This is a genomic window from Cohnella sp. GCM10012308, from assembly GCF_042649185.1.
Classification (GTDB): Bacteria; Bacillota; Bacilli; order Paenibacillales; family Paenibacillaceae; genus Cohnella.
In genome coordinates, this window is the sequence record NZ_JBHRYU010000018.1 from 1 (window position 1) to 56,885 (window position 56,885).

Genomic DNA, 56,885 nt, shown 5'->3' on the forward strand with positions numbered 1-56,885 from the left:
CCCTTAGCGTTCGATTGTGTTCGAGGAGTGCATGGAAGAAGCCAGCAATTTCGGAATCGCCTTTACAAATTTGGTCTACTTGTTCCTTGCTAAATTCCATCTCTTCACAATCCTCGTTTGGGTTTAAACTACTAATTCTCGATGGGTATGCTTAAATCCCTTCTAGGTTAGAAAAAAACAAAAAATCCCCCCGCCGAGGGGGGGACCTAAGTAGTAACCATAATTGCAGGAATTTGATCGAGTAGCGCAAGTCGGTACAAAATTCATGTACAAATGCAGGTTTTTCGAACCGCCAACCTTCCGAATACGCAGGAACGCCGAGTGTGCGCTTAACCCCTCCGTTTGCCGCCGACCGAATTAGGCAGGACAGTAATGTCTAAAAAAGCGCTGCCTGGGCACAAAATCCCCGGCAGCGCTTTTTCGGTTTATTTCTGCTCTTCCAGCCAATCGATCATGGCCTGCGCGGCGGCCTCCGGCGTCTGGCTGCCTGCGTCCACCTTGCAGTGATGCCGCTCGTAGATGGCCTGGCGCGAATCGTAGAGCGCCTTGATCTCTTCGTCGGTCTTGTTCTGCAGGATCGGCCTGGTGTCGCGGATCAGCGGCAGTCTCGCCTTCCACTGCTCCCAAGGAATATCCATCAAAAAGACGGCCGCGTTCGCCATGCACAGATCGCGGATCTCTTCTTGCAGGAAGGCTCCGCCTCCAAGCGACAGAACGGCGTCGCGCTTCTGAAGGCACAGCTCGCTAATATACTCTTTTTCCATCCGGCGAAACGCCGCTTCTCCCAATGTCCTGAAGATCTCGGTAACCGGCATCCCCCGCTCCGTCGAGATGAGCTCGTCCACGTCGATGAATTCGCGGGAAAGCTTGGCCGCGAGCAGCTTGCCGATCGTCGTCTTCCCCGCGCCCATGAACCCGACCAACACGATATTGCGTTCATGATACGGCTTGGTTTGTTGCGCTGGCATGAAGATGATCACTCTTTTCCGTTAACTTTTTATTTCTCAATTATAGCGATAAGCCGACAGCCCGCCAATGAAATTAAGGAATAAACAAAAACAGTGTTGCATATATACTGTTTATATAATACACTGTGTACATGATAAACAGTTTAAAAAGCGTGAGAGGAGCTTCAAACATGGAATTCGCGATCGAAGTAAAGAACTTGCGCAAAAGCTTCGGCGGACAAAAGGTGCTCGGCGGCTTGGACATCTCCGTCCCCGAAGGCCAGATCTACGCGCTGCTCGGACCCAACGGCGCCGGCAAGACGACGCTCATCAACATCCTGACGACGCTCGTCGCGGCGGACGGCGGCAGCGCGCGAATCGCAGGCTATGACGTCGTAGCGGAGAGCGGCAAGGTCAAGCAGTCGATAAGCTTGACGGGACAATTCGCCGCCGTCGACGAGATGCTGACGGCCGAAGAGAATCTGCAGATGATGTGCAGGCTTTCGGGTATGAAAACCGCCGAATCCAGGCGGCGGACGTCCGAGCTGCTGCAGCAGTTCGATCTCACCGCGGCGGCCCGCAAGCGGGTTAAGACGTACTCGGGCGGGATGCGAAGACGGGTCGACCTGGCGATCAGTCTCGTGGCCAGCCGGCCGGTACTGTTCCTCGACGAGCCGACGACCGGACTGGACACCGTCAGCCGACGCGCATTATGGGATATTATCGAGCGGCTGAAGGCGTCGGGCATGACCATTTTCCTGACGACGCAGTATCTGGAGGAAGCGGATCAGCTCGCCGATCGGATCGGCGTCATTAACGGCGGCCGCATCGTCGCCGAAGGCACGGCCGCGGAATTAAAATCCCGCATCGGCGGCGAGGTTATCGAACTGACGAACGAACGGGAACAGTGGAGCCGCACGGTCGCGACGTCCGGGTCGGCGCAGGATATCGCGCGCATCCTGAGCGGCCTCTCCCCTTCCTTGCCGCCGGATACGCAAGTGACGATCCGCAGGCCCAGCATGGACGATGTGTTTATCGCGTTAACCCATCCATCTTCGGAGGTGTCCGTATCGTGAATCAATCTCCCTCCCCGCTTGCCCCGCCCTCTTTTGCCGCGACCAATGCCGTCTTTATCCGCCGCAGCCTGACCCTCAGCCTTCGTAATACCGAATCGCTCATGATGTCCATCATCCTCCCCGTCATGCTCATGCTGCTGTTCACGTACGTATTCGGCGGCGCGATCGCGCCGGGAGGCGACTACGCCGACTACGTCGTGCCGGGCATCATCCTGCTGTGCGCAGGGTACGGCGCGGCGACCACGGCGGTCGACGTATCCACGGATATGACGAACGGCATCATCGACCGATTCCGCACGATGCCGATCCGGAGCCTGTCGGTCGTCACCGGCCATGTCGCCGCGAGTCTCGCGCGCAATCTGGTCGCGACAGGCGTCGTCATCGGCGTGGCGCTGCTCGTCGGCTTCAGACCGAACGGCACCTTCTTCGAGTGGATAGCCGCGCTCGGCGTCATCGTCCTTTTTATCCTCACGCTCACCTGGCTCTATGCCGCCATCGGCCTCGTGGCCGGCAGCCCTTCGGCCGCGAGCGGCTATGGCTTTATCTTGCTCTTTCTCCCTTATCTCTCCAGCGCGTTCGTGCCGATCGACACGATGCCACACTGGCTGCGCGGCGTCGCGAGCCATCAGCCGATCACGCCGCTCATCGAGACGATCCGCGGGCTGCTGCTCGGCACGCCGATCGGAGATCATGCCTGGATCGGAGCCGCATGGTGCGCAGGCCTCATCCTGGTCGCGCTCGTCTGGTGCGGCATCTCCTTCCGTAAGCGCGCGGGACGCCGTTAATCGTTCATACCGCATAGCCGCCCGGAGAGCCTTGCGCTTTCCGGCTTTTCTATTTCCGCCAGAAAAACAAAGAAGAGCATGTCCGAGGTCAATGAAACCTTGGCCATGCTCTTCACTCGCTTCATTAAGAAGTCGCCCGGGAAATGTGCAGCTCGATGCCGTCGAGAATGCGCTCCAGGCCGAAATCGAAATCGTTCTGGGCCTCGCCCTTGTTGCCGTCGTCTTCGGTATACACGCCCGCCGCAACGATCGGATACAGGTCCGGATACCGCTCCGGCGTGACCAGCTGTCTCAGCGCCCCGCCATACATAAGCCCGGAAAAACTGTCCGGGTTCGCGCCCCCCTCGATCGCCCTGTCCATATCCCGCATCACGACGCCGTAAAATCGGGAATAGCCGCTGATCAGCAGCACGGTAGACATTTTCTCGTATTCGCTAAGCGGCAGATCCCGAAGAATGCGCAGCGGCCAATCCACCATTTTCAGGTTGTTCGGCGTGATCGGCACACCCATGATCGGGACATCCGTGAACCACGGATGCGCGCGCATGAGCCGGATGCACGTCTCCACGTATTCTCTAAGCCGCTCCCGCCACCCGCTTCCTTCGCTTTCCTCCGGGATCTGTATATCGCAAACGGCTTCCGTCATGAGCATCAACAAGTCGTCTTTGCTCTTGATGTACCGGTATAGCGACATCGTCGTAAATCCAAGCGAGCTTGCCACCCGGTTCATCGACACCGCCGACAGACCTTCACGGTCCGCGATGCCGACTGCGGCTTCCACGATCTTGTCGACGCTAAGCTCGCCCTTCGGGCCTCTCGTCGACGGCTTCACCAATCCCCAGGCAAGCTGCGCGCCGTGCGGCAAGCTGCTCACTACGGTCTCGTCGATCTTATCGTTGCCGCTCATTTTCCGCGCCCCTTACCCCCGAATAATTGTATATGGTATATACAGTATAACACAGGCTACGTGACGTCGCACGCAGGCTGCATTTATATCTTGCCAAACAGAGGTAAGCGCTGTATGAGGTTTCTTGTTTATCCATCCGAAGGTAAAAAAACAGTATAGTTTGCCCAAATTTTATCGTGTTATGCTACAATGGACATTCAATATCGGTATGGCCGAAATACGAGGTGACAAACTGCAATGATGAATTCTTCCCCTCTGACGGACACAAGAGCGCAGATCGGCAGCACGGAAAGACCCCCGAGGAGAGCGGCAAGAAAATCCGTCGTGCCGTTCATCTGTTTATGGCTGCTCTTGATCGGCGCAGGCGTCGCGGGCACCGTCTGGTACACGGGACAGCAGCGGGAGCAGGTATCCGCCCAGCTGCAGCAACAGACCGCCGCCCAGATTGCGGCGATGCAGCAGGATTACCGCGTCAGATTGGACAAGCTGGAGAGCGATTATGCCGCGCAGATGGCGCAGCTCTCGTCGAAGGTCGACGCGCTGAACGAGCTGCTCACTTTCACGCAGGACAACGCAAGCGATAAGACAGATAACAGCAACAAGTTGTATACACAGATCAGCGAACTGAAAAAGCAGCTGGACCAGCTGAAAAAAGAACTGGACGTGCTCAAATGAGAACGGGCGTCCAGCAAATGAACCGAACCGTGCTGCTCGCCTGCGCGCCTTTTCTCGGCATGCTGATCTGGCTGTTCGCCGCCGGCGTCAAGCCGGATGCACCGGACATCGGGCCTGCCCTGCAGACGCCCGAGCCTTCGCTCTCCGGCTACGCGGAGCCCCAGATCGAATCGTTGGATAAGGCCGGCGCCATCGCCAAGGATATATCAGCCTCCGTCAAGCGCGTATCCGAGCTGTACACCAAGACGAATATGAGCATGAGCTCGATGATGTCTACTGCCAAGACGCAGGTCGGACGGCCCGCAGCCATCTATGACAGACGCATTTCCATCAAGCTCGGCTATCTGCGCGACTCCGTGCAATCGGATAATTTAACGGCCCAGCTTTACACAATTCGGGCGCAGTATTTCAGCGGCTATGCGCTTAAGGTCAGGCTCAAGAACGATAAGGCGATGTCGATGTCGCTAGCCGGCAACAATCCGGGCAGCTCCGAGACGACGCTTGCGGCCGTCAAGCGGACCGGGGCGATCGCGGGCGTCAATGCCGGAGGCTTCGCTGACCAGGGAGGCAAGCGGTATCCGCTCAGCACGACCGTAGTCGGCGGCGAATACGTCACCGGCTTCGAGCCGAGCTTCAACGATCTTTTTTTCGTCGGCTTGAACGAGGACTTGAAGCTGATCGGCGGCAAATACAGCGACAAAGCCCAGCTGGATAAGGAAAAGCCGAAGTTCGGCGCCTCCTTTGTACCCGTGCTCCGCAAGAACGGCGTGAATCTGCCGATTCCCGCGAAGTGGCGGACGAGCCCGCTTCGCGCGCCGCGCACGGTCATCGCCAATTATAAGGACAATCAGATTCTGATGATCGTCATCGACGGACGAGGCGAGGACGGCAGCTCCGGCGCCACGCTCGAGGAGCTGCAGATTCTGCTCTCCCGCTTCGGAACGATCGACGGCTACAATCTGGACGGCGGCGGCTCATCCACCTTGATCTTCAAAGGCAGAGTCGTCAACAGTCCGTCCGACGGGCAGCTTCGGCGCCTGGCAACGAATTTCCTTTTCTTCAAATAAAAGAGGCCGCTGCCGGCCTCTTTTTTATGCGATCAGCCGCGGTCAGGCGGTCGTCGTCCTGAAGTAGCGGTAAACCTTCGCCAGCTTCTCCTTGTGCTTGCCCCGCGGACTTTCCATGCTGCCGAACTCGAAAAACTTCACCTTTCCAAAGCCGACGTACCGCAGCAGCGCCTTGCGCATAAGCGTCCTGTGCGCATTGTACAGCCAGAGCAGCGTATAGCCCGCCGGTCCCTTCATCGTCGATACGCATACGGCGGTCTTGCCCTTCAGCAAGCCTTCCGGCAGCATTTTGCCATTGTCCTTGTAGGCGAATCCCGAAGCGAACATCCGGTCGATAAAGCCCAGCAGCATCGCGGGCGGTCTCCCCCACCAGATCGGATAGACGAAGACGAGCTTGTCGGCCCGCTTGATCTGCTCCCGGTAGCGCGCGAGCTCGGGATCGGCATGCATATCCCTTCTCCGTTTTTCCTCGTTGAATACGAGCACCGGGTCGAAGCCCTCCGCGTACAGATCGAGAACCTCGACCTCCTCAATCGCGGCGTTCTCTTCGCTCCCGCGCACGATTTCCTGTAAAAAGGCGTAATTTAAGCTCCGATGATTCGGATGGACGTAGATGACCATCAGCTTCATGTCCGCACCCCTTATAATTATCATATGATAACTATAAAGTAGCATGTCGGCATTTAGTTGTCAAATGATCATTTTTATTTGATAACTATATGATTGATTCTCCTCATGGACATACTTTTCATGAGGGGGCTAGCTCTTCGGCTTGTGGTAACCGCTGTCGCCGTACGGCTGCAGCTTTTCGACCCACAGCTCGGCAAGCGCATCCACCTCGTCCTGATATTTTTTCAGCTCGGCGCGATCCGTCACCGTCTCTTCCTTCGGCTTGATCCGATCCAGCTCAGAAAACTCGAATATCTTGCCCCCATAACGGTCCCAGTCGGCCTTCAGTTCAGGCAAAATATTATTGTTCATTTGCTTCATGAATTCAAAACGGTTGCGGGCCCCGTCGAGATCCATCGATGAGCGGACGAGCACCTTCCCATTCTCCGTATTGCGGATCTGATAAACGCCCATGACGCGAAAAGACTGCGTGTAGGCTTCTGCGAGCTGTTTTTTGCGCTGTTTGTCCATCGTTAGTACCCCATTTCCTTTAAGATGCGCGACAGCGTCTGCAGCCGTTCGCCGATCAGTTCGCCGTCCCCTTCGAGCGCGGCGCCGAACAGCTTGATGTCCTCGTGTATACGCTCGTTGTCCGTGCATACCGCCACCGTCATGGCATCTCCCTGCAGTCCGATCCGATCGATGACCGGATTGTCCGGATCGTACAGCTCCTCGTGGCGGTAGGATTCGCGGAAATGACCCAGACTGCGCGCGACCAGTATCGCAAGGTCAAGCACGCGGTGAAGCGGCAGCTCCTCCGATTGCCGGGACCACTTTTCTCCCGTGTACCGCCATACCTTCGCCGAGATGTCGACCTTTCCGCGGTCGTTCCACTGCGCAAGTCCGAGCGAGAGACCCTTGGCATCCGTATGGCCGGCGTAACGGCCGTCCACGTTTTCGTAATTGTCCGATATAATGACAGGCTTATGCTTAAGCGATGTCGGGATTTTCATGCGTAAATCCTCCGTTTTCAATTTAGTAATTTACTAAATTACTAATTCAGTGCCTCTAATATATCGAACGAAAACGAATCGGTCAATCCCGCAGCGCGCATAAACGGCGGGCCGCAGATGGAACGGGGATGCGCGCTGTCGAAGCAGGCTTTCCTTCCCATGTTAATGTCAGTCGTTTCTGGCGTCGGGACAGCGGCGCTCATCGGCAGGAAAATAGTTGTTGAAAGGATGTTAATTCTTCGCCAGTGCGAGCCGTCATCCGGATAATGGCTAAAAGGCAGTTAATTTCTGGTAAAATCCGAAAAAGCTGCGTTGACGCACGGATTAAATGCCTTTTGACAACTATTTCTCCTGGGAGCCCCATAACGCCAAAATTAGCTGCGCTTTAACAATTATCCCTCTATCGCATCCGAAATCGGCGCATCAAAAAACATCGACGCCAGCGCCTCCGATCCAGGCACTCGTATCGATGCTTTTTGGCCGCTTCCGCTTATAAGTGAACGCGAATCCCTCACGGCTCCGACGTATCAATCAACGCCACTTGTAGATCGGCCGCCAGTTCAGCGTCTCCTTGGCAAGCGCGTTGGAAAACAGAGGCGCCGTCCCGCTGAGATCCGCGCGAACGTCCGTCACATCCGGATAGTGCTCCGCGATCAAGACCGACGTATCCTGCTCGCTCAGAGCTTCGTCTCCCGTAATGTTCAGCGCTATCGAGCCGCTTTCCAGCCGCGCCGTCAGCGCCGCCGCGCAGGCGGACGCCGCATCTCGAATGTCGATATAGCTCCACAATATTTTGCTCATACGCTCGGGATGCCGCGCGTCCTCCGCCATTCGCCCGTATTCCTCGGGCGCCGCGATCAGCGAGAAGCGCAGGTTCGCGATCGTAAGGCCGCTTCTGCGCGCGAACATGTCCGACGTCAATTCGCCCACGATCTTGGACAGACCGTAACCTTCCTGGGGAAGCTGCGGATGCGCCTCGTCAACGGGCAAGTATGCGGGTGAAAAAGGCTTGGACGCCCAAGCGAATCCATAGCAGGACGTACTCGAACCCATCACGACCCGCCGGATGCCGAGCAGGTCCGCCGCCTCCAGCACATTAAAGCTCCCGAGTACGTTGTTCGCAAAAATCGTGTGATGCGGATAGCCGAGCGGCGCGGGAATCGCCGCCAGATGAATGACCGCATCCGCGCCCTTCAGCCCGCCGGCCACTTGTCCGAGATCGTTCATGTCCACGCGGACCTGCCTGCAGGGAAGCCCTTCGGCGATGCGGTGATCGAGCGATACGGCTTGATAGCCTTGCCGTCGCAGCTCCTCGATAACGTAACGTCCCAGCTTGCCGCTGCCTCCGGTAACGGCGATCGTACGCATGCTTGCTAACTCCTCTCTCATGGCCGGACGATCGTACCGTCGGCTTTACGGTCCAGCGGGTACGGCGAATGATAGCTTTGGCGCGACCAACCCTCGCCCGTCAGCGCTGCGGCCAGCGCCTCGTCGATGTCGATCCCGAGCCCAGGCTTGGACGACGGATACAGATAGCCGCCCACCCGCTCGATATGTCCCGGAAATGCGGCCAGCTCCTCCGGCCGGAAGTGATTGACCTCCTGGATGCCGAAGTTCCAGACCGCCATATCCAAATGCACCGCGGCCGCCTGGTTGACTGGATCGTTCTCCCCGCCCTCCTGCCAGGCGGTGCGCACGCCGAACGCTTCGGCCAGCGCCGCGATCTTGCGGCATGCGCTGATGCCGCCGGCCTTGGACACGCGGACGCGGATGAAGTCGATCAGCCGCTCCGAGATGAGCGGCACCCATTCCTGCGGGTTCGTGAACAGCTCGCCCACGGCTTGCGGGGTCGCGCATTGCTGCCGTAGCTGCCGGTACCAGCCGGCCTGGTCCGGAGGCAGCGCGTCTTCGAGAAAAAACAGGCCGTACGGCTCTAGCCGCCGCGCCAGACGCACCGCCTGAATCGGGGATAAATGCTCGTGAACGTCGTGCGTAAACTGGACCTCGTCTCCGAACGAAACCCTTAGTGCCTCGAACATGGCCGGGATCGCATTCACGTAAAGGTGCTCGTCGAATACGTGGCCGGACGTATCGGCGCCCCGGGGTACATTGGCGCGGTCCGCCCCGATGAAGCCCCCTCCGCCGTAGCCGCCCATCTGGACGCGCAGCACCGAATAGCCTTCCTCGATAAAACGGGCGACGTCCTCCTTGAGCTCCGCGGCGTCCCTGCCTCCCGCGTGACCATAGCAGGGAACGGCAGACCGGGCAGCGCCGCCGAGCAGCTGATACACGGGAAGTCCGGCTTCCTTGCCTTTAATATCCCAGAGCGCCATGTCGATGCCGCCGATCGCGGTGTTCAGCAGCGCGCCGCTGCGCCAGTAGCCGCTATGGTTCATGAGCTGCCACAAGTCTTCGATGTTGGCCGCGTCGCGGCCGATCAACAGCGGCCCGAGCAGCTGTTCGACGATCTGCACGACCGCTTCCGGATTGTAAAGATCGGTCGCCGAGCCCAAGCCGTACAGGCCCTCCTGGTCCGTCGCCACCTTCACGATCGTCCATGTCCCGTTTTTCCTCGTCCGTATGCACGTCACGCCGGTGATTTTCGCCATTTGCGCTCGCCTCCTTCAGTTCGCCCACGTAAGCCTCATTCTACTTCACATGTACGCCACTCTTAATGAGACGATGACAAACTTAAGTCGGCGATCTTATCCGATTCGAGACGGCAGCGAAAACAGAAAAACGAAGCGCAAGGTGCGCCTCGTTTGTATGTCGTAGCGTTCTGCTATATAAATCTGCCGCTCCCTACCCGATCGCGAGTCTTGCCTGCGCCTCCAGCAGCAGAAGCTGCTCCCGCGCCAGCACGACTTCGCCGATGACGATCAGCGCGGGATTGCCGATTTTCATCGCTTCGGCGAGCTTGTGAATGTGCTCTAGCGCCCCGGTCACGACGCGCTGGCGGTCGGTCGTGGCCCGTTCGATCAGGGCGACCGGCGTTGATGGCGGCTTGCCGTGACGGAGCAGCTCCGTCCGAATTTCCTCGAGACGTCCGATGCCCATGTAGACGACGAGCGTATCGACGCCATGCGCCAGCAGGTCCCAACGGACCGGGGGTGCATCCTCCCGGCAGCGACTGCCCGTGACGACGGCGAACGACGCGGCCAGGTCGCGATGCGTGAGCGGGATCCGGCTCGCCGCCGCGGCGCCGATCGCCGACGTGACGCCGGGCACGATCTCGCAGGGGATGCCGCGCTCCGCCAGCGCCAGCGCCTCCTCGCCTCCCCTGCCGAATACGAAGGGATCGCCGCCCTTGAGTCGCACGACCGTCCGGCCGCCGAGCGCGTAGTCGATCAGAAGCGCCTCGATCTGCCGCTGGGACATTGCGTGCTGCCCCGGGCTCTTGCCGCAGTAAAGGAGCGTTGCGCCCGGCTTGGCATAGGCCAGCAAATCTTCGTTAACCAAGCGGTCGTACAGGATGACGTCCGCTTCCTGAATGCGGCGGATCGCCTTGAGCGTGACGAGCTCCGGGTCGCCCGGACCGGCGCCGACGAGGTAGACCGGCGCGGGCCTCATGCGCGTCGCTCCGCTTGCAGCGTCTTGGGCGAATCCAGCGCGGACAGCGTCCTGGCAGGCAGTCCGACTCCCTTTTGCGACAGGTAGAACAAAATGCCCGTGAACAATGCGCCTCCGATGAAATTGCCGATCAGCACGGGAATCTGGTTCCACAGCCACCAATCTCCGAAGCTGACGTCCGCGCCGAGCAGCATGCCCGCCGGGATGACGAACATGTTGACGACCGCATGCTCGAAGCCTTGACCGAAAAACGTGAGGATCGGCAGCCACATGGCAACGACCTTGCCGATGGTGGAAGAAGAGGTCATCGCCATGACGACGCCTAGCGTTACCATCCAGTTGCACAGAATCGCCTTGATCACGACAAGGATCATGCCGTCCGCCCCCATATGTTTGTAAGCGATCGTCTTCGCCTCGGCTGCGGTTATCAGCGTCTGGGCGAGCGGATTCGCCATGTCGGAGCCCATCTTGGTCGCGGTCAGATCGTACAGAACGGCGTAGACGAAGCATCCGATCAAGTGACCCGCGATGACCCAGCCGTAGTTTTTGAGCATGCGGCCTACGGTCGTTTTCTTTTGCAGCACGCTTAAGGGGATGAGCGCGAAGCTGCCGGTCACAAGCTCAAGGCCCAGCAGAACGATCATAACGAAGCCTACCGGAAAAATGATTGCGCCCGCCATCCCGATCTTCGTCTGCGCGACGGCCGTGAACGCCAGCGTCGTGGCGAAGGCGAGGATCGCCCCGCCCAGGAAGCCCCGAATCAGCATTTGCGAGGCGCTCATCTCCGCCTTGGCGGCGCCGCCCTCGATCATCGCCTTCAATACATCCTTCGGTTTAACGAAATCCATGCGCTCATCTCCCTGCTGCGTAAATGGTCTATATGGTGATGTAGATCGAGCCTGCGGCGTCTACTTCGGTCTCGTAGGACGTCACGCACCCGTCGTCCGGCTCATACACCTTTCCCGTCTTCAGATCGATCTTCCAGTCGTGCAGCGGACAGTGGATCGCGGTGCCGCACACCATGCCCTCCGACAGCTTACCGCCTTTGTGCGGGCAGCGGTTCTCGACGGCGCGGATCTGTCCGTCCGACAATTTGAAGATGGCGATCTCCAGCTCCTGATGGCGGTAGGTGCGCGACCCTTTGGCATCGATATCGGCAACGTGAGCGACCAGCATTTTTGTCATGTTCTCCGCCTCCAGTCCTTAGTTCAGCGGCGCGGGCACCGCGAGCGCTTCGAAGTTTTTGCGCAGCTCTTTGTCCTGGATGATCTCTTTCCAAGGATCGTTGATGTAGCTGAGCGAAGTCTTGATTCGACCGTGAAGCGCTTTGCGTTCCTCCGGATCGTCCAGCACGGCCTTGATGGCTTCCACGCCGAGACGTTCCACCCACACGGAAGTCCGCTCGCCCCAAGTCGCGTTCTCTCTATAATATTGAAGGAACGCGCCGCCCCACTCGACGACTTCGTCCTCCGTCTTCACGACGCACAGCAGGTCGGTCGCCCGGACATGCACGCCGCCGTTGCCGCCAACGTGCAGCTCCCAGCCGCCGTCGATCGCGACGATGCCGTAATCCTTGATCGTCGCCTCGGCGCAATTGCGGGGGCAGCCGGATACGGCAAATTTCACCTTGGCCGGCGCGTTCATCCGCTCGAACTCCTTCTCGAGCCGGATGCCCATTCCGATGGCGTCCTGCGTGCCGAACCGGCAGAACGTATTGCCCACGCAAGTTTTGACGGTGCGCAGCATCTTCCCGTAAGCGTGGCCCGACGGCATGTCGAGATCCTCCCACATGCCCGGCAGGTCTTCCTTTTTGACCCCAAAAAGATCGAGGCGCTGTCCCCCGGTGAACTTGACCAGCGGCACGTCGTACTTCTCGGCGACCTCCGCGATTTTCTTCAGCTCGGACGGCGTGGTGACCCCGCCATAGATCCGCGGCACGACCGAATAGGTGCCGTCCTTCTGAATGTTGGCGTGATAGCGTTCGTTCGTAAACCGGGATTCCTTCTCGTCCTTGTAGCGCTCGGGCCACAGCATGCCCATATAATAGTTGAGCGACGGGCGGCACTTGGTGCAGCCTTCGGGCTGCTTCCATTCGAGCGCGAGCATCGCTTCCTTGACCGTTGCCGGCTCAAGGCGGCGGAGCCCGGCGACGATCTCGTCGCGATCGAGCGACGTACAGCCGCAGATGCCTTCTTTGACGGGCTGCCCGGCGCGTTCTCCCGCATAGAGGCCCAGCAAGCCTTCGACGAGCGGCTTGCAGCCGCCGCACGATCCGGTCGCTTTGTTGCAGGCTTTGATCTCGCCGACCGTGGCGCAGCCCTTCGTCTCGATGGCGTCCTTGATCGCGCCCTTGGAGACGCCGTTGCAGCCGCAGACGATCTCGTCGTCCGCCATGCTCTCGAGCCGGCTCGCCGGAGAAGCGGCCGCGCCGCCGGGAGAGAAACCAAGCAGAAGCTCCTTCTCCTTGCCTTTAATCGACTCGCCTTTTTTCATGATCGAGAACAAGGACGCGCCGTCCGACGTATCGCCGAAAAGCACGGCGCCGACGAGCTTGTCGTTCTCGATTACGAGCTTCTTGTAGACGCCGTCCAGTTCGTCCTGATAGCGCAGGGCGCGCGTGCCCGGCGTCTCCTCGTACTGCCCGGCCGAAAACACGTCGACGCCCGATACCTTAAGCTTGGTGGAGGTCATCGATCCTTCGTAGCCTGCCGTCTCAACCCCGGCCAGCCGCTTGGCCAGCACTGCGCCCTGATCGTACAGGGGCGCGACGAGACCGTAGGCGATCCCTCTGTGCTCCGCGCACTCCCCGACCGCGTATACGTCCGGGACGTTGGTCTCCATGTAGTCATTGACGACGATGCCGCGACCCACCGCAAGGCCCGCGGACTTTGCCAGCGATACATTCGGCATGATCCCGACCGCCATGACGACAAGATCCGTTTCGATCTCGCTGCCGTCCGTGAAGCGAAGTCCCTTGACGCGCTTTTTGCCGTAGATCAGCTCCGACTGCTTGCGGAGCAAGAACTTCATCCCTTGCGCCTCCAGCTCCTTCTGCAGCATTTTCGAGGCAGGTTCGTCCAGTTGGCGGTTCATCAGGTTCGGACTGATGTGGACGACCGAAACGTCCATGCCCAGATTCAGCAAGCCGCGCGCAGCCTCGAGACCGAGCAGGCCGCCGCCGATGACGACGGCGTTTTTGTAGGATCGCGACGCCTCGAGCATCGTCTGGCAGTCTGCGATATCGCGGAAGCCGATGACGCCTTCTTTGTCGGCGCCCGGTAGAGGCAGCATAAACGGCCTAGAACCCGTCGCCATAATAAGCGTGTCGTAGTCCGCTTCGACGCCTTGATCCGAATAAACCTTGCGCGTTTCCGTATCGATTCGCGTCACCGTGTGCCCGACATGCAGCGCAATGCGATTTTCCGAATACCAGTCCCAGTCGTTAATGACGATATCCTTAAGCTCCGTGCCGCCGGCCAGTACGGACGACAGCATGATGCGATTGTAATTCGGATAGGGCTCGGCGCCGAAGATCGTGATCTCGTACAGCTCGGGAGCCAGCTTCAACACGTGCTCAAGCGCCCGTACGCCAGCCATTCCGTTGCCGATCATCACCAGTTTCTTTTTGTCCGCCATGTTCGCGTCTCCCCCGTTTCGGATATCTCGTTAGAAACTCAAAAAGCCTGCCTCGATACACGGGGATACGAAAATCTCCCGTGATACGAAAGCAGGCTCCATTGCCGCTTCATCCGAATACGCCATTGTATTCGCAATTGATTAACCTGAATATATTACGAAATATAGCTCGCGTCAATATAGTTAACATTAAAAAGCGGATTATCTTTTCTCTCGACACTCCGCTTTAATTTGTGTTATAAAAAGTAACGGAGAAAAAGTGTCGCCTTCTTTATAGAATTGGCGAAGCGTTAGGTGAGGAGGGCGTCGATGCGTTCATTGCTCGTTGTTCATAACCATCCGACAGCCGCCGAGCGGCTCGAATTCGTTGCCTCCAGGCAGCAGCTTCCCGAAGCCGTCTTGCGCGCGGCGGGTTATACCGTAGCGACGGCGCGAGGGCAAGAACAGGCGCGCCAGCGCATCGCGGAGGCTGACGCCTTAATCCTCGATCTGCCCATTCCGCAAATTGAAACGTGGAGCCGCAGCGTCCTCGATTGGAAAGTCGTGCCGATCCTCTGGTGGTGCAGCCAGGCGACCGCGACGCTATCCGTAGAAGCTTGCGAGGACGGCGTGATGGCCGACGGCGTGCTTGGCGCGTCGATGCTGCCGACAGAGATACACTGGACGCTGCAGTTCGGGGCAAAGCAATGCTTCGAACGTCAGCAATGGCACCTCGAACGCCGGCAGCTGCTCGCCAAGATCGAAGAACGCAAGTGGATCGACATGGCCAAAGGCATCCTGTGCGAAGTGAAGAACATCACGGAGACCGAGGCGTACGACATCTTGCGCAAACAAGCGATGAACGAACGCAAGCGGCTGGTCGACGTCGCCGCCTCCATCGTCAATGTCTACAATCTGCTGCAAGAGCAAAAACAAGGGAGGTCGAAGCGATGATCCAGTTGCTCAAGGAGGTCGCCCGCGGCAAACGCGGCGCTCGCGATCTTACCTATGACGAAGCCGTCCTGGCTGCGGAAGCCATCCTGACGCAGGAAGCCACGCAGGCGCAGACCGGCGCCTTTTTTATCGCGGAACGCATTAAAATGGAGAGCGTCGACGAACTGGAGGCGTTCGTCCGCGTATCGCGCAAGTATGCCCGGCGTATCGACGGGCTCGGTATCGGACTCGACAGCGCCGGTCCTTACGACGGACGCAAAACGTCCTTTTACGCGACGTGGCCGACTGCCTTCCTGCTCGCGGCTGCCGGATTGCCGAACGCGCTTCACGGCACCGCCTCCCTCCCGCCCAAATGGGGCATCACGCTGCAGGACATCGTGGAATGCGTCGGTCTTGCGGCGGCCGACTTGTCGCCCGAGCGCACGCTGCGTGCGTTCGAACGGTCCGGCGTGTTTTTCGCGTCGACCGAGCAGTGGTGTCCGCCGCTCGGCCGGCTGCGCCAGATTCGCGAGGAGCTCGGCATGCGCACGGTGCTGAACAGCGCGGAAAAGTTGCTGGATCTCGCATCTTCGCCGCGCATCGTGTTCGGCGTATACCATAATACGGTGTTCGACAGGCTGGCCAGGCTGTTCATCAAGCTCGGATATGAGAAGGCGCTTATCGTTCAGGGGGCCGAAGGCTCCGAGGATCTGCACATTAACCGCCCGACCCGGGCTTATCTGGTGGAAAACGGCGAGTTCCGGCTGCAGATCTTCGATCCGGAGACGTACGGCATCGAGGCGGAGCCGCCGGAACGCACTTGGACGCCGTCCGATCAGCTGGCCGTCGCGGAAGCGGTGCTGCAGGGAGAAGCCGATCTGGCGTACACGAATCAGGTGCTGTTCAACGGTGCCGTCCGGCTGCATCTGGCGGGCAAAGTGGACTCGGTCGAGCAAGGGCTGTACGCCTGCAAGGCGCTGCTCGACGGCGGCGAAGCGCACGCGGCCTATGCGAGTTGGCGGACGGCGATGCTGGAACCGATGAGCGCGGCGCCTGAGGCCGCGGCTTCGCGATGAGCTGTGGTTTAAAAAAAGAGACGCTCCTTCTATCGGCAAATTGCCGGAGAGGGAGCGTCTCTTTGGGTTTGGAGCAGTGGATTGGGCGAATCGCTAGCTAGAGGATGCATTGGGCTCGGCGCAAGCCGGATCGGGATCATCGCCTCCACTACGAGAGGCGATTGGCTCGGCGCAAGCCGGGTCGGAATCATCGCCTCCACTACGAGAGGCGATCGGCTCGGCGCGCGCTGGATTTGGTGCATCGCCTCCACTACGAGAGGCGATTGGCTCGGCGCGCGCTGGATCGGGATGTTCGCCTTCACTACGAGAGGCGAATGGCTCGGCGCAAGCCGGATCGGGATGTTCGCCTTCACTACGAGAGGCGATTGGCTCGGCGCAAGCCGGATCGGGATCTTCGCCTCCACTACGAGAGGCGATCGGCTCGGCGCGAGCCGGATCGGGATCTTCGCCTCCACTACGAGAGGCGATTGGCTCGGCGCAAGCCGGATCGGGATCTTCGCCTCCACTACGAGAGGCGATCGGCTCGGCGCGAGCCGGATTTGGTGCATCGCCTCCACTACGAGAGGCGATTGGCTCGGCGCGAGCCGGATCGGGATTTTCGCCTCCACTACGAGAGGCGATTGGCTCGGCGCAAGCCGGATCGGGATTTTCGCCTTCACTACGAGAGGCGAATGGCTCGGCACAAGCCGGATCGGGATCTTCGCCTCCACTACGAGAGGCGATTGGCTCGGCGCGAGCCGGATCGGGATCATCGCCTCCACTACGAGAGGCGATTGGCTCGGCGCGGGCCGGATCGGGATCTTCGCCTCCACTACGAGAGGCGATTGGCCAAGTGCGCGCTGGATTTGGTGCATCACCTGCTCTACGAGTGGCGATGCACCATCCTTTTTTTATTATCCGCGCTCGTAGACGCGGTACAACAGCACGGCCGCCTCCGCGCGGGTCAGCTGGCCCTGCGGCCGCAGCTTGCCGCCGGCGCCCTGCAGCAGGCCGGCGCCGACGAGCGCCGCGAGATCGGGCCTCGCGTACGCGGCCGCTTCGCTTGCGTCGGCGAACGCCGCCAGCGCCGCGGCGCCACCCGCGGCCAGCCCCGCGCCTGTGCTGCGCAGCGCGCGGGCGATCAGCGCCGCCGCTTCCTGGCGGCTGACCGCATCGCGCGGCCGGAACCGGCCGTCGCCGTCGCCGCCGGCGATGCCTAGCGCCGCGCCGACGCGAACGGCGCCGGCATAGTAAGCGCCTGCCGCCACGTCCGCAAACCCGGTGGCTCCCCCGTTCTCGCCTGCCGCCACGCCGACGAAGTCCGCGTCCGCGCCGCCCGTCTTCGCATTCAGCTCGAGCATCCGCACGAGCAGCAGCAGGAGATCCGCCCGGCTAACCGTTGCACCAGGGTCGTAGCTGCCGTCATCGCGTCCCTCTACGATACCGCGGGCAGCCAGCGCTTCGACGGCTTCGCGCGCCCACTCGGTCTTGCCAAGATCGGCGAAGCTACGTTCGACGTAGGCTACCGCGTATTGGCTGAAATGCGTCGTCCGGAAGGTCACGACGCCCCGAGCCGCATTATAGCGCCCGCTGACGACCGGATGCGCCATTCCCGCAGCGTCGATGTAGCGAATCGTCAGCTTCTCCGGATGGGCCGCTTCGTTCGCCGTCGCCTCGTATGGCACAGTGACGACGACCGGCGACTTTTTATTGCTCCACTCGATCGGGACGCCGTTCGACATCAAATACACGTCGATGGCAGGACGATTGCCTACGATCGTCTCGAGCTCTCCGCTCCAAGCCTTCCGATCTGCCGTACGCACGACCAATGTTACCTTTCCTCCCACTACGCCCGTCAAACCGGCTTCGTTCAACATGGCACCGGTCACCGTTACGGAACCGAGCGGTGTCGACAGTTCGATCCGTCGGTCGTCACCTCCGTCCGAGAGCGCATTCGCAGGCAGCTCGACCGCATATCCGGTTGCTCCGGCAGCGCCAGACAATGCGATCTTAACCAACTTAACGCCATCCTTGCCGTAAGTCTGGGCAAGCTCGCTCTCTCCGACCGACGCCCGCACAAGACCGCTAACCGCATCAAGCGCGGCAACGGGCACCAGCGTGACGGTTCCCGCTGCCGGCGTTGGCGTCGGCGTCGGCGTCGGCGATGATCCATTCTGCACGGGCGAAGGCGTCGGCGTTGCCGTCGATGTCGGCGTGGGCGATGTTGTCGGTTCCCCTCCGCCCTCCTCCAGCGCATCCAGTTCCGCTGCAAGCGCCGTCCTGTCCGCTCCTTCTGGCAGCAGCATCACAAAGTTGCGCGCCGCATCGATCGACGTATCGCCCTTATCCAGCTTCGCGGCAGCAACGGCCGCCTGTGCCGAGGCCAGCGACCAATCGAGGAAGCTGCCGTCCAGCAAATACAGATCGCCGAACAGCGTAAAGTCCTTACTGGCGCCGATGCCCTGGTTGTATTCCATGTATCCCTCGCGTCCATTGCCGTCGTTCTCGTTCATGAGCAACGTGAATCCGAGCGCTTCCTGCGGATCGAACTCGTAGCCCGTGCCATGCAGTTGCTCGAGCGGTATCGCGATCGCATATCGGGTCACGCCCGTCTCCGCGTCGCGGGTTATCCTCGCCTCGACACCGGCGCCGAGCGCGCCGGTCTGCAACCCTTCCGGCGCTTTCCAACGCCACTTGACGACGCCGCCGTCATCGCGCAAAGCAAAGCCGAGCTCGCTCACCTGCTTGCTCCCCGCGCCCGCTCCGCGATTGAGATCGATGCCGAGCTGGATGCTGTCTCCCTGCCAGATATCGACGCCGCCGTAAGATTGGTTGTGAACGTCATCTTGCACCTTAATGTCAAAATACAGTTTGTCGTCATCCCAAGCGACGCCTGCATCGGCGCTGAGATCACCAGCGCCGGACCATCCTCCGCCGGCGTATTCGTCCTGCGCGGACAGATCGATGCGAGGCGCATCCGCATCCGCTTCTGCTCCCCCCGCCGCGACCGGCCCGGCGAACGTCTGCCCGAGCTTCACCGAGGACAGATACGTCCGGCCGTCGTCGAGCGTCACCTTGAACTTGAGCGATGCGCCAGCCAGGTACGGCAAGTCGATCTCGACGCTTTCCCCGTAGGCGATGCCCGTAAATCGAATCGGCTTCAGCAGTCCCGCATACGCCGACGGCTGTACCAACTCGATCTTGCCGGACAGCGCCGCCGCATCGGTTGCATTGGCCAGCACGAGCCGAGCGTTCGTCCGCTCCTTGTGCGCGGGATCGAGCCCGGTCTTCTCCAGCCGCAGCGCGACCGGCACGAGATTCGAGCCGCCGACTTTGACGCCCGCTTCGTTGACGAGCTGGAGGCCGCCCTTGAACAGATTGTTCGTGATCGTCATCCGCTCGATGCCAGGTCCCGCGTACACATGCGTCGTTCGCGGCTGCTGGAAGTACGAGTCGTACAGCGCGACGTCGCCTCCTAGCGCATTGATGCCCTTTTCCCCGACGGTCGTAAAGTTGCTCTGCTGCATCCGCAGACGTCCCGATCGAATATCGACCGAACGCGACGTATCGCCCCACATCGAGGTGTTGAAAAACCGCGCGGTCGCGTCGAAGCCGTCCTCCAGCGTGATGTATACCTTGTCCGTGGAGCTCATCGATACCAGCTCCGTGTTGACGAACGTAAGTCCCCCTTCGCCGGCGCCCTCCAGGTACACGCCTTTCTTGCTGCCGTCCGTGCCGTGCCCGAGCACGGTCGCGACCGGACCGCCGCCGCTCTCCGATGCGAAGTGGATGCCGTACTGCGAGCCGTAGACGAACGTGTTAAAAATCGTCTCCCCGTCGACATGCCCGATGCGGAACGCGTCCAGATGCTCCTTTTGGTAGCTCCACACCTTGTCGAAGTCCGCGTCCGTGGACGGGTGGTTCGGGTAGTTGTTGCGCCCGTAATAATGAGGGTTGAACTGCACGTTGCGCATGATGCCGCCCTCGGCGCCGCCCCCGAGATAAATGCCTTCCATGAGCGGAGAACCCGCCACGTAATCGATATAATGGCCGCTCGTATCGTAGGTGCCGAAGTCGATGCCCTGATAGGAGTTAATCAGGGTCGTGTCGATCGCATACACGCCGTGTCCCTCGCCGCGAATCGTCCAGGCGTAAGGCTTGACGTTATTCCAATTCTGCTCGTCATAATAGACGGACAATCCGCGGACGCCTGCCGAAGCCGCCAGCGTGATCAGCGCGGCCGCTCCTTCCGGAGCCCCTTGGCCGTAGCGGGTGAACAATACGGTGCCGCCCCCGATCGTATGATGCGGCACGTCCCAGGAGCCGCGCAGTTCGACGCCCGAAGGCACCGCCAGCGGTGAATCGACGCGGTAAATGCCCGCCGGCAAGTATACGGTGCCGCCGTCAGCGTCGCCCGCCGCGTCCAGCGCCTGCTGGATCGCGGCCGAGGCATCCACGACGCCGCCCCGGTCCGCGTTATACGGCGCGGCGGTCGCATCGAACAGCTGTCGGCCCGCCGGCTTGGGCCTTGCCGCCGCGTCCGTCGCGATCCCTTCCGGCAGCCGCTCCAGCGCATAACCGGCATTCTGCGTGACGTTAACTTCCGCAGCCTGACTCTCGTCCGTCACCTGCAGACTGCCGTTCAGGCCCGCGTTCACCGCGTTCAGCGCTTGCACGGCACCCGTCAGCTTCACCTGCTTCGCGGCCTTGGCGAAGCTCGACTGCCCGAGGATGAGCGATCCGCCGCCCAGCTCGACCGCATACCTGCCGTTCGTGTCGTCCCAGCCCGCGAACGCCGTGTTTTCGAACGACAGCACGCCGCTGCCCTCGCTGACGACCGCGCTGCCGCCGCTGCCGTCGACCTGCACGTCCTGGAACTGCGCGATCGAGTGGAAGCCCGCGGTCGCGTAGATCGCGGCCGGCGATTCGCCGACGCCCGCCGCGAAGCTGCTGCTCGTTACCAGCAGTCCGTAATCGTTGACGCCCTCGATCTTGAGCCCGATCCGGCTGTCGCTCACATGAACGTCGTACAGCTGCGCGTTCGCCGTCTCGGCGGAGCCGGTGCGCGTCGTCACCCGCATGCCGTTGTCGAAGCCCGACAGGCGAATGTCCGACATATACTCCCAGTCGGATCGGCCCATCACGATGCCTTCGGCATGCGTCGTCGTGTAAGCGCGCAGCTGCACGGCGTCCGGCGCGCAGGCCAGCCCGGACGTCGCCCAGTACGACGGATTCAGCCGGATGCCCTCGAGTCTCCCGATATCGGTCGTAAAGTCGAGGAAAATCCCTGTATGCAGCACGGTGCCGTACAGGTTTTTCACGTAATGAAGCTCGTTCCACTCCGGTCCGATCTTAATGCCGGCATAGCTGTTGACCAGCGTGATGTTTTCCATCGTCGCGCTGTCGCCCGGCAGCTGCTCGAACGTCCAGGGGTACGCCGCCGGATCCGGGAGCGACTGCTCGGGGTACCACACCGACAGATTCGTGACGCCGCTCACCGGCTGCAGCTGGATGAAGCTCTCGCCGTCCGCCTGACCCCGTCCGCCGTAGGACGCCAGGACGGTGCCCTTCGCCTGGCCGCCAGTCTCGTCCGGACTGATCCAGTCGCCGCGCAGCGTCACGCCCGTCGGCACGTTCAGATGGCCGTTCAGCCGGTAAGTCCCTGCAGGCGCGAACACGACGCCGCCCCCGTTGCCGCCGGCCGCATCGAGCGCCGCCTGGAACGCGGCGGTATCGTCGCTTGCGCCGTCGGCCTTCGCGCCGAAGTCGAGCACGCTGAAGTCCGCGATCACGACGTCATCCGTGGCGAATTGCGTGTCGTACACCTTCGTCTGCGTCGCGGTCGACGTCCGCGCGACTTTTTTGACCGATACGCGGGCAACGGTCAGGTCCGGATTGTTTTCCGGATTGCCGCCGCCGCTGATGCCGATGCGGAAATCCGAGCCGTTCGTCCTGTTGGCGAACTTGGCGTCGACGAGCTTGAAGGTCTTCGTCTTCCACTGCCCGCTGTTGCCGTACGTGAACAGCGGCGAGTCCTTGAACGAGGCCGAGAGCGCGTCGTACTGCAGCACGAAGCTGCCGCCGCCCTGGTCCAGGTACTCCACGGTCACATAGACGTCCTTGTCCGCATTGTCGTACAAGTAGGCGTCGTCCACGTTCATGTACATATAGAGCGTGCGGTCGCCCGGCGCGCCGCGATTCGTTTTCCAATATCCCTTGCCGTCCAGCGCGCCCTTCACGAGGCCCGATTCGTTGTCCCCGCCCCGGCCGACGATGCCGTGCTCGATCGCCGTCTCGCCAAGCGTCACGCTCGCCTCGTCGGCAGCGGTCGCCTTCAGCGTCTTGGTTACAATGACCTTCGCCAGCTTCAGCTCCCCATTGGTCTGCCATCTTGCGCCGCCGCCTTCGATGCCGAGACGGAAATCCGAGCCGCCCGTCCGGTTCGCGAAGCCCGCGTCGGTCAGCTTGAACGTATGCGTCTTCCAGGCGCCCGTATCGCCATAGCTGAACAAGGGCGCATCCTTGAAGCCGTTGCCTTCGCCTTGCGCGTCATACTGCAGTACCAGCTTGCCGTTGCCCGCGTCATAATAATCGACCGTCACTTCGACGTCGTACGCCGCCATGTTCGCGGAATAGCCGTCGTCGACGTTCATGTAAAAGTACAAAATCCGCTTGCTCTCGTCGTCCGCGGACTTGTTCGTTTGCCAGTATGCGCGGCCGCTCAGTTCTCCCGTAACGAGCCCGTCCGCTCCCCCGTCTCCGGGCCTGGCAGCTATTCCATGCGCCTCCGGCACACCCGCAAGTTCGATGCTAACGCTTTCATTTCCCTCCGAAGTTCCCGCCGGAATCTCCGCTGCGCTTGCCCGACCCAACGTCCGGCCTGGCGCGTCTCCCGGCCAGCTGCCCAGCAGCAGCAGTACGGCGAGCAAGCCCGATATCCACGTATGCCATGCCTTATTCGTATATACTCGCATCATTTGGTCCCTCCAATGCCTGTTTTGGACAAAGCAAAGGGAGCCCTGCTCGCGAATCATCGACAGCTATGATGAGTTCGAGGCGGGCTCCCGCCGTTCATAAGCGTATTACTTCTTGGTTGCGAGGAAGGCGTCGACCTGCTTTTGCGTTTCGGCGATAATTTTGTCGAGGCCGTTTTTCTTTTGCTTCTCGATATATTCGTCGACCGATTTCTCCGGGTCCTTCACCGTGCCGAATTCGATCGGCTTGTTGAATTCCTCGATCGCCTGGTCGCGCTTGGCCAACTCGTTTTTCATCGGCTCCTCGGAGACGAACAGACCGTCGAGCGGAGAGTTGACGTTAATCGGCTCGCTCGCGAACTCGGCCTCGTGCAGCCAGAAATCCTTGGGATAGGTCGACGTCGGACGCATGAACTGCGGCTTCCAGAACGCCCATTGGCCGCCCCACTCCATGTAGTTGCTCGTCGTCGTGCTCATGCCGTCGGGATAGACGGCCGTATCGCCGTCAAGCTTGTACGTCTTGCCCTCGATGCCGTATTGCACGAGATCGTACAGCGTGCGGTCCGTCTCGATCATGTCTAGGAAGCGCAGTACGCGATCCGGATGCTTGGAATTGCGGTTGATCGCGGCGACGTTGGCGAGCGGCGTGCGATTGACCTGCTTTTTGTCCGGATAGATGAGCGACGAGTCCAGCTTGAACGACGGATCGGAAAAGCCGGGATCTGCGTTGACCCATTCGTGCGAGGTGAGCGTGAACACCGACTTGCCGTTGCGCCATTCGGCCGCGCCGTCCGTCTTGTCGATCATCGCGTCGCGGTTGATCAGCTTCTCGTCGTACCACTGGCGCGCCTTGACCGCGGCTTCCTTGTAAAAAGGCTGCTGCTCGATCGGCTGGATCTTCATCGCCGGATCGCTCAGGTAGTAGCCGAGTCCGTGCTGGTTCAGGTCGATCCACTCTTCGCGGATCTTGATCAGCGTCAGCGGACCGGTACGGTTGAGCTTCATGTTCGGATATGCCTTGCGGAGCTCGCGCAGCAGGTTTTCCGTGTCCTCGATCGTCTTGACCGAGTCCTTGCTTACATTAATGCCCGCCTTCTCGGTGAGATCCGAGCGCCAGGTGACGAATTGCCGCTGATTCATCTTCATCGTCCACGGCAGGCCGACGATATTGCCGTCGATCGTCGCCGCGGAGAGCGTGCCCTGCTCCTCGTACTTCTTGTACAGATTCGGCGCATACTGCGGCAGCAGGTCGTTTAGCGCCATGTAGGAGCCCTTGGCCGCCATCTGGTTGTAGGACAGCCAGTCGCCGTCGAAGTTCAGGTCCCAATTGTCGCCGGAAGCCGCCATGACGAGCATCTTGTCCTTGAAGTCGTTGAACGGGATAAAGTTGATGTCGAACTTGACGTTCAGGCCTTTGTCCTTGACATAGTCGCTGACTTTGGACCATACCTCGTCGGTAGCCGCCTTCTTGTCGCCGCCGAAGTAGAACTTGAGGGTGACCTCGTCCTCTGCCTTGGCCGTAGAGCTAGGACTCGCGGCTCCGCTGGCGCTGGCACTGGCGCTTGAGCCTGCCGTTGCCGTACCCGACGGACTTGCCGTGCCGTTGTTGTTATTGCCGCCGCAGGCCGACAGCATCGTGCCCAGCAGCATGACGCCGGCAAGCACCGCGGTAGTCGATTTCCCCTTGCGCATGTGAACCTCTCCCCTTAATTGTGAGATATATACTATCACGGCCGGAGCCGTTATAGTCAACCTTTGACTGCGCCTACCATGAGGCCTTTGACGAAGTAGCGCTGGACGAACGGATACAGGAAGATGATCGGCCCGATCGTAATGACGGTGAGCGCCATCTTGATCGATTCGGACGGGATCGTCGCCGAGATCTGCTGCATGGCCGCGGCGTTGCTGGAGCTCTTGAGAAACTCGACGTTGGAGACGAGCGTCCGCAGCAGTAGCTGCAGCGGCTGAAGCTCCTGTTTGTCGATGAACATAAGCCCGAGAAACCAGTCGTTCCAGTAGCCCAGGGCGACGAACAGGCCGACGGTGGCGAGCACCGGCACGGACAGCGGCGCGATGAGGCGGAAGAAAATCCGGTATTCGCTGGCGCCGTCCATTTTCGCCGATTCGTACAGGTCCTCGGGGATCGCCATCATGAAGTTGCGGATCAGGAACATGTTGAAGGCGTTCGCGAGCGGCGGCAGGATCATCGCCCACAGCGTGTCCTTCAGATCGAGATACCGGACGCAAATGATGTACCAGGGCACGAGCCCCCCGCTGAACAGCATCGTGATGATGACGTAGATGGAAAGTACGTTGCGGTATTTGAAAGATCGCCTCGCCATGACGTATCCGCCCATGCCGTTCACGATGATGGACAGCGCGGTGCCGATAACGGTGACGAGAATGCTGATGATATAGGCGTCGACGATCCGGCTCGAGCCGAGCAGCAGGATCTTGTAGGAGCTCAGCGTCACATGGCGCGGGATGAGCGCGTAGCCGTAATTGACGATGTCGTTCTCGGTGCTGAGCGAGCCGGAGACGACCATGATGAAGGGGAACAGGCACGCCAGGCTGAACAGCAGGACGATCGTGCCGATCGCCGCCTGACTAAGCGAAAATCTTCTGGTGAGCATCGATATCAGCCTCCTTGCCAAAATTGCGGTAGTGGTTGCATGCGCCGCGAGCCGTCGGAACCCGATTAAAAGATCGCCGAGTCTCTGTCGATTTTGCGGGCGGCATAGTTACTGGAGAGCACGAGCACGAAGGCGACGACGGACTGCAGGAAGCCGGCCGCGGAGGCCATGCCGATATCGCCGGATTGGCGAAGGCTGCGATACACCAGGGTGTCGATGACGTCGGTCGTAGGGAACAGCAGCGTCGCGTCCCCGACCATGGCGTAAAACATCCCGAAATCCGCGTTCATGATCCGGCCGATCGCCAGCAGCGTCAGAATGACGACGGTGGGCCGCAGCATCGGCAGGCTGATATACCGGATCTGCTGCCACCGCGAAGCGCCGTCGATCGAGGCGGCCTCATAGTACGAGTTGTCGATCGAAGTCAGGGCGGCCAGGTAGATGATCGTGCCGTAGCCCGTCACTTTCCACCGGATCGCGATGGTCAGGATGAGCGGCCACAGGCCCGCTTCGCTGTAGAAATCGACGGGTCCGGCGCCGATCCACTCGAGGAACCGGTTGACTGCCCCTGTCTCGTAATTAAGCAGGTTGTAGGTGAACACGCCGACGACAATCCAGGAGATAAAGAACGGCAGGAACGTCAGCGATTGGGTGACGCGCTTGAAGTACTTGTTCCGCAGCTCGTTCAGCATGAGCGCGAAGCCCACTTCGAAGATCAGGCCGACGGCGATAAAGAGCACGTTGAGCAGGATCGTGTTGCGGACCGCGCGGAAGGCGGCATCGGAGGACAGCAGGTAGTCGAAGTTATTGAACAGCGGGTGCATCCAGTCGCTTCCGAATATGCCCTTTTGGAAGTCGAAGTTTTTGAACGGAATGATCAGTCCTGACAGCGGCAGGTAGCAGAACAAAAACAGCAGCGTCGCGACGGGCAGGAACATGACGATCAGCTGATGGTTTTGCATAAGGTCCCGGACCAGGCCGTTTCGGCGTTTCATGCGCGATGTTCCTTTCTGTTATCGTGATACCTTTATGATAAAGGGGGGCCGCACGCCCGGCCATGAGCGGATCTTATCCTTTGCGGTCCGTGAATGTCCTGTTCCGGGGGAAGCCTCCGCATGCGTAAAAAAGAGCCGTCCCTATTCGGGTCGGCTCTTGTCTTCTTTGTCCAGTATCGGATGCCGCAGCGCAATCTTCGTGCCGAACGCGGGTCCCGTTTCGATCTGCAAACGGTAGCCTTCGCCGAAATAAAGCTTCAATCGATTGTTAACGTTGCGCAAGCCGACGCCCTTCGCGTTCTCGGAGCTTCGGCTGCCGGGAGGCTCCTCCATGTCGAGCTTCGCCAGCGCCTCGGGCGGTATGCCGCCCCCGTTGTCGATAATATCGATCGCGATATCGCCGCCCTCGCGGCGCGCCGATATGAGAATTTTCCCGCTCTCGAAGTCGTTGCGGATGCTGTGCTGGATCGCGTTCTCGACCAGCGGCTGGAGCAGCAGGCGAAGGAACGGCAGCTCCTTCAGCTCGTCGTCGACGCCGTACAAGATCCGGATCGGCCTTCCCATCCTGGCCTGTTCGATCTGCACGTAGGCTTTTACCTGCTCCAGCTCTCTGCCGAGCGTCGTAATCTCCTTGCCCTGGTTCAGGCTGAGACGCAGCAGGTTGCCGAGCGCGGCGACCATTTGCGCCACTTCGCCCGCGCCGTGCTTCTCGGCCTTCCAGCGGATCGACTCGAGCGTATTGTACAAGAAATGCGGATTGATCTGATGGCTCAGCACTTGAAATTCCAGCTCTTTCTTGGCGCGCTCCGCGCGCGAGGCTTCGACGATCAGGCCTTCGATCTTGCGGATCAGGCTGCCGAAGCCCCGATACAGCCATCCGACCTCATCCTGCCTTCGGGACGGCGGAATCTGCTGCTGATAATCGCCGGACTCCAGCTTGCGCATATAACGGACCAGGCGTACGATCGGCTGGGTAAAGGAGGCCGTAATATACAGCACGACGCCCACGCAGCAAATCAGATAGCCGATCAGAAAGTAGACGGTCGCCCGGTTGATCTCGTCGATCGTGCCCGTCAGATCCTTAAGCGGCGTCAGGCTGACGATCGCCCAGGGCTCGTTGTCCATCCGGACGAAACTCGCCAGGTATTTGCTCCCGCCGAGCGCGATCGTTTTCTCGCCTTCGCTGTCTATGCGGAACTGCTCCACGAAGCCGGAAGAAGGGAACGGCGTGCCGGTCCAGCCGTTTTCGAACGAATCGTACAACACGACCCCGTCGTCGTTCCTCAGCAACAGGAGCCGCTGCTCGATCATTTGCCCGCTGGGCGAGAAAAAACGTTTGAATTGGTCTTCGGACACGTCCGTGGCGATGATGCCCCGCGGCGTCTGGTCGTACAAGCCCGAGAAGCGTTTGACGTAAGTAAGGAGCGGACGCTCCAGCCTGCCCTGCTCCGGCAGCTTCAGGTACCAGGACGGACTGACCTGCGCGGCGGATTGACGGAACCATGCCTGCGCGCCGACGTTCGGTTCGCCGATCGTGCTGAGATAATCGGCATAGTCGTCGGGGTCGATCGGATAGACGCCGACCCGGAAGGCATCGACGCTCGACGTGCGCTGGTACAGCCAGGTCAGCAAGTCGACCGTAAACGATTCCTCGCTGGCCGCGCCGTCTCCGGTCGGCTGGAGCAGATCCTGCAGCCGTTTGTCGCCGATCAGATCGTTTACTTGCTCGTTCAGCGCGCTCAGGTAGTTCTGGAAGTTTTTGCGCACCTGCAGCAGGTAGTTGTTGGTCATCGACAGGTTCGCGTTCGAGATGCCCTCGATCGACTTGACGTGCGCATAATAGGCGAACCATAAAAAAGGGACGACAATGATCATGAAGAAGATCAATATCATCCGGTTGCGAAGCGACGAGGCGAGCCGCAGCGAGATCGCCTTACTCATCCGCGATGCCCTGCAGCCTGCGGTATTCCTTCGGCGTCAGCCCAGCCTGCCTTTTGAATACTTTGGTAAAATGTACGGGATCCTTGTAGCCGACCTGCGCGGAAATCTCGTAAATTTTATATTGCACGTCCGCCAGCATCCGCTTCGCCTTGTCCATGCGAATGTCGGTTAAATATTCGAGAAACGTTTTGTGCATCTCTTTTTTAAACAGCTTGCTCAGCCAGACGGGGGTCACGTGCACCTCGGCGGCCACGCTCGGCAGCGTGAGGCTCTCCGCGTAATGCGCGCGGATGAACTTGTCCGCCTCCTGGATGATCTGGCTCGGCGGCGCCGCGTGGCTTCGGAAGTCGACGGCCATGGCGAGCAGGAACTGCTCGGACTGCTCCCGCAGAGACTCGAGCGTGTCGAACTTCTCGAGCCGCTCCCAGACGATGACCGGATTGCGCTCCCAGGACCGGTCGGTCCAGCCGAGCGCCGCCGCTTTTTTGAACAGGCTGAGCAGCCATTCGAAAATCCGCTGCTGCGTATCGCGGATATGGCCCGCACCCCAGCACTTCACCATCTCGACGAAGCGGTCCATCGCCGTGCGGATATCCTCGTCCGTACCGTAGCGGACCAGGTCCAGCACCTCGTCCGTCTGGGCGATGGACGGCACGTCCCGTTCGGCCTCGTTTTCCCAGCCGAGACTCGTCAGCATGCGGTTGCCGCCGTAGACGGCCTTCTGCATCAGCGTGTCCTCCGCTTCCTGATACAGCGCATGCAGACGTTTGGTATCACCGCAGCCCGAGCTGATCGCGACGCTCACGTTCACCTTGACGTACTGGTTCACGCGGCCGATCAACAGCCCGGCCAGCTCCTTGCAGGGCTCGAGCCAGCCGTTCTCCGGACACTCCAGCACGATGGCCCACCGGTTCTTCTGGTCAGCCACAAGGACGGACAGATGCGGCGTGTCCTCCTCGAGCGTCTGCTTAGCGACGTTGCCGATGCCGAACAGGATCAACTCCTTTTCCAGCCGCGAGCCGTCCCGCGTCTCGATCGACCTCAGGTCGTCCACCTCGACGAGCAGCAGCGCCAGACGCCCGCCGAGCAGCCAATCGAGCTCCAGCGTCCGCAGCCTGTGCAGAATTCGCGTCTCCCGGTACGGATCGTACGGCACCTCGATCAGCTCGCGCACGACCTCGTCCCGCATCTTTGGCAGGGCGGAGTTCAGATGGCTCTGCAGCCGGCTCTGGCGCTCGCGCTCGAGGCGTTCCTTGCGCAGCTGGCCGATCATGCGGATGACGATCTCTCCGAGCTCGCCGGTATTGATCGGCTTCAATATATAATCCATCGCGCCCAGCTTCATAGCCGTCCGCACGATGTCGAAATCGTCGTAGCCGCTGATGACGATCCCTTTCCACCCCGCGGGTCGCTCGGCGGACAGGCGCTCTAGCAGCTCAAGCCCCGACATGCGGTTCATCCGGATATCCGTGACGACGAGATCGGGCATACGCGCTCTGGCAATGTCCAGCGCCGTATCGCCGTCGTCTGCGACCACGGTCTCCTCCACCCCGTATTCGGCCCAGGGAATTTGCGTTCGCAGCCCTTCTCTAATTTCCAGTTCGTCGTCCACGATCAGAGCCAGCATGAGGGTCTCCCCTTTCCCATGAAACCGCTATAGTAAAATACGGACATTCGTCAGAAAAGCATACCCTCGGGGCTCGCAAAGCGCAATGAGCATATCTTAGCTTTTATGGTGCGATTGAATCTCTTTTTGCGCGGAGTGCCGGCGAGCGTGTGTGGTGAGTTTGGGGCGGTTGAGCGGTTGGGGCGGTTGGGGCGGTTGGGGCGGTTGGGGCGGTTGGGGCGGTTGGGGCGGTTGGGGCGTTGGGATCGGTTGGGGCGGTTGAGAACGAAAATTATGGACGTTACCGGTTCGACTCATTACAATGGAAAGTATGAGACGAAGCACGTCCCTCTTCATTCCGCGCGAATGGAGACGGGGCGTTTTTTATTTTTAAGGAGAAAGGTTGTTGTGCGAATGATGGAATTTGAGCAAGCCCATGCCGGGTTTATTGCCAATCATTTGGCCCGGCGGACCGGGGAGCGCAGAGGACGTCTCGAACGCGGACACCGGGAGGCGGAGAAGCTGTTTTGCCAGAACGTATGGTGGCGGCTTCGCGGAAATTTCGAGGGGCTGCACCCCGAGTACGAGGTGATGGATTGGCGGGGCATATCCTATTTCTGTGACTTCGTATGGATTTTGATGACCGTCAAAATCGTCATCGAGATTAAAGGCTTCGGCCCGCATGTTCGGGATATGGACCGGCAAAAGTATTGCAATGAGCTGAACAGAGAAACGTTTCTCGGAGCAATGGGTTATCAGGTCGTTTCCTTCTCGTATGACGACGTGGTTGCCCGGCCGGATCTGTGCGTCACGCTGCTGCGCATGCTCATCAGCCGCTATCAGGCGGAGGCCGTCCCCGTCGGGGTGAACGGACTCGCGGAGCGGGAGACGATTCGCTTGGCATGCGGTCTATCCAGGCCGCTGCGTCCGATCGACGTAGAAGCACACTTGCAGGTCAACCATCGCATCGCCGTCAGGACGCTGCAGTCGCTGAGCGAGAAAGGACTGTTCACGCCGCTGTCGGGCAACCAGGGCAAACACATTGTGAAGTATCAATTGAATCCGGCCGCGCTTAGGCTGCTGTAAGGGCGAACTGGTGATGGCGCGTATATAAGTGGGTGAATGCTGATTTGGTGCGGGTGCGGACGGTGTGTTGGGGTAGGCGGCGGCTGGAGCGGGCGGCGATGAGTGCGAGCAGTGTGTTGGGGCGGGCGGCGATGAGTGCGAGCGGTGTGTTGCGGCGGGCGGCGGTTGGGGCGGGCGGTGTATTGCGACGGTTGGGGCGGGCGGTGTATTGCGACGGTTGGGGCGGGCGGTGTATTGCGACGGTTGGGGCGGGCGGTGTATTGCGACGGTTGGGGCGGGCGGTGTATTGCGACGGTTGGGGCAGGTGGCGGCGAGTGCGAGCAGTGTGTTGGGGCGGGCGGCGGTTGGGGCGGGCGGCGAACAGACCCATCCGATCGGACACTATTACTAAGAAACCTGCATTTATACAGGCTTTTTCGTGTCAGTTCCCCCTTAAGAGTCAAATTCCTGCATCTATACATCCTTTTTAATCTTTTGGGTCACTTCAACGGCCTTTCTGCCGAAAAGCCTGCATATTTGCAGGCTTATAATGCGGCGTCAACCTTTGGCATTAAAAGCCTGCTTATATGCAGGCATTTAATCAAATCCATTTAAAATCCACTATTTCCGGATTCCAAAAACGCCTACCACACTACCATACAAGTATGGTAGAATGGATTTTGTCATCATAAGCTGTTTCACGAGCAATTTCACAAGCAGTTTCACAAGCAGTTTCACAAGCAGTTTCACAAGCAGTTTCACGAGCCATTTCACCGCAATTTCACAGGCAATTTCACGAGTAATTGCATCGTCCGAACGGAGGAACCGCACCATGTATACGAACGGACGCGCACAGGAGCCCTCGGCGCGGGAAACGGTCTACGCGAAGCTGAAGGAACAGATTCTGAATCTGGAGCTTGCTCCCGGCACCGCCCTGTCCGAGAAGGAATCTTCGCTCGTGCTGGGCGTCAGCCGGACGCCGGTACGCGAGAGTTTCGTGAGGCTCGCCCAGGAAGGCCTCGTGCAGGTGCTGCCGCAACGGGGAACGTTCGTCTCGCTGATCGATCCCGCGCTGGTGGAGGAAGCCCGCTTCATGCGCGAGCATCTCGAGCGGGCCGTGGTCAGGCTCGCCTGCGCGCATTTTCCGAGCGAACATCTCCATGCGCTAGAGGACAATTTGTCCCTGCAGCTGAAGAGCATCGAGCGCGAGGACGACCGCAGGCTGTTCGAGCTGGACGAAGCCTACCACCGGATCTTGTTCGACGGCTGCGGGAAGCTCAATACGTGGCGCGCGATCGGGCAGATGAACGTCCATCTCAACCGCAGCCGAATGCTGCGGCTCGTGGCGGACCGCCATTGGCAGCATTTGTACGAGCAGCATGAGACGATTTATCGGGCCGTCAAGGACGGCGATGCCGACCGGGCGGAGCGCCTCATGCAGGAGCATCTGCTGCTCAGCGTTCGCGATCTGGCGCATCTGATGGACAAGTATCCGCAATATTTCGTATCGGGAGGAGACGGCAAGCCATGAGAATGACGTTCCGCTGGTTCGGCACGGGAAACGATACGGTCTCGCTCGAGCAAATCCGGCAGATTCCGGGCGTCGAGGGGATCGTGTGGTCGCTGCACGACACGCCCGCCGGCGAAGAGTGGCCGATGGAGAAGATTGTGGCTTTACGGGACGAGGCGCACGCGGCCGGACTCAACATTGACGTGGTTGAAAGCGTGAACATCCACGAGGATATCAAGCTGGGGCTTCCGAGCCGGGACGCCTACATCGAGAACTACAAGCGCACGCTGGAGAAGCTGGGTCAGGTCGGCGTCAAGGTCGTCTGCTACAACTTCATGCCGGTATTCGACTGGCTGCGGACCGAGCTGCACAAGGAAATGGAAGACGGCTCCACCGCTCTGTTTTATGAAAAAAGCCGGATCGACAACATCGACCCCTTCGAGCTGGTCCGCCAGATCAACGAAAACTCGGAGCTTACGATGCCGGGCTGGGAGCCGGAGCGGCTCGAGCATTTGACCGCTTTGTTCGAAGCTTACAAGAACGTAACCGAAGAGGATCTCTGGGAGAACGTACGCTACTTCCTGGACGAGGTCATTCCCGTCGCCGCCCGGTGCGGCATCAAGATGGCGATCCACCCGGACGATCCGCCGTGGCCGATCTTCGGTCTTCCGCGCATCATGACGAGCCAGGCCAACTTCCGCCGGTTCCTCGCGCTGCACGACAGCCCGTACAACGGCATCACGCTGTGCAGCGGCTCGCTAGGCGCCAACCCGGACAACGATATCGTGGCCATGATCCATGAATTCGCTGACCGCATCCCGTTCGCGCATATCCGCAACGTTCGCGTGTACGAAAACGGAGACTTTATCGAGACGTCCCACCGCACGCAGGACGGAACGGTCGATATTGCCGGCATCGTCAAAGCTTACCACGACGTCGGCTTCACGGGTTATGCGCGGCCGGACCACGGTCGCCATCTCTGGGGCGAAGTATGCCGTCCTGGTTACGGTCTCTACGATCGCGCGCTCGGCATCATGTATTTGTGGGGACTGTGGGATGCGGCGGCGCGTGCCGTTGCGGACGCGGACGCCAAGACCGAGGAGGCTGCGGTATGAGCGCGAGTCTCCTCCCGATTCACGAGTCGCTGGCGGGCAAAGTCGCTGTCATCACCGGCGGCTCGGGCGTCTTGTGCCGCGTGATGGCCAAGGAGCTCGGCCGGCAAGGCGCCAAGGTCGCCGTACTTAACCGGACGGTCGAAAAAGGCGAACAGGTCGCCGCCGAGATTCGCGCGGCGGGCGGCACGGCGATCGCCGTCGCCTGCGACGCCACCGACGCGGACAGCGTGCGCGCGGCCGAAGCCGTCGTCTCGCGGGAGCTGGGTCCGTGCGACATCTTGATCAACGGCGCCGGCGGCAATCATCCGAGCGCCAATACGACGGGCGAGATTTTCCGTCTAGAGGACCTCGGGCGCGAAGGCGTGACCACCTTTTTTGACCTGAGCGCCGCGGGCTTCCGAGGCGTGCTCGACCTGAATCTGATGGGGACGCTGATTCCGTCCCAGATTTTCAGCCGGTCGATGGCCGAGAGAGGCAGCGGCGTCATCGTCAACGTCTCCTCGATGAGCGCTCCCTCGCCGATGACCAAGGTGCCCGCCTACAGCGCGGCCAAAGCCGCCATCAACAACTGGACGCAGTGGCTCGCTGTGCATCTCGCCGAATCGGGCATTCGCGTCAACGCGCTGGCGCCCGGGTTTTTCCTGACCGAGCAAAACCGCGCGCTGCTCAAAAACGAGGACGGCTCGCTGACGGAGCGCTCCGGCAAAATCATCGCGCACACGCCGATGCGCCGGTTCGGCCAGCCCGAGGATCTGCTCGGCACGCTACTATGGCTCGTCGACGATGCGGCGTCCGGCTTCGTGACCGGCGCCTTTATCCCGGTGGACGGCGGATTTATGGCTTACTCCGGCGTGTGAACGTTAGAAAAGTCTACGCAGCGTCGAACAACGAAAAGCCCAGCAGGATACGGATCGCAGCGGAATCGTCCGCTCAGCCATCGTATCTGTCGCCGGGCTTTTTTACGTCGCAGATTATGTCGCTGACATCGTTATTTCATAGCTAGCAGCTCGCTGGCCGTCACGAAGACGTACCCTTCCTTTTTCAGCGTACGCACGAGCGCTCGCACCGCTTCGACAGTCTGGGACCGGTCGCCGTAGCCGTCATGGAAAAGCAAAATGCTGCCCGGCTCCGCAACGGCGAGCGAGGCTTCGAGAATATGGTCCGCACCGGGCATCTCCCAGTCCCGCGCAGCGCCGTTTACGCCGCCGACGACCGGGTAGCCAAGCTCGCGCGCGATGCGTTCGACCTGCGCGTCGGTCGCCAGATAGGGCGGACGAAATGTCGCAGGCAACGCGCCGACCGTCTCGCGGATCAAGTCGCTTGTGCGGACAAGCTCCGCCCGGACGGCCTCTTCGTCCAGCTCGGTTAGATGGGGATGCGTGTACGTATGATTGCCGATCTCATGGCCCGTCTCCTGCACGAGCCTCGCCGTATCGGGATAACGCGCGATCTGCTCGCCGGTCATATAGAACGTCGCGCGGCCTCCCTCTTCGCGGAAAATGTCCAGCATCTGCGGCGTAAAGTCGGGGTTCGGGCCGTCGTCGAAGGTAATGGCAACCGCTTTGACGGAAGTGCCGTGAATCGAGATCATGTCGGATGAATCGCGCGATCGGGTTTCGGCCTGGCTCATTCGGGCAACGTCTCCTTATGTACGGAAATGAAAGGCTAACTGCTTTCCACCACGGAATAAAACTTACTTCAGCAATTCGTTCTTCCAAAAATTAGATTAAACGATTGCCGCGATTTTTTCACTCTTTTTTAAGAGTTGCTAAAGCCGTGCTTGTGTGCCGGCTATAAGCGCTTTAAAGCATTATATCGGCGGGAAGACCCGGCTTCGCCTTCATCCGCCGCGCCGCCCGGCTTGGGACGGCGCGGCGGCATGTCGTTTACTCATAGTGATTGCGCCTGAGCGCGATGCGGCCGACGAGCGCGACGACGCCGTACAGCGCGATCGAGAGCACCGCGAGCATCGCGATGGCGACCATGACCATGTCCATCTGGAACACCTGGCCACCGTAAATGATCATATAGCCAAGCCCCGCTTTCGACGACAAAAACTCGCCCATGATGACGCCGACGAGCGTGAGTCCCACATTGACCTTCAGCGTCGCGATGAGGTTCGGGACGCTCGCGGGCAGCAGCACCATCCGCAGCGTCTGCAGCTTGGTCGCGCCGAACGACTCCATCAGCTTCAGCTTCGTCTGGCCGATCTCCTTGAAGCCCGATTCGAGCATCATGATCGAGACGATGACCGAGATGGCGATCGCCATGCCGTACACCGAGTAGCGGTCCCCGAGCCAGATGTAGAAGATCGGCCCGAGCGCCACCTTGGGCAGCGCGTTCAGCACGACCATATACGGCTCGAGCACCTTGGACGCGTACGCGGACCACCAGAGCGCGACGGCAATGGCCGTGCCGATCGCCATCGACAGCGCCAGTCCGATGACGGTCTCCGACGTCGTGACCCAGGCGTGATGCCACAGTCTGCCCTCGAGCGCCAGGCTTTGGAATGCGGCCACAAGCTGCGACGGACGGCTCGTCAACATGGCGTCGACCCACTTACGGTCTGCGGCCAGCTCCCAGATGCCGAGGAACGCCGCGAGCAGCGCGACTCTCGCCAGCCAGACGGCCATGCGCAATCGCCGCTGCGCTCGCAAGTATTTCCTATACTGCGGCGAGGCCGGGGCGGCTGGTTCGACGGCCGCAAGGCCTTGTGAGCCTTGCTTTTCGTTATCCGCGTTCGACGACATGACCCTCCAGCTCCCTCCATATCGCGTTAAAATACGAATGGTAACGGCCCGCTTCCCGCTTTTTCCAGGGAGACAGCCCCTCGCCTTCGTCGAAGCCGATGTCGTGGACGCTAGCAATCTTGCCCGGCCGCTTCGACATGACCAACACCCGGTCGGCCATGCCGATCGCTTCGGAGATGTCATGCGTCACGAGGACGGCCGTCTTGCCCTGGTCCTTGATAATATGATAAATCTCGTCGGCCAGCGTCAACCGCGTCTGGTAGTCCAGCGCGGAAAAGGGCTCGTCGAGCAGCAAGATGTCCGGCTCAGCCACAAGCGTCCGGATGAGCGCCACCCGCTGCCGCATGCCGCCCGACAGCTGGGCCGGGCTGTGCCCCGCGAACCCGCCGAGACCGTACCGCTCGAGCAGCTCGAGCGCCCTTTGCTTCGCCTTCTTCCTGTCCATGCGCCGGATCTCCGCGCCGACGAGCAGGTTGCTCAGCAGGTCCCGCCATTCGAACAGATGGTCGTGCTGAAGCATATACCCCACCTTGGGGGAGGCGCCGCGCACCTCCGCCCCGTCGATCAGCACCTTGCCCTTCGTCGGTTTTTGCATGCCCGAAACGAGGGAGAGCAAGGTGCTTTTCCCGCAGCCGCTCGGTCCGACGATGCTGATGAATTCCCCGCGTTCGATCGCGACGTTGATGTCGCTCAGCGCCTCGGTTTCCTGCTTTAACGTAAAATAGCTCAGTCCGACGCCCTGCAGCTCGATTTGCGACATCGGTTCATCCCGCCTCTCCGATCCGCTGGACGAAGGACATATCGACGATTTCGTTCATATCGGCGATCTTGTCCTCGGTCTTCAGCACGCCGTTGTCGATCAGCACGCTTTGCAGCTTGTCGAACGCTTCGGCGGTCAGTACGGGCGTTGCCGGCCAGGTATCTTGCTTCTGATAACGGCGGACCGATTCGACGATTCTCTCCTTCGGCGTTCCCTCGAAATACGGCGTGAGCGCCGCCGCGATCTCGTCGTCCGATGCGCTTGCAAGCCAGGCAGTCGCCTTGGCGACGGCGTTCACGAAGCCCTGGATAACCTGCGGATGCTTCTCGATATAGTCCGTGGTCGCGACGAACGACGTCTCCGGGAAGTCGCCGAACGTCTCGCCGAGCGAAGCGGCATAGTAGGCTTTGCCTTCCGCGATGAGCATGGACGCGACCGGCTCGAACAGCTGGATATAATCGCCTTGCCCGCTTGCGAATGCGCCTGCCATCGCCGGCGCGGCGATGTTCGTGACGACGCTCGCCCCCTCCGCGCCCTCGGCTTTAAGCGCCGAAGCCATCACCATCTGCGGCGCGCTGCCCGGACGCCAGCCGATGATTTTTTTTCCTGCGAGCGAAGTCCAGTCGAAGGCGTCTATCTTGTTGCGGGACAGCAGGAACGAGCCGTCCTTCATCGTCAGCTGGTGGAAAATCTTGAGCTTCTTTTCGCCTTGCTGATTGTAGATATAAATGGCGGTCTCCGGTCCGACGAGCGAGATATCCGCCGTTCCCGCGATGAGCGCGGCCGCGCCCTTGTCGGAGCCCTGGGCCGTATTCATGTCCAGCTTCAGGCCCTCTTCCTCGAAGTAGCCTTGAGAGATTGCGGCGTAGTATGGCGCATAGAAGATCGAGCGGATGACTTCGGAAAATTTGATCGTCACGATCTGCTTCGGCTTATCGGACGGGCTCGGACTCGGATCGGCGGCGGACGGCGAGGGGGATGCGGACGTTGCGCTCGGGCTTGCGGACTTTTCGTTCGCGCTGCCGCATGACGCGGCGAACGCCAGCAGCAGCGCGGCGAGCAGCAGCATGACGGGTCTTGTCGGCTTGAACATGTTGTTGGCCTCCCTATGGAATGGATGCATGGGACGGACGGCGGGCGATCTCCTCCTCTTCAGGCGCCGCGAGCTTAGGTCAAGCTCCGTGCGCAGCATCGCATGGCCCGGATCCGAGAAGGAAATGCATTATATGCTAGGCGGGCTTTTCCCGCGCCCCGTCCAAGCCGGCCGTACCCGCCGCGATGCGGCCGCACCGCGAAAAAAAACGCGAACGGCATTAAAAACGCCGATCAAGCGCATAAGGCGATCATCCTTCGATAATCGCGATATGCCTTGATCGGCATTCACATCGGCAAATAAATTTGTTAGGCCGGCAATTCGTTCGGCGCTTAGCTAGACTCGCCCTCCAGGCCGATTCGAATCGCTTCCTGTACGCCTTCCCAGTGCGCCTTCATCTCTTCGCGGGCGGCCGGCCCTGACAGCTTGTCCTGATGAATGCTGATCGTGGCGCCCTGCTTGGCCGGAAGCACGCGGATCTGGAGCGATGACGGCGCTTCCCAATCGCGCTTCATCCATTGCAGCCGCATATGGGACAGGGGCTTGACGACCGTGAACCTCCCCGAGTCGCCTTCCCGCGTCGCGAAGTTCTCCCCTTCGCGAACGACGGCGCCCTCGTTTTCCCCAAGCCAGGCACGCAGACCCTCCGCGCCGGTCAAAAAGCCCCACGCCGCCTCTACCGTAACCGGTACCGTCCTGCGCACGCCGATCTGATAACCCGCGTCCTTCGTTTTGCCCACAGCGCTCTCGGCTTCGCGCTTGATCGTCTTATCCATTCTTCCGTCACTCCCCCATTCGGAATAACTAGGCGTCAACGCCTTCTCGAACAAAGCCGCGCTCGATTCGATTACGTCCGCCATGGACACTTCGGACAACGGATCGCCGCCGTACAAGCGAGAGACGAACGCGCCGAAATGCATCCACATGAACGTCATCGCCTGCATGCGCGTATCCGTTTCGATCAGTTTGCCTTGCAATCGCATCTCGTTAAGGTAGTCCGCAAGCAGCTCCAGCATCTTTTTCGGATGGCGCTGCGCCTTCTCCCGTACCCCGGCGAGCGTATCGTCCTTAAGCACGATCAGGTACAGCTTGCGGTTGCGCGCCATAATCTCGTGATAGACCCGGCCGATCGACCGCAGATCCTCGCCGAGGTCCCAGACGATTTTCTCCTCGAACGCCTTGGTCATCTCAACGGCATAATGGTACCGCTCCACCGCCTGCTCGAGCAGCGTCAGCTTCGTGCCGAAGCGCCGGAACAAGGTCATCTCGCTGACGCCCGCCGCCGCCGCGATTTCCTTGGTCGATACGCCCTTGAAGCCCCGCTCGGCCATCAGGTCGATGGCGGCTTGCATCAGCTTTTCTCCGCTGTCGGTTTCGTCTTGCGGGATAAAGTCCGCCCTCCTTCAGCCCGTTAGTTAGTGATCACTAACATACAATATATTTAATACGATACTGTTTTTAACCTTGATTTGCAACCTTTGATTTGCAACCTTGAAGTTTTGTGAAACCAGACAAAAAAGCACGCTCCCGGGAACGTGCTTTACGAATCTGTCGGCCGCTTTATCCGCTCGCCGGCGCAAATCGGTTCGTTGCTTTGCCGGATCCGGATTTTATGCGGCGGGATTGAAAGGACGCGCCTAAGTACTCGAACTTCACGTTGGGATAGCTGCCTTTGCGCGTTCCGTCCTTGCAATAGACGATTTTCGTTTTGTCGGGATGGACGACGAGGCCGTGCGCCTTTAGCCGACCGCGGATTTGGCTTAACAGCGCTTTGGCCTCCGCCTCGCTTTTGCAGTGACACACAATGTCGTCGGTATATCGTTCAAAGGGCACGTGAGAACGATTTTTTTTCATCCACGAATCAAAAATGCCGTGCAAATAAAAGTTTCCGAGCAAAAAGTTTAGTTTGTTGCCCTGCGCGAGTCCTTTTTTCTTTTGAATCAAAGCGCCGGATTTCGTTCGTTCGGGCGATTTAATCGTGCGTTCCGTATAGAGCAATACCCAACGGTTGCGGATATGACGTTTTAGCATGTTCATGAGCAGCTTGTGATCGACGCTGTCGCCGAAGCTCTGAATATCGAGCACGACCGCCCAGTCGTAACGGAGACATCGACGGCCCGCGACGCGGATCGCTTCTTCGCGCGCTTGTTGCTTTTGCCTGTGTCCGTACGAATTCGGATGAAACAGCTTTTCGAGGCGCGGGTACAGTTCGTTTTTTAGCATCGTCTGTACGATAAAGTCATTGACCGTCGGAATGCCGATGGCCCTTTTTCCGCCTTTCCGCTTGGGAATATACACCCTGCGGACCGCAGACGGCCTGTACGTGCCGGAGGTCAATTGGTCGCGCTGCTCGCGCAGCCGCTTGGCCAGATTCCGCTTATAGTCCTGAATCGTTTGTCCGTCCACGCCGACGACTTTGGTTTTCCTGGATTGCTTGAACGCTTCTCGAATCAATCGGGGCGATATTTGAAACCGGATAGCGCGTTTCACGCGAACCCCCCTTTGAATGAATGCGGCCTGATCCCTACTTTATATGTTGCTGCGTTTTATTTGATTGTGCCGGTATCCCACCGGGGCTGTTCCCGATTATTGCAGGTTGACGGGAATGCATCAGTTCGCTAAACTGAATTTAGTTAAAAGGTATTAACTATTTGTATTTGAATTATTAAATGAGTTGAAATAAAAAGAATCGAGGTGGCCGGACTGGACAAGCAAGAGACGCTGTCTACGTTATTCGCGAATCAGATGCTGACGGTCGTCGCGAGCTACGCCAAGCTGCTGGAGAGCCATATGACGGCGCCGCAGTATTACATGCTCCAGACGCTGGCACGCTCGGACCGGATGACGGTATCGCAATTTGCGAGCCTGCTGGACGTGTCGCTGCCCGCCGTGACGAATCTGAGCGGCAAGCTGGTAAGCAAAGGGTATGCGGAACGCGTCGTGTCCGAGGAGGATCGCAGGCAAGTTTTCCTGAGAATCACCGATGCCGGCCTGGCGTTCGAGAAGCGCATGCTGGACAAGTACAAGGAACTGACGAGCGGGATGTGGGACGGGTTCTCGGAGGCGGAGACGGATCTGCTCATCGAGGCTTACCGCAAGATGTCCGCGCATTTACAGACGAAAGTATAAAACGGGAGGTTATCGATCGTGGGAAGATTGGACAACAAGGTCGCGATTATTACGGGAGCCGCAGGCGGCATGGGTAAAGCGGACGCGCTGCTGTTCGCGCAGGAAGGCGCGAAGGTAGCGATCACGGACCTGCAGGAGGAGAAGCTTCAGGAGGTCGTCAAGGAAATCGAAGCGGCCGGCGGCACCGCGATCGGCTTCAAGCACAACGTCGCGTCCGAGGAGGACTGGGTTCGCATTGTGGCGGAGGTCGTCAAGGCTTTCGGCAAAATCGATATTCTGGTCAACAACGCAGGCATCTCCAACGCTACGCCGTTCCTCGAGATGACGGCCGAAAGCTGGGACAAGACGATGTCGATCAACGTATCGAGCGTCTTCTACGGCCAGAAGCACGTCATCCCGCACATGATCGAAGCCGGCGGCGGCTCGATCGTCAACATCTCGTCGATCGCCGGCCTCACGGGCGGCAGCGGCGCCGGACCTTACACCGCCAGCAAGGGCGCGGTGCGCATGCTCACCAAGGCGACGGCCGTCGACTACGCGCAGTTCGGCATCCGGGCAAACTCGGTCCATCCGGGCTACATCGAGACGCCGATGACGGCGGGCATTTTCGACGACGACCGTATGACCAAATGGGCGCTCTCCCAGACGCCGCTCCAGCGGCTCGGCAAGCCCGAGGACATCGCGCGCGGCGTCCTGTTCCTGGCGTCGGACGAGTCGTCGTACATTACGGGCGTCGAGCTGCCGATCGACGGCGGCTATTACGCCAAGTAAGCCCGCTTCGGGGTCCGTTCAGTCCCCGAACGCGAGTTGCAGTTAGCCTTAGCCTTTCCCGGCTTGCGCGCCTCCAATCGTCCGAGGAAGAGGCGGAGATCTTCGCGATCCCGCCTCTCCCTCGGACGTGCGCCCGGGAAGGGCTTTTTGCGATATGGGCGCTTCGCGGCGCTCGGGGGTGCTCGGAAGTGCTCGAGGGCGAATCGCCTTCTATCGGGAAGGCGTTGGGGCAGCTTGGCGCGCTCTCGGGCGGATCGTGGTACTCTCTCGATCATCTGATGCATGAGGTGATTCAGAGCATCTGGGCGGGACTGCGGCGATAACCGTAGGGGGAATAGTTGTCAAAAGGACGTTATTTTTTCGTTAGTGCCGCTCAACGATAGGATAGTTGCTAAAAGGCAGTTAATTTCTCATAAAACCTGCAATAGTCCCGCCTACACTCGAATTAAATGCCTTTTGACAACTATTTCCTCCTCCCACTCAAAAACGCCGAAATTAACTGCTCTTTAACAACTATTTCTATTTCGCACCCCGCAATTCTGACGCGCAATCCGTGCCCACAATACGCACGCCAAAAAGCATCGACGCGAGTGCCAGCGCCTCTCTCGCCGGCACTCGCGCCGATGCTTATGCCTTGTTACGCGTAGCGCACGCGGTGCCGTTCGTGCGCCCGACGACGCGGTCCGCGTCCGTCATGCGGTGATGATGCAGGTTGATCGGGTCCTCGTTCACGTCGTCGTTCCAGGTAAGGCGCACCTCGCGCACGGAGACGAGCTGCTCCCACACGAGCGCGAGCCAAGCTTCTCCGCCAACCAAGGCTCGGACGCCCGCAGGTTCAGTCCGTTATACGGACGATTATAACCCCCTGACGGCCTGCACCGGCGAACAGGCTGCCGTCTCGCCGAGCACGCTGGAGCAGAACGGCCGCCCGACGAGCTTTTTCATGCTCCCACGCGACGACGGTCTGCGTCTCGTCGTGATCTTCGAGCGTCGACCGGCGTTCGGCGTTGCGCCATGCTCGAACGCGAGCGCGCGCATAAGCGCCTCGGCAGCCTGATGCGAGCGAATCGAAGCGTTACGCCGCACGATGGAGACCGTCATCTCGCTAATCATCGTTTCCGTGCGCATATGCCGATTCACCCTTTTACCGCAGAATTGGTCAAGCCTTGAATGATGAAGCGCTGGCCGATGACGAAGACCGCGATCATCGGAAGGATGCCGGCGGACGCCGCGGCCATCATGCCGTTATAGTCGACCGTGTTTTCTAAGATGAAATTTTGCAAGCCCAGCGGGACCGTGTACAGCTTCTCGTCGATCAGAAAAACGAGCGCGTTCTCGTAGTCGTTCCACTGCCAGGAGAAGTCGATGATGGCGAGCGTCGCGAGCGCGGGCTTGGCCAGCGGCAGGACGAGCCGGAAAAAGATGCGAAAGTGGCCGGCCCCGTCGAGGAACGCCGATTCGGAAATCTCGTGCGGGATGGACAGGAAAAACTGGCGCAGCATGAACACCCCGAAAATCGTGAACAGGCCCGGCAGGATAAGCGCCAGATGCGTATTGTAGATGCCTGCCCACTCGAACATGATGAACTTCGGCACGAATAGCACCTGCGGCGGCACCATCATCATCGACAGGTAGATCATGAACAGCGCGTTGCGCCCCTTGAACTCGATTCGGGCAAAGCCGTAAGCCGCGAACGCCGACAGAAACGTCGCGCCGACCATGCCGATGATCGAGATTTTGAGCGAATTGAGATAATACGTGCCGAAGCTCTTCGGACCGGTCCACACCTTGTGATGATGCGCCCATGTCGGATGCGACGGAATCCACTCGATCGGATACTTGAATACTTCGGCCGGCGTCTTGAGCGACGTGCTGATCATCCACAGGAAAGGAATGATCATGACGATCGCAAGCGCCAGCATGATGACCGTGACGAGCAGCCTTCCGGCCGCGCCCGACGTCAATCTGCGTTTAAGCTCCATCGCTGATGCCCTCCTTGGCGGCTTAATAGTGCACCCATTTTTTTTGACCCAGCCACTGCAGGAGGGTGATAAGCAGAATGATCAAGAACAGCGCCCAGGAGACTGTGGCGGCATAGCCCATATCGTAGTAACGGAATGCGTTCTGGTAAACGTAAAGCGACAGGATCGTCGTGCTGTTGCCCGGTCCGCCCTGCGTCGTAGCCTGGATGATGCCGAACGTCTTGATCGTCATGATGAGGCCCGTGATGAGCAGCAGGAACGTCGTCGGACTGACGAGCGGCCAGATGATTTTGCGCAAAATCTGCGTCGGCCTGGCGCCGTCGATCTTGGCGGCCTCGAGCAGCTCGGACGATACCTCCTGCAGCGCGGCCAGGTAGATGATCATGTTGTAGCCGAGCAGGAACCACACCCATATGATATCGATCGCGTACATCGAGGACGTCGTGGTCGACAGCCAGCCCGGCGGATGCTCGATGCCGATGCTGCGGAGAAACCCGTTGATCGGCCCCTGCTTCGGCTGGAACAGCAGCATCCAGACGAAAGCGACCGCGACCCCGCTCGTGATATAAGGCATGAAGTACAAGCCGCGCAGCAGCTTTTTTAAATAAATCTTCTGATTCAAAATGACCGCGACGACGAAGCCGAGCGCGATCGACACCGGCACCGCGAGCAGGAAAATGACCGTGTTGCGCAGCGACAGATAAAACAGGTCGTCGTGCAGCATGCGGACGATGTTGTCTGTGCCGACGAAATCGACGTTCGGGTTCATGAACTTGTAATTCGTGAACATGAGGCCGAACGAATAGACGGCCGGGATCAGGAAAAACACCAGCACCCCGAGCATGCTGGGGCCGATGAACACGTAGCCGAGCAGGCGCTGCCTTCTCATCCAGTTGTTGTACATGCGCGTTAACCTCGCTTCTCGAATGAATAGCTCCAGTCTACCAACCGCGGGCCGATCCCATAAGGAACAAAACCATCGTCTTCATCGCACATATCCATGCAAAAAAAGCCGCCCGGGGGGCGGCTTCGAGATGCGGACAGCATCAAAATGTTCTATTCGGGCGGCGGGGGCGCCAAGAGGAATTGTAATTGGTCGTACCTGGCTTAAGCGTAATGCGAGGCTGCGGAAAACCGCCCGCGCAGACGTCATTCCGAATATCCCATCAAACCGATATACGCCAGATTCGGCTGGGCGATATCCATTCTGCCGTACTGGATGACGACCTCGATGTCGCTGTGGAAGCGCAGCGAATACTGGACTTGCCGCCCCAGCTCGACGCCTCCGATCTCCTCCGGATGATCCATGCGGACGCATTTGACCCGGCGGGCGGGCACGACGATCTCGATGCCGGCATCGGGCTCCCGGTCCTCATAGTAGATGTCCATCCGAACGACCGCCTGCTCGTCGTGGCAGTTCAGAATCATGATCGCTTCGTGTCCTTCGAACGGCTCGTCGTCCACCTTGCCTTTGAAGGGAAGGTAGCCGTCGATCACGTACCAGTTTTTAGCCCCTTGCTTGCTCATGACAGCCTCCTAACCGACCGACACTGCGCCGGTCTTTTTCCAATTGGCGCTCAGCGTGCGGACGAGCGCGGACATCGATTCGTAGCCGTCGGCCGTGACGACCAGACTCTCCTCGACCCGATTCGAGCCATGGGGATGGCCGAACAGGCTGATATCCGTGTTCACCGTCATCCCGGCCTCGAAGCGCGCTTCGCTGTTCTCGTCGGGATACGGAGATTCGGCCTCGGCCAAGCCGCAGCCGTGAAGCGGCGGGTACAGATCGTAGCGCGTCACGTTACGGTCCGCGAAATAACCTTTAACCGCTTGCACCAGCTCGCGTTGAAGCGCGCCGGGCCTCAGTTTGGACAGCGCGATATCTTCGGCTTCGACCAGCAGGTCAATAAATGCGCGCTGCTCGTCGCTCATCGTGCCGGCGACGAACGGGAAGCCGACCGTAGCCACATATCCCTCGAATTGAACCGCAATCGCGGTCATGATCATGTCGCCGTCTTCGATCACCTTGCTTGTCGGACGTCCGATGATCGTGCGGACCCGCTCTCCGCTCGCCATAACGATAAACGGCACGGACTCCGCGCCTTGCTTCATGCATTCGCCGTATGCGAACGCAGACAGCTCGAGCTCCGTCATGCCGGGCTTCACGTTCTCGATCATCCGCCGATAACCCGCGTCCGCGATTCTGGCCGCCGTCCGGAGGCATTCCACCTCGGCCTCCGTCTTGGTCATGCGCAGCCGGAACAGCAGATCGCCGGCGTCGACCCATTCCGCGCCTTCCAGGCTGTCCTCGATCGACTTCAGCAGCGGCGCCGACATCGCGTCGATCCCCGAGATGCCGATTCTGCGAAGAGGGCCTTGCGCTCTCAATTCATCCATGATGACCTTCAGGCTCGTATAGTTCGCTTGCGGATATTCGATCTCGTCCGGCACCGTGACGCAGGTGAACTGCGGCAGCAGGCGAATATCGTCCCAGACGGTCATCTCGCGGCACATCAGCTCGCCTTCCGGCGCGGCGATGACGATGGGCTCGCCGTGCTGGCGCACGAGCGTCGCTCCCCGTTCGAACAGCGGCCAGTAATTGCTGACATAGCGCAAATTTTCCTTGCGGTATTCGTCGCCGTATACGAGGCAGGCGTCCAGTTCTTTTTCTGCCATAAGCAGCTTCAAGCGTTCGATCCGTTCCCGGTACTCCGCCGCGGATATATTTCCAGGCATACCTATAACCTCCGATTAACCGATTAGTAAATGACTTTGCGAATCTTCATCAGGTCCGCGATATGCGAGAGCTCCCCGGTCATGTCGCCGTAGCCGATAATGCAGTGATGCGCAAAGCCCTCCGTGATTAAATCCCGTAAAAACGCCTTGATCGGCTTCTCGACCCGCACGACCGCCGTGATCTCCTCGCAAGGGATGTTGTCCGGCACGTCCAGCGCCTCGCCCTTCAGAATCAGCATCTTGTAGCCTTCGGCATCGATGATGAGATGCGCGATCGTCACCGTGCCCGGCTTCAGCGTATACTCGAAGCCGAAGCCCGCGCCCTGCAGGCCCCATTGCTCCGGCGAACGGTTGACCTTGACCGCGCTCCGGTCCCGCGCATAGGACGGATCCGCGAAGCCGTGATGCACCATGAGCAGCGCGTTGCGCGCCTCGTCATATTCGCCCCATTCGGCATAAGCCGGCACCTTGCCGCTGAGCTTGTGCATCAGCATCATGACGATGAGCCCGTGGACGTCGCCTTCTGTGTTCACGACATAGCGGCTCTCTTCGTGCAGCAGCGTATTCGCGAGATATGGCGTCGTGCCCGTCTTCTGCTCTACGTAATGCTGTCCCAGCAGCGTCAGGCCGTCGAGCCGGAAGCGCTCCAGCGTATTGCGCAGCGCGACGGCCAGCCGCGCGGACTTGGCGATATCGTCCGCGCCGAGGCCGACGATGTTGAACCGGCCTTCGGCCTCCTCCCGTACGGCGCCGATCTCCTCCGCCGTCGCCTCGCGGAAGCGCTCCAGCAGATGGTCCATCTGGATGGCGATCAGATTCGGCCCCAGCGTTCCTTTGATCATCGTCTTGTCGTATTCGAAGTCGTACATGCCGCGGAAGACGTGGCCGATGACCCCGATGTTCGTCTGCCGCAGCTCGCGGAACGCCTTGAACGCGCGGATATACGTCCCCATTTCGTGATAGGCTTCCTCGTCGCCGATCGCGCCGACGACCACCTTGAGGTCCGGATACCACCCCATCTTGCGGAAGGTGGCGGCCAGCTGCAGATTCGCGATCAGCGCGCTGTTGCGCAGTATATTTTCATAGTTCGTCTTCAAATCGATCTTGTTGTCGTGCTGCGTATTGAACAAGAGCACCGGCACGTGCCGGACATGCTCCAGCGCCTGGATCGCCATGTAGTCCGGACAATAGGTGCCCGCCGCATAAATAATAAAGTCGACTTGCCGCTCGGCGAGCAGACGGCCTGCGGCCTCCGCCGCATCCAGCGTATCGATGAGACCCGGCCATACGAGCTCCTCGCCGGACAATTCCTGCGCCAGCCGTTCGCGCACCTTTGTCATATCCGCGGTGACGTTCTCCTTGAGCGTCACCGGGAACATCCGCCAGTACTCGAAGAAGCCGACCGTCACCAGTCCGATTCGGAGCGGCCTGCGCGCTGTCCTCTCCGTCAGCAGATCGCCGAATACATTTCCTTTTGCCGTCTCGAACGATTCGATTACGATATCCGTCAAGCTGTTCACTGCCTTTCCCTTATGAACGGCCAGGGGCGCTATCGCCCCAGCAGCCGCTTCGCGTTGTAATAAACGATGTGTCGGATCTCTTCGTCCCCGATGCCGGAGAACAGCACGCTTCCCAGCATGTAATGCGGGTCGTACCAAGGGAAATCCGTGCCGAACAGCACCTTTTCCGCCCCGGCCTCCCGCACCATTTTGCCGATCATGCCGCTTAGCCGCCCCGTGTCGCACAGCTCCAGATAAACGTTGGACTGCGCCTTCGCCAGGCCGATCGCATAATCGGTCTCTCCCGGCGCGGAATGGCCGAGAAGAAAGGTCATATTGCCGTATTCGCGCGACAGCTCGGCGATCATCTGCGGCGGATTGTACGGACTGTGGCCCCATGTATGGGAGAGCAGAAGCAGGCCGCGCTCGTTGGCGAACTCGTAAATGCGGCGGTACCGCTCTCCCGTCAGCGGGTACTTGTGATAATCCGGCAGCACCTTAAAGCCGACATAGCCGCCGACGCTGTCGAACTCGGCGAGATCCCGCTCCAGATCGTGGTCGTAGTGCGGATTGACCACATAATAGCCGAGCACCCTGTCGGGATATTGCCGCATAGCCGCACGGATCTCCCGGTTGCCTCCCACCGGATCGAACAAGGCGCTGTGCGGCGCTGAGAGGATCAGCTCGATATGCTCCCTGTCCATCGTCGCGATCATCGTGTCGAGGTTCGCCTCGGGCAAATACGTGCCGTAGAAAGGCCCCATATGCGTATGCATATCGATGATGGGCTGGCTGTCCAGCCTGCCCGTGTCCGCGAACTCTCTCGCCAGCAGCGACGGATTGGTCATCCTGCCCAGTCTCATAGCTTCACCTCGTTCCATAGCCGTTCGAGATTGAGACTGGCGATGTTCGCCAGCTCTTCGCGGCCGATGCCCGATCCGAGCAGCGCCGCCAGCGGACCGCCGATCGCATTGCTCGGGAAGTCGGAGCCGAACAGGATGCGCTCGGACCCGAACTTGCCGCAGATTTCCTTAATCTCGCCCGCCGTTTGCATGTCCCCGCTCTCGATGTACACGTTGCCGTACGCCCGGAACAGCGGGAACGTGAAGCGCGAATGGCTCCACAAGCCGTAGTTGTACAAAATGACCGTCAGGTTCGGATATTCCTTCAGTACCTCGTAGATCATCGGCCAACCTTCGCTCGGCGACAGGTACAGCGGGATGCGCGCCGCCTCGATCTCTCCGAGCAGCTCGCCCATGCCCACCTTGCTCAGCATGTAGCGATTGCGCTCGGGATAAGCGCGCAGCATCTTGACGCCCGACGCCTTCATCGCCGGGAACAGCCGCTCCGGCGCGTACTGCGCCTCCGTGACGGGCGGGAGAATCGTCCACGTCGGATAGAGCCGGTCCGGCGCCTTTGCGACCTCCTCCATCACGAAGCGGTTGCCGTAATCGGGGTCTACGTCGGCCATCGTCTGATGGCTGACGACCGCGCCGTCGATGCCGCAGAAGTCCAGCTCCGCGAGCAGCTCCTCCGCGTTCCGGGCCTGCTTGACCTTCTCCCGCACGAGGAAGTTTTCGTGATTGACCACTTCATAGTTGACGGTCTTATAGCCGATGGCGCAGCTGCTATCGATGAATCTCAAGCCGATTCCCCCCGATCCGGTCCGGGCGCTTCCGTGTCTCCTTCATCTTCCCTGGCCGCTTCGCGGACCGCGGCCGTATAGCTCGCCCATGCCGCCTGCGGATCGTCGCAGCGGAGAAACCCCATGTTCGCGGAGCCTTCGAAGCCCCAGGCGAAGATGTTCCGGATGCCTGCGCCGTAAGCCGCCTTGACGGCCACGGCAACCTCGTCTTCCCTGCCGCGCGGGACCATGAAGTTCTGAATCCAGATCTGTCCCTCCTTGCCGTAGCGCTCGCACAGTTCCTTCACCTTGCCTGCGTAGAAAGACACGAACTTTTCGGCGCCGAGGCTGTAATAGTCGTCCAAGCCCGTCTCGCCGAGCATCGTATACGGATCCGTAGCGAAAATATCGATGTCCGGATGCGACGCGATCTCGTGCCAGTGCTGCCAATCGCGCTCGGACTTCAGCATGGGCAGCAGGCACACCGCCACCCGCAGGCCGAGCGACTTGGCATAGGCGGACAGTTGGAAGAGCAGCCGCGCGGCGCTGTCGTGCTTGAATCCGACGACTTCATCCGTCTCCTCCAGAGGCATATCGACATCGTACCGCTCTCTGTAAAGATCCTTGCATCGCGCGCACCGGCATCCCCAGACGGAAGGATCCATGTCGAACAGCCCCGTCTCGTACAGCAGCCAGTGCGGCTCATCCCAGAAGACGACATCGGCGCCGGCCGCCTTGACGGCGTCGACCCACCGGATCATCAGCTCGAACAGCTTCTCGCTGTTCAGGCAGGCGGCCGGGTACGTTTTCCCGTCTGAGCCGACCTGGCATTCCTCGGGATGGTAGCCGACGAACTTGGAGAGCGCCTGGCCGCCGAAAATATTGGCCACCGACCAGGGGCTCATATAAACGGTCAGTCCGCGTGCATGGCTCTCCGCGGCGATATCCCGCACGGAGTCCCGATAATATTCCATATCCTCTTCGCTGAACGTATGGAGCACGTCCGTAAAGCCCAGCAGGCGCAGCCGCTCCATATCGCCGGCGACATGCCGGACCGCGCGGCTGCCGAAGTAGCTCGTTCCGATTCTCATCTGCCGCTTGCTCCTTTGCTAATGTTTGACGAAGTAGAACCGGTCCACGTAAACGGCTTGCACCTGGCTCGCGTTGGCTGCCGGCGCCACGTAGACGTACTCCGTATGCGTCTGCGACGGTACGAACGTGCCGATCTTGACCGTATGCCAGAACATGTTCTCCATACTGCCTGCCGCCACGGTAATCGGCGCCGTCACGTACGTATTCGTCGTGCCGTCGAACGCGGCCGCCGTGAAGGCATCGCCCGTCGGCTGAGGGAACGAAGGGTACTGATTGGCGTCGTAAACGACGTCGTGCGCATACTTGATTTTCACGACGGCATACAGATCGTAGGTCGCGCCAGGCACGAAGCTGGTTTTGTTCCAATACCACTGCATGTTCCAACCGGCCGTCGCGCCTGTCGTCTGGACGGCCGACGACGAATCCGAAGCGGAGACGTCCGCCTGGTTTTTCTGCGCGCCGCCGAAGACGGTGAACGCGCCGTCCTGCCCCGATACGGTCTGCATGGACGCGCTCTTCGTCAGCTTGAGCACCTTGCCGGCTCCCGGCGCGAAGCTGAGTCCGCTGATCGTATAGCTCCCTGCGGAAGCCGTATAAGATACGGCGGCATTGGCATAGACGTCGGTAATCCCGCTAATGTCGATGCCGAGCTTGCTCCTGTCGATCGTAATCGTGACCGGCGCGCTCGAAGCGACGTTGTGGTTGACGACGACGAGGTACTTGTCGCCGGTCGCCGCATTCTCATGCGTGGTCACGTCCGCGTTCGCATACGCGCCGCTGCCTCCGCCGCCGCCCGATGCCGTCGCCGCGTTCGCGATCTTCCGCATGCCGAGGATGGTCGGCTTCAGCGTCTCGATCTCGGAGAGCAACTGCGAGATCCAGCCGTACTTGACCGTAGGAATGCCCTGAGCGTCGACCATGCCTTCCCAATCGATCTCCGTCTGGTACATGAAGTAGTAGAAGCCCTTGGAGCCCCGTCCGATCGCTTCGTAGGTCATCGCCCGGATCTCGGGCTCCGTCGGCTCCCGGTACCAGCCCTCCTGGCCGAACGCTTGCAGAATCGTCCAGAACGGCGCGGCGTTGGCCGGCGTTCTGCGAACCTGCAGCGTCAGCAGGTCCAGCAGGTTTTCATAGTGGACGTTCGGATAGCCCAGATTCGTAAAGTCGCCGGCATTGCGTCCGGCCAGCGCGCCGTACGGATCGGAGGTGAGCATCTGCGTCTGCGTCGAAGGATAGTACTCCTCGGCGCTGTGCACGCCGCTTAAGTCGACCATGACCGGGTGCGCGGGATCGATCGATTCCATCATCCGCTTCATGTCGGTCAGCGTATCGACCAGCCGCGGATTGTTGTGCGGCGGCTCGTCGTACAGGAGGTAGCCGAACAGGGCGCTATGGTTTTTGAGCGGCGCCAGGTTGGCCGCGATCGCCTGGTACATGGCGCTCTCGTCGTTATTCAGGGCATCGTTGTAAACGGTGCGGAACACGTAGGCGTGAATGATCAGCTTGAGATTGCAGGCAGCCGCTTCGTCCAACACCGCCGTGAATACGGCGGTATCGTCCGGGTTGAAGTTGGCGATGATGACGGTATTCATCCCGGCATCCCGGATTTTTTCGAATGCCGCTTTGGCGTATGCCGCCGCGTCCGCCGAATTTTTCGGGATCGCCGCCCCCTCGAACCAGACGCCCTTGGGAAAATAATCCTTGGCCGTATTCACGGTCGGCGCGGTCACCGATACGCCGTTTTGCACAAGCACGTTTTGCGACAGCAGCACCGTGCTGCCGCTCTTGACCTCCACCGTGTACAGATCGTTCGGCACGACCCCGCCGCTCGCGTTTTTGCCGTCCCACGTCAGCTTGTTCGCGCCGGATTGCGACACGCCGCTCAGCAGCGTCCTGACAATCGCGTGGCTTGAATTGCTGACCGTGACGGAGACGGTCTGCGTGCCGGTCAACTGATAGTTAATCTCCGTCGTATCGTTCAAGCCGTCGGCATTGCCCGGCGAGATCTTGTACGGATAGGCGCTAATGAGCGGCGCGGCGCCGTCGTCGACGGCGTACTTGGTCAGAATGACCTTGTCGACGCGGAGCGCCTGATACTGTCCGGCATTGTCCACCTGATAGAAGACGACGCGGTTGTCGTGCGCGGGATTTAAGGTAACGCTGGCCGGCAGCGTGATTCCCCACACGAAAGCGTAGCGAAACTTGATCGCGTCGTCGGCGGTCGTATACACCTTGGGCGGCGATACGAAAGCGCCGGCAGTGGCATCGTATACGCCTACGCCGAATGCATCGCCGGTCGCATGCAGGAAGTTCGACCGCTCCGTATTGACGACGACGCTGACATCGTACGGCACGCCTGCCTCGATGCGCGCGCCGTCGATCGGCGCCTGAATGTTCCTGCCGGCGCCCGGTCCGTTCGCCATGCGGGCGGCGCTGCCGTCCGCCGCGGTCGGCTCATGCACGAGCGCCGCGCCTCCGGCCAGCAGGAAGCTGTTGTCCTCGATCGTATACGGCACATACTCCCGGAAGATAAACTTGTCGACGTAGATGTCGGACACCTGGGCGGCGTTGTTTGTCTGCGCGACGTAGAACGAGAGCAGGTTCACGCCGTTGTTCAGCTTAAACGTGCCGATCTTGTAATTGGCCCATACGTCGTTCGTCGTAGCCGAAGCCACGATCGTCCGCTCTGCCAGCACGTAGCGGGCGTTGGTCATATCGTAAACGGCCAGGCTGAAGGCGCCGCCCGTCGGCGCGGATACCGCGTGATGCACCTTGACCCGGGCATAAATCTCGTAGGATGCGCCGGGCTTCAGGCTGCCGAAGTCCCAATTGCGATACTGGATGTTCCAGCCGAGCCCGCTGTTGCCCATATGCGCCGCGGAGCCGTCGGAGGCGCCGCCGTCCGATACGGACGACGCACCTCCGAACAAGACGAAGCTGCCGTTTTGAATATCCGTATCGGCGGCCTCGGACGACGCAGGCCATAAGACGAGAAGAAAAGCGAGAAAGAAGGAGGCCAGTAAAACGGGAAGCAGTCGCTTGGACATAAATACACTCTCCCGATCCGATTAGTCGTATTAATACAAAATACGGGACGGCCGCCGCCGTCCGGCGCTCGGTTTCTTTTACTTCGTATTCAACTAAACGTGCCGGCACCCGTTCCGCTTACAACGGCTTGCCGTCGTCCATGAAGACTGCCGGGTTGCCGCGCATCAGCGTCTCGATCTGCCAGGGCTCGATGCCCGCATCCTCCATCATCGGCACGATGTTGGTCAGCATATGGTCGTAACCCCAGCCGCCGTATCGATGCAGGCCGTTTTTCAGGCAAATATCGTTCGAGACGAGGATTTGCCTCAGATAGCCCCATTCGATCAGCGTCCGGATCGCTTCGACGCGCTCGATATCCCTGGCGAACCGCCCCCGCAGCACGCTTCTGTCCCGCTTGTCGGCGTAGAACTCCTTGCCGAAGTTGTCGAACTCCACGTAAACCCCGCGCTCCAGCAGTCCCCGCAAGTAGTCCATCCGGATATCCACGTCGATATGGTTGATGCAGATTTTACCCGCGTCGGCGCCGTGACCGGCCAAAATATCGATGACCTCGTAGCCGTTCGTCTCGTAGAGATCGGTGTGTACGTGCAGGCCAAGCCCGGTCTCCTTCTGTACGAGGGCGGAGGCGATCAGCGTCTTGCGCTCGTTGGGATAAATGATCTCGCTGGTGCCGATCTCGCCGATGACGCCGGCTCTGACGGACGTACCCTCCATCCCTTCGCGAATGTCGCCGAGCAGCTCCGCCGCGATCTCCTCCACCGTCCTGGCATCCATATCCGGCGGGTGCGTCGCGCGAATATAATAGCCGCACCCCGCCACGATGTGAATGCCTACTTCTCTCGACAGGCCTGCCAGCAGCAGCGGATCTCTGCCGATGTCCCGCAGCGTCAGGTCGACGAAGGTGCCTCCCCCCGCCCGCTTGAACGCCAGCAGCTCGTCGCGGGCGACGGCGGCCTCGTCCAGTACGGCGTTGTCGAGCACCGCGTACGGATTGCGCCGCAGCCGGCCCGAGTTGGCGAGGCTGACCTTTTCGCGCAACAGCGCCTTGGCCGAGATCAAGCTCGGCTCGGGCACCAGCGGGCGCAGATCGATAAAGGCATGCTCATGGGGCAGCACCCACCCCAGGCTGTCTGCGGACACGCGTCCGGTGACCGTCATGATTGCCATGTCATTCGCCCTCTTTTCCGCCGGCTGCCGTCACTTGGACGCGGCCCATTTGGCCACTTCCGCGGTGATGGCGTCTCCGCCGAGCTTCTTCCAGTTCGCGACGAAGTCGTCGAACGAATCGACCGAAGCGCCGCCCATGACGATTTTCGTGAACGTCTCGAGCTCCAGCTTCTGCAGGGTAGGCTGCTTTTCGACCATCGCCTCGGTCGGCGAAGCGATGAATTCCGTCAGCTTCAAGCCGTCGTTTTCGTTGTATTGATTGATGATCTCCTGGGCGCCGCCGACGTCGAATACGCGCGTATAGCCCCAGCCGCTCTGATCGCCGGCCTTGAAGTCGTTGATCGCCTTGTAAATGACCGGCTGGCCGGGCGCCTTTGGATCGAGCAGCGACTCGTCCTGCTTTTCGATCGCTTCCTTGACCCGTTTATAAGCATCCAGGTTCTGCGTCGGGTTGGCGCCCGTCACGAGCGCGTAAGCCCACTTTTGCACGTCGCCGTTCTGGCTGATCTCCGTGGCCGGATATTTCGCCGGATCCCAGCTGTTATGGAAGGCGTTCAGCATCTTCACCACGGCTTCCGGATGCTCGGAGCCCTTGCGTACGGCATAGTACTGCGTAATGTTAAATACGGTTTGCGGCTTGGACGGCTCGCTGTCTACGGAAGGCAGCGGGAGCGGCTTCCAATCCATGTTCGGATCGAGCTTGCGGCCCTCGCCGAATACGAGCGGCACCCACATCGGCCCGTAGAACAGTCCGAGCTTGCCCGAGTTGACGGCCTGGATCAGCTTTTCCGAGTCCTTGACGCCGAACTCGCGATCGATCAGGCCTTCCTTGTACATCTTTTGCAGCTCGGCGAGCGCCGTCTTCACTTCCGGCTGGATGCTGCCGTAGACGAGCTCGCCGCTCGCGTCCTTCACCCAAATATGCGGATAAGCGTGGTAGGCGTTGAAGAAGCCTTCTACCGCCGACATCCCGCTGCCAAGCTCCGGAATGCCGCCGTAAAATTCCTTGGACAATCCGAGTCCGTACGTATCCTTCTTGCCGTTGCCGTCCGGATCGTCGTTAACGAACGCCTGGGCGATCTTGTAGATGTCCTCCGTCGTCTTCGGCTCGGGCAGGTTCAGCTTCTTCAGCCAATCCGTCCG

At 60.1% G+C, this 56,885-nt stretch carries 51 protein-coding genes (1 of these 51 running past the window's edge); 14 read left to right on the top strand and 37 right to left on the bottom strand.

Annotated elements, in window-relative coordinates:
* Window positions 1-425 precede the first annotated feature (425 nt).
* Complete coding sequence (locus ACFOTD_RS19010; protein WP_378121516.1) at window positions 426-968, bottom strand: shikimate kinase; 543 nt, start codon at window positions 966-968, stop codon at window positions 426-428.
* Between the two features lie 170 nt (window positions 969-1,138).
* Here ACFOTD_RS19010 and ACFOTD_RS19015 point away from each other — a divergent pair, with 170 nt between their 5' ends.
* On the top strand, window positions 1,139-2,023 hold the full coding sequence (locus ACFOTD_RS19015) for an ATP-binding cassette domain-containing protein (RefSeq protein ID WP_378121518.1): 885 nt from the start codon (window positions 1,139-1,141) through the stop codon (window positions 2,021-2,023).
* Window positions 2,020-2,808 carry an ABC transporter permease gene (locus tag ACFOTD_RS19020; protein ID WP_378121520.1) on the top strand — a complete coding sequence of 263 codons (789 nt, stop codon included), beginning with the start codon at window positions 2,020-2,022 and terminating at the stop codon, window positions 2,806-2,808. The genes ACFOTD_RS19015 and ACFOTD_RS19020 overlap by 4 nt, the downstream gene beginning before the upstream one ends.
* On the opposite strand, the gene ACFOTD_RS19025 is transcribed toward ACFOTD_RS19020, so the two are convergent.
* Window positions 2,805-2,933: a hypothetical protein gene (locus tag ACFOTD_RS19025; RefSeq protein WP_378121522.1), complete on the bottom strand. Its 129-nt coding sequence runs from the start codon at window positions 2,931-2,933 to the stop codon at window positions 2,805-2,807. The two genes, ACFOTD_RS19020 and ACFOTD_RS19025, sit on opposite strands and share 4 nt — an antisense overlap.
* The gene (locus ACFOTD_RS19030; protein ID WP_378121524.1) at window positions 2,933-3,715 is read right to left on the bottom strand and encodes a TetR/AcrR family transcriptional regulator; all 783 of its coding nucleotides are present in this window, start codon (window positions 3,713-3,715) and stop codon (window positions 2,933-2,935) included. The genes ACFOTD_RS19025 and ACFOTD_RS19030 overlap by 1 nt, the downstream gene beginning before the upstream one ends.
* Window positions 3,716-3,952: 237 nt before the next feature.
* Here ACFOTD_RS19030 and ACFOTD_RS19035 point away from each other — a divergent pair, with 237 nt between their 5' ends.
* A complete protein-coding gene (locus tag ACFOTD_RS19035; RefSeq protein ID WP_378121526.1) occupies window positions 3,953-4,390 on the top strand; it encodes a hypothetical protein in 438 nt (145 codons plus the stop codon).
* Window positions 4,387-5,457 carry a phosphodiester glycosidase family protein gene (locus ACFOTD_RS19040; protein WP_378121527.1) on the top strand — a complete coding sequence of 357 codons (1,071 nt, stop codon included), beginning with the start codon at window positions 4,387-4,389 and terminating at the stop codon, window positions 5,455-5,457. Before ACFOTD_RS19035 ends, ACFOTD_RS19040 begins: the two co-directional genes overlap by 4 nt.
* 42 nt (window positions 5,458-5,499) lie before the next feature.
* Here ACFOTD_RS19040 and ACFOTD_RS19045 read toward each other — a convergent pair whose 3' ends face one another.
* The 9 genes from ACFOTD_RS19045 to nirB all read right to left on the bottom strand — a co-directional run bounded on the left by ACFOTD_RS19045 (window position 5,500) and on the right by nirB (window position 14,285).
* On the bottom strand, window positions 5,500-6,087 hold the full coding sequence (locus ACFOTD_RS19045) for an NAD(P)H-dependent oxidoreductase (protein ID WP_378121528.1): 588 nt from the start codon (window positions 6,085-6,087) through the stop codon (window positions 5,500-5,502).
* Window positions 6,088-6,216: 129 nt separating this feature from the next.
* A complete protein-coding gene (locus tag ACFOTD_RS19050) occupies window positions 6,217-6,597 on the bottom strand; it encodes a GIY-YIG nuclease family protein (protein ID WP_378121529.1) in 381 nt (126 codons plus the stop codon).
* Between the two features lie 2 nt (window positions 6,598-6,599).
* A complete protein-coding gene (locus ACFOTD_RS19055; protein WP_378121530.1) occupies window positions 6,600-7,079 on the bottom strand; it encodes a DUF6530 family protein in 480 nt (159 codons plus the stop codon).
* 531 nt (window positions 7,080-7,610) lie between these two features.
* Window positions 7,611-8,447: an NAD-dependent epimerase/dehydratase family protein gene (locus ACFOTD_RS19060; RefSeq protein ID WP_378121531.1), complete on the bottom strand. Its 837-nt coding sequence runs from the start codon at window positions 8,445-8,447 to the stop codon at window positions 7,611-7,613.
* A gap of 17 nt (window positions 8,448-8,464) precedes the next feature.
* Window positions 8,465-9,688, bottom strand: a complete 1,224-nt coding sequence (locus tag ACFOTD_RS19065) for an enolase C-terminal domain-like protein (protein WP_378121532.1) — start codon at window positions 9,686-9,688, stop codon at window positions 8,465-8,467.
* A 193-nt stretch (window positions 9,689-9,881) separates the two neighbouring features.
* The gene (cobA, locus tag ACFOTD_RS19070) at window positions 9,882-10,649 is read right to left on the bottom strand and encodes a uroporphyrinogen-III C-methyltransferase (protein ID WP_378121533.1); all 768 of its coding nucleotides are present in this window, start codon (window positions 10,647-10,649) and stop codon (window positions 9,882-9,884) included.
* On the bottom strand, window positions 10,646-11,497 hold the full coding sequence (locus tag ACFOTD_RS19075) for a formate/nitrite transporter family protein (protein WP_378121534.1): 852 nt from the start codon (window positions 11,495-11,497) through the stop codon (window positions 10,646-10,648). Before ACFOTD_RS19075 ends, cobA begins: the two co-directional genes overlap by 4 nt.
* A gap of 28 nt (window positions 11,498-11,525) precedes the next feature.
* Entirely contained in the window at window positions 11,526-11,834 is a 309-nt protein-coding gene (gene nirD, locus ACFOTD_RS19080) for a nitrite reductase small subunit NirD (RefSeq protein WP_282909665.1), read from the bottom strand.
* An 18-nt stretch (window positions 11,835-11,852) separates the two neighbouring features.
* Window positions 11,853-14,285, bottom strand: coding sequence for a nitrite reductase large subunit NirB (gene nirB / locus ACFOTD_RS19085; protein ID WP_378121535.1), 2,433 nt, complete (start codon window positions 14,283-14,285; stop codon window positions 11,853-11,855).
* A gap of 309 nt (window positions 14,286-14,594) precedes the next feature.
* Here nirB and ACFOTD_RS19090 point away from each other — a divergent pair, with 309 nt between their 5' ends.
* From ACFOTD_RS19090 to ACFOTD_RS19100, 3 genes are all read left to right on the top strand, one after another.
* Window positions 14,595-15,218: an ANTAR domain-containing response regulator gene (locus ACFOTD_RS19090; RefSeq protein ID WP_378121536.1), complete on the top strand. Its 624-nt coding sequence runs from the start codon at window positions 14,595-14,597 to the stop codon at window positions 15,216-15,218.
* On the top strand, window positions 15,215-16,273 hold the full coding sequence (locus ACFOTD_RS19095; protein WP_378121537.1) for an anthranilate phosphoribosyltransferase: 1,059 nt from the start codon (window positions 15,215-15,217) through the stop codon (window positions 16,271-16,273). The genes ACFOTD_RS19090 and ACFOTD_RS19095 overlap by 4 nt, the downstream gene beginning before the upstream one ends.
* Window positions 16,274-16,354: 81 nt before the next feature.
* Window positions 16,355-17,182, top strand: coding sequence for a hypothetical protein (locus tag ACFOTD_RS19100; RefSeq protein WP_378121538.1), 828 nt, complete (start codon window positions 16,355-16,357; stop codon window positions 17,180-17,182).
* On the opposite strand, the gene ACFOTD_RS19105 is transcribed toward ACFOTD_RS19100, so the two are convergent.
* The 6 genes from ACFOTD_RS19105 to ACFOTD_RS19130 all read right to left on the bottom strand — a co-directional run bounded on the left by ACFOTD_RS19105 (window position 17,167) and on the right by ACFOTD_RS19130 (window position 30,422).
* Window positions 17,167-23,229, bottom strand: a complete 6,063-nt coding sequence (locus ACFOTD_RS19105) for an S-layer homology domain-containing protein (RefSeq protein WP_378121539.1) — start codon at window positions 23,227-23,229, stop codon at window positions 17,167-17,169. The two genes, ACFOTD_RS19100 and ACFOTD_RS19105, sit on opposite strands and share 16 nt — an antisense overlap.
* A gap of 105 nt (window positions 23,230-23,334) precedes the next feature.
* Window positions 23,335-24,918 (bottom strand): extracellular solute-binding protein, encoded by a 1,584-nt coding sequence (locus tag ACFOTD_RS19110; RefSeq protein ID WP_378121540.1) that lies wholly within the window; start codon window positions 24,916-24,918, stop codon window positions 23,335-23,337.
* A gap of 56 nt (window positions 24,919-24,974) precedes the next feature.
* A complete protein-coding gene (locus tag ACFOTD_RS19115) occupies window positions 24,975-25,859 on the bottom strand; it encodes a carbohydrate ABC transporter permease (RefSeq protein WP_378121541.1) in 885 nt (294 codons plus the stop codon).
* Between the two features lie 65 nt (window positions 25,860-25,924).
* On the bottom strand, window positions 25,925-26,854 hold the full coding sequence (locus ACFOTD_RS19120; protein ID WP_378121542.1) for an ABC transporter permease: 930 nt from the start codon (window positions 26,852-26,854) through the stop codon (window positions 25,925-25,927).
* Window positions 26,855-26,995: 141 nt separating this feature from the next.
* A complete protein-coding gene (locus ACFOTD_RS19125; protein WP_378121543.1) occupies window positions 26,996-28,795 on the bottom strand; it encodes a cache domain-containing sensor histidine kinase in 1,800 nt (599 codons plus the stop codon).
* Window positions 28,788-30,422 (bottom strand): response regulator, encoded by a 1,635-nt coding sequence (locus ACFOTD_RS19130; protein WP_378121544.1) that lies wholly within the window; start codon window positions 30,420-30,422, stop codon window positions 28,788-28,790. The genes ACFOTD_RS19125 and ACFOTD_RS19130 overlap by 8 nt, the downstream gene beginning before the upstream one ends.
* Before the next feature lie 393 nt (window positions 30,423-30,815).
* Here ACFOTD_RS19130 and ACFOTD_RS19135 point away from each other — a divergent pair, with 393 nt between their 5' ends.
* The 4 genes from ACFOTD_RS19135 (at window position 30,816) to ACFOTD_RS19150 (ending at window position 34,948) form a co-directional block, all read left to right on the top strand.
* Entirely contained in the window at window positions 30,816-31,487 is a 672-nt protein-coding gene (locus tag ACFOTD_RS19135) for a DUF559 domain-containing protein (RefSeq protein ID WP_378121653.1), read from the top strand.
* An 811-nt stretch (window positions 31,488-32,298) separates the two neighbouring features.
* A complete protein-coding gene (locus tag ACFOTD_RS19140) occupies window positions 32,299-32,997 on the top strand; it encodes a GntR family transcriptional regulator (protein ID WP_378121545.1) in 699 nt (232 codons plus the stop codon).
* Entirely contained in the window at window positions 32,994-34,091 is a 1,098-nt protein-coding gene (gene uxuA / locus ACFOTD_RS19145; RefSeq protein ID WP_378121546.1) for a mannonate dehydratase, read from the top strand. Before ACFOTD_RS19140 ends, uxuA begins: the two co-directional genes overlap by 4 nt.
* Window positions 34,088-34,948 (top strand): SDR family oxidoreductase, encoded by an 861-nt coding sequence (locus tag ACFOTD_RS19150; RefSeq protein WP_378121547.1) that lies wholly within the window; start codon window positions 34,088-34,090, stop codon window positions 34,946-34,948. The genes uxuA and ACFOTD_RS19150 overlap by 4 nt, the downstream gene beginning before the upstream one ends.
* A 131-nt stretch (window positions 34,949-35,079) precedes the next feature.
* Here ACFOTD_RS19150 and ACFOTD_RS19155 read toward each other — a convergent pair whose 3' ends face one another.
* From ACFOTD_RS19155 to ACFOTD_RS19180, 6 genes are all read right to left on the bottom strand, one after another.
* Entirely contained in the window at window positions 35,080-35,721 is a 642-nt protein-coding gene (locus tag ACFOTD_RS19155; protein WP_378121548.1) for a polysaccharide deacetylase family protein, read from the bottom strand.
* A gap of 256 nt (window positions 35,722-35,977) precedes the next feature.
* Entirely contained in the window at window positions 35,978-36,841 is an 864-nt protein-coding gene (locus ACFOTD_RS19160; protein ID WP_378121549.1) for an ABC transporter permease, read from the bottom strand.
* Window positions 36,822-37,601 carry an ABC transporter ATP-binding protein gene (locus tag ACFOTD_RS19165; RefSeq protein WP_378121550.1) on the bottom strand — a complete coding sequence of 260 codons (780 nt, stop codon included), beginning with the start codon at window positions 37,599-37,601 and terminating at the stop codon, window positions 36,822-36,824. Before ACFOTD_RS19165 ends, ACFOTD_RS19160 begins: the two co-directional genes overlap by 20 nt.
* Before the next feature lie 4 nt (window positions 37,602-37,605).
* Window positions 37,606-38,694 (bottom strand): ABC transporter substrate-binding protein, encoded by a 1,089-nt coding sequence (locus ACFOTD_RS19170; protein ID WP_378121551.1) that lies wholly within the window; start codon window positions 38,692-38,694, stop codon window positions 37,606-37,608.
* Between the two features lie 332 nt (window positions 38,695-39,026).
* Entirely contained in the window at window positions 39,027-40,046 is a 1,020-nt protein-coding gene (locus ACFOTD_RS19175; protein WP_378121552.1) for a TetR family transcriptional regulator, read from the bottom strand.
* A gap of 208 nt (window positions 40,047-40,254) precedes the next feature.
* Window positions 40,255-41,184, bottom strand: coding sequence for a reverse transcriptase domain-containing protein (locus ACFOTD_RS19180; protein WP_378121553.1), 930 nt, complete (start codon window positions 41,182-41,184; stop codon window positions 40,255-40,257).
* 204 nt (window positions 41,185-41,388) lie between these two features.
* Here ACFOTD_RS19180 and ACFOTD_RS19185 point away from each other — a divergent pair, with 204 nt between their 5' ends.
* The 3 genes from ACFOTD_RS19185 to ACFOTD_RS19195 all read left to right on the top strand — a co-directional run bounded on the left by ACFOTD_RS19185 (window position 41,389) and on the right by ACFOTD_RS19195 (window position 42,917).
* The gene (locus ACFOTD_RS19185; RefSeq protein ID WP_378121554.1) at window positions 41,389-41,823 is read left to right on the top strand and encodes a MarR family transcriptional regulator; all 435 of its coding nucleotides are present in this window, start codon (window positions 41,389-41,391) and stop codon (window positions 41,821-41,823) included.
* 18 nt (window positions 41,824-41,841) lie between these two features.
* Entirely contained in the window at window positions 41,842-42,594 is a 753-nt protein-coding gene (locus ACFOTD_RS19190; protein ID WP_378121555.1) for an SDR family NAD(P)-dependent oxidoreductase, read from the top strand.
* A 188-nt stretch (window positions 42,595-42,782) separates the two neighbouring features.
* Window positions 42,783-42,917: a hypothetical protein gene (locus ACFOTD_RS19195; protein ID WP_378121556.1), complete on the top strand. Its 135-nt coding sequence runs from the start codon at window positions 42,783-42,785 to the stop codon at window positions 42,915-42,917.
* 304 nt (window positions 42,918-43,221) lie between these two features.
* On the opposite strand, the gene ACFOTD_RS19200 is transcribed toward ACFOTD_RS19195, so the two are convergent.
* The 13 genes from ACFOTD_RS19200 to ACFOTD_RS19260 all read right to left on the bottom strand — a co-directional run.
* Window positions 43,222-43,410: a hypothetical protein gene (locus ACFOTD_RS19200; protein WP_378121557.1), complete on the bottom strand. Its 189-nt coding sequence runs from the start codon at window positions 43,408-43,410 to the stop codon at window positions 43,222-43,224.
* A gap of 39 nt (window positions 43,411-43,449) precedes the next feature.
* On the bottom strand, window positions 43,450-43,722 hold the full coding sequence (locus ACFOTD_RS19205; protein WP_378121558.1) for a hypothetical protein: 273 nt from the start codon (window positions 43,720-43,722) through the stop codon (window positions 43,450-43,452).
* Between the two features lie 8 nt (window positions 43,723-43,730).
* Entirely contained in the window at window positions 43,731-44,576 is an 846-nt protein-coding gene (locus tag ACFOTD_RS19210) for a carbohydrate ABC transporter permease (protein WP_378121559.1), read from the bottom strand.
* A 22-nt stretch (window positions 44,577-44,598) separates the two neighbouring features.
* A complete protein-coding gene (locus ACFOTD_RS19215) occupies window positions 44,599-45,480 on the bottom strand; it encodes a carbohydrate ABC transporter permease (protein WP_378121560.1) in 882 nt (293 codons plus the stop codon).
* A gap of 245 nt (window positions 45,481-45,725) precedes the next feature.
* On the bottom strand, window positions 45,726-46,103 hold the full coding sequence (locus ACFOTD_RS19220; RefSeq protein WP_378121561.1) for a sensory rhodopsin transducer: 378 nt from the start codon (window positions 46,101-46,103) through the stop codon (window positions 45,726-45,728).
* A gap of 9 nt (window positions 46,104-46,112) precedes the next feature.
* Window positions 46,113-47,312, bottom strand: a complete 1,200-nt coding sequence (locus tag ACFOTD_RS19225; protein ID WP_378121562.1) for a M24 family metallopeptidase — start codon at window positions 47,310-47,312, stop codon at window positions 46,113-46,115.
* A 23-nt stretch (window positions 47,313-47,335) separates the two neighbouring features.
* On the bottom strand, window positions 47,336-48,823 hold the full coding sequence (locus ACFOTD_RS19230; protein ID WP_378121563.1) for a hypothetical protein: 1,488 nt from the start codon (window positions 48,821-48,823) through the stop codon (window positions 47,336-47,338).
* A gap of 38 nt (window positions 48,824-48,861) precedes the next feature.
* Window positions 48,862-49,674, bottom strand: a complete 813-nt coding sequence (locus ACFOTD_RS19235; RefSeq protein ID WP_378121564.1) for an amidohydrolase family protein — start codon at window positions 49,672-49,674, stop codon at window positions 48,862-48,864.
* A complete protein-coding gene (locus ACFOTD_RS19240; protein WP_378121565.1) occupies window positions 49,671-50,456 on the bottom strand; it encodes an amidohydrolase family protein in 786 nt (261 codons plus the stop codon). The genes ACFOTD_RS19235 and ACFOTD_RS19240 overlap by 4 nt, the downstream gene beginning before the upstream one ends.
* The gene (locus ACFOTD_RS19245; protein WP_378121566.1) at window positions 50,453-51,526 is read right to left on the bottom strand and encodes a hypothetical protein; all 1,074 of its coding nucleotides are present in this window, start codon (window positions 51,524-51,526) and stop codon (window positions 50,453-50,455) included. The genes ACFOTD_RS19240 and ACFOTD_RS19245 overlap by 4 nt, the downstream gene beginning before the upstream one ends.
* An 18-nt stretch (window positions 51,527-51,544) precedes the next feature.
* Window positions 51,545-54,574 carry a FlgD immunoglobulin-like domain containing protein gene (locus ACFOTD_RS19250; RefSeq protein WP_378121567.1) on the bottom strand — a complete coding sequence of 1,010 codons (3,030 nt, stop codon included), beginning with the start codon at window positions 54,572-54,574 and terminating at the stop codon, window positions 51,545-51,547.
* Window positions 54,575-54,692: 118 nt separating this feature from the next.
* The gene (locus tag ACFOTD_RS19255; RefSeq protein WP_378121568.1) at window positions 54,693-55,742 is read right to left on the bottom strand and encodes a phosphotriesterase family protein; all 1,050 of its coding nucleotides are present in this window, start codon (window positions 55,740-55,742) and stop codon (window positions 54,693-54,695) included.
* Window positions 55,743-55,772: 30 nt separating this feature from the next.
* On the bottom strand, window positions 55,773-56,885 hold the 3' portion of the coding sequence (locus ACFOTD_RS19260; RefSeq protein ID WP_378121569.1) for an extracellular solute-binding protein. The gene runs 615 nt beyond the window's last position; only the last 1,113 of its 1,728 coding nucleotides appear in the window; the start codon falls outside the window, past its right edge — the gene reads right to left on this strand; the stop codon is at window positions 55,773-55,775.

What these genes read in the sequence shown, in the direction of transcription:
- ACFOTD_RS19015 (WP_378121518.1), top strand. Translation starts at nt 1,139, where the DNA reads ATGGAATTCGCGATCGAAGTAAAGAACTTGCGCAAAAGCTTCGGCGGA.
- ACFOTD_RS19235 (WP_378121564.1), bottom strand. Translation starts at nt 49,674, where the DNA reads ATGAGACTGGGCAGGATGACCAATCCGTCGCTGCTGGCGAGAGAGTTC.
- ACFOTD_RS19115 (WP_378121541.1), bottom strand. Translation starts at nt 25,859, where the DNA reads ATGCTCACCAGAAGATTTTCGCTTAGTCAGGCGGCGATCGGCACGATC.
- ACFOTD_RS19120 (WP_378121542.1), bottom strand. Translation starts at nt 26,854, where the DNA reads ATGAAACGCCGAAACGGCCTGGTCCGGGACCTTATGCAAAACCATCAG.
- ACFOTD_RS19130 (WP_378121544.1), bottom strand. Translation starts at nt 30,422, where the DNA reads ATGCTGGCTCTGATCGTGGACGACGAACTGGAAATTAGAGAAGGGCTG.
- ACFOTD_RS19055 (WP_378121530.1), bottom strand. Translation starts at nt 7,079, where the DNA reads ATGAAAATCCCGACATCGCTTAAGCATAAGCCTGTCATTATATCGGAC.
- ACFOTD_RS19205 (WP_378121558.1), bottom strand. Translation starts at nt 43,722, where the DNA reads ATGCGCACGGAAACGATGATTAGCGAGATGACGGTCTCCATCGTGCGG.
- ACFOTD_RS19010 (WP_378121516.1), bottom strand. Translation starts at nt 968, where the DNA reads ATGCCAGCGCAACAAACCAAGCCGTATCATGAACGCAATATCGTGTTG.
- ACFOTD_RS19225 (WP_378121562.1), bottom strand. Translation starts at nt 47,312, where the DNA reads ATGCCTGGAAATATATCCGCGGCGGAGTACCGGGAACGGATCGAACGC.
- ACFOTD_RS19095 (WP_378121537.1), top strand. Translation starts at nt 15,215, where the DNA reads ATGATCCAGTTGCTCAAGGAGGTCGCCCGCGGCAAACGCGGCGCTCGC.
- ACFOTD_RS19155 (WP_378121548.1), bottom strand. Translation starts at nt 35,721, where the DNA reads ATGAGCCAGGCCGAAACCCGATCGCGCGATTCATCCGACATGATCTCG.
- nirB (WP_378121535.1), bottom strand. Translation starts at nt 14,285, where the DNA reads ATGGCGGACAAAAAGAAACTGGTGATGATCGGCAACGGAATGGCTGGC.
- ACFOTD_RS19135 (WP_378121653.1), top strand. Translation starts at nt 30,816, where the DNA reads ATGATGGAATTTGAGCAAGCCCATGCCGGGTTTATTGCCAATCATTTG.
- ACFOTD_RS19030 (WP_378121524.1), bottom strand. Translation starts at nt 3,715, where the DNA reads ATGAGCGGCAACGATAAGATCGACGAGACCGTAGTGAGCAGCTTGCCG.
- ACFOTD_RS19170 (WP_378121551.1), bottom strand. Translation starts at nt 38,694, where the DNA reads ATGTTCAAGCCGACAAGACCCGTCATGCTGCTGCTCGCCGCGCTGCTG.
- ACFOTD_RS19025 (WP_378121522.1), bottom strand. Translation starts at nt 2,933, where the DNA reads ATGAAGCGAGTGAAGAGCATGGCCAAGGTTTCATTGACCTCGGACATG.
- ACFOTD_RS19255 (WP_378121568.1), bottom strand. Translation starts at nt 55,742, where the DNA reads ATGGCAATCATGACGGTCACCGGACGCGTGTCCGCAGACAGCCTGGGG.
- ACFOTD_RS19105 (WP_378121539.1), bottom strand. Translation starts at nt 23,229, where the DNA reads ATGATGCGAGTATATACGAATAAGGCATGGCATACGTGGATATCGGGC.
- ACFOTD_RS19175 (WP_378121552.1), bottom strand. Translation starts at nt 40,046, where the DNA reads ATGCAAGCCGCCATCGACCTGATGGCCGAGCGGGGCTTCAAGGGCGTA.
- ACFOTD_RS19040 (WP_378121527.1), top strand. Translation starts at nt 4,387, where the DNA reads ATGAGAACGGGCGTCCAGCAAATGAACCGAACCGTGCTGCTCGCCTGC.
- ACFOTD_RS19060 (WP_378121531.1), bottom strand. Translation starts at nt 8,447, where the DNA reads ATGCGTACGATCGCCGTTACCGGAGGCAGCGGCAAGCTGGGACGTTAC.
- ACFOTD_RS19245 (WP_378121566.1), bottom strand. Translation starts at nt 51,526, where the DNA reads ATGAGAATCGGAACGAGCTACTTCGGCAGCCGCGCGGTCCGGCATGTC.
- ACFOTD_RS19125 (WP_378121543.1), bottom strand. Translation starts at nt 28,795, where the DNA reads ATGAGTAAGGCGATCTCGCTGCGGCTCGCCTCGTCGCTTCGCAACCGG.
- ACFOTD_RS19250 (WP_378121567.1), bottom strand. Translation starts at nt 54,574, where the DNA reads ATGTCCAAGCGACTGCTTCCCGTTTTACTGGCCTCCTTCTTTCTCGCT.
- ACFOTD_RS19150 (WP_378121547.1), top strand. Translation starts at nt 34,088, where the DNA reads ATGAGCGCGAGTCTCCTCCCGATTCACGAGTCGCTGGCGGGCAAAGTC.
- ACFOTD_RS19075 (WP_378121534.1), bottom strand. Translation starts at nt 11,497, where the DNA reads ATGGATTTCGTTAAACCGAAGGATGTATTGAAGGCGATGATCGAGGGC.
- ACFOTD_RS19215 (WP_378121560.1), bottom strand. Translation starts at nt 45,480, where the DNA reads ATGTACAACAACTGGATGAGAAGGCAGCGCCTGCTCGGCTACGTGTTC.
- ACFOTD_RS19090 (WP_378121536.1), top strand. Translation starts at nt 14,595, where the DNA reads ATGCGTTCATTGCTCGTTGTTCATAACCATCCGACAGCCGCCGAGCGG.
- ACFOTD_RS19220 (WP_378121561.1), bottom strand. Translation starts at nt 46,103, where the DNA reads ATGAGCAAGCAAGGGGCTAAAAACTGGTACGTGATCGACGGCTACCTT.
- ACFOTD_RS19065 (WP_378121532.1), bottom strand. Translation starts at nt 9,688, where the DNA reads ATGGCGAAAATCACCGGCGTGACGTGCATACGGACGAGGAAAAACGGG.
- cobA (WP_378121533.1), bottom strand. Translation starts at nt 10,649, where the DNA reads ATGAGGCCCGCGCCGGTCTACCTCGTCGGCGCCGGTCCGGGCGACCCG.
- ACFOTD_RS19035 (WP_378121526.1), top strand. Translation starts at nt 3,953, where the DNA reads ATGATGAATTCTTCCCCTCTGACGGACACAAGAGCGCAGATCGGCAGC.
- ACFOTD_RS19045 (WP_378121528.1), bottom strand. Translation starts at nt 6,087, where the DNA reads ATGAAGCTGATGGTCATCTACGTCCATCCGAATCATCGGAGCTTAAAT.
- uxuA (WP_378121546.1), top strand. Translation starts at nt 32,994, where the DNA reads ATGAGAATGACGTTCCGCTGGTTCGGCACGGGAAACGATACGGTCTCG.
- ACFOTD_RS19110 (WP_378121540.1), bottom strand. Translation starts at nt 24,918, where the DNA reads ATGCGCAAGGGGAAATCGACTACCGCGGTGCTTGCCGGCGTCATGCTG.
- ACFOTD_RS19210 (WP_378121559.1), bottom strand. Translation starts at nt 44,576, where the DNA reads ATGGAGCTTAAACGCAGATTGACGTCGGGCGCGGCCGGAAGGCTGCTC.
- ACFOTD_RS19165 (WP_378121550.1), bottom strand. Translation starts at nt 37,601, where the DNA reads ATGTCGCAAATCGAGCTGCAGGGCGTCGGACTGAGCTATTTTACGTTA.
- ACFOTD_RS19140 (WP_378121545.1), top strand. Translation starts at nt 32,299, where the DNA reads ATGTATACGAACGGACGCGCACAGGAGCCCTCGGCGCGGGAAACGGTC.
- ACFOTD_RS19160 (WP_378121549.1), bottom strand. Translation starts at nt 36,841, where the DNA reads ATGTCGTCGAACGCGGATAACGAAAAGCAAGGCTCACAAGGCCTTGCG.
- ACFOTD_RS19050 (WP_378121529.1), bottom strand. Translation starts at nt 6,597, where the DNA reads ATGGACAAACAGCGCAAAAAACAGCTCGCAGAAGCCTACACGCAGTCT.
- nirD (WP_282909665.1), bottom strand. Translation starts at nt 11,834, where the DNA reads ATGACAAAAATGCTGGTCGCTCACGTTGCCGATATCGATGCCAAAGGG.